Annotated in this window: 51 protein-coding genes (2 of these 51 cut by a window edge); 23 read left to right on the plus strand and 28 right to left on the minus strand. The window is 61.6% G+C overall.

From position 1 onward, the window contains the following. The 4 genes in view from JK208_RS00545 to JK208_RS00560 are tightly spaced (each overlapping or abutting the next) and all read left to right on the plus strand, a layout consistent with a single transcriptional unit that may run on beyond the window. Positions 1–402, plus strand: the 3' portion of a protein-coding gene (locus JK208_RS00545) for a protein-glutamate O-methyltransferase CheR (RefSeq protein ID WP_211573956.1). It extends 456 nt beyond the left edge of the window; the window shows 402 of its 858 coding nt (coding positions 457–858); its start codon lies off the left edge, out of view; the stop codon is at positions 400–402. Further along, positions 399–1460: a chemotaxis response regulator protein-glutamate methylesterase gene (locus JK208_RS00550; RefSeq protein WP_211573957.1), complete on the plus strand. Its 1062-nt coding sequence runs from the start codon at positions 399–401 to the stop codon at positions 1458–1460. The genes JK208_RS00545 and JK208_RS00550 overlap by 4 nt, the downstream gene beginning before the upstream one ends. Then, positions 1457–1852: a response regulator gene (locus JK208_RS00555; protein WP_194261816.1), complete on the plus strand. Its 396-nt coding sequence runs from the start codon at positions 1457–1459 to the stop codon at positions 1850–1852. Before JK208_RS00550 ends, JK208_RS00555 begins: the two co-directional genes overlap by 4 nt. Further along, positions 1845–2183, plus strand: a complete 339-nt coding sequence (locus JK208_RS00560; RefSeq protein WP_211573958.1) for a hypothetical protein — start codon at positions 1845–1847, stop codon at positions 2181–2183. The genes JK208_RS00555 and JK208_RS00560 overlap by 8 nt, the downstream gene beginning before the upstream one ends. Before the next feature lie 4 nt (positions 2184–2187). Here JK208_RS00560 and JK208_RS00565 read toward each other — a convergent pair whose 3' ends face one another. Genes JK208_RS00565 through JK208_RS00575 form a run of 3 tightly spaced genes read right to left on the minus strand, consistent with a single transcriptional unit; the run spans position 2188 to position 5302 of the window. After that, on the minus strand, positions 2188–2568 hold the full coding sequence (locus JK208_RS00565) for a hypothetical protein (RefSeq protein WP_194261949.1): 381 nt from the start codon (positions 2566–2568) through the stop codon (positions 2188–2190). 47 nt (positions 2569–2615) lie between these two features. Beyond that, positions 2616–3530: a 4-(cytidine 5'-diphospho)-2-C-methyl-D-erythritol kinase gene (locus tag JK208_RS00570; protein WP_211573959.1), complete on the minus strand. Its 915-nt coding sequence runs from the start codon at positions 3528–3530 to the stop codon at positions 2616–2618. Continuing rightward, positions 3527–5302, minus strand: coding sequence for a tetratricopeptide repeat protein (locus tag JK208_RS00575; RefSeq protein WP_211573960.1), 1776 nt, complete (start codon positions 5300–5302; stop codon positions 3527–3529). The genes JK208_RS00570 and JK208_RS00575 overlap by 4 nt, the downstream gene beginning before the upstream one ends. A gap of 99 nt (positions 5303–5401) precedes the next feature. Between JK208_RS00575 and JK208_RS00580 the strand changes: the two genes are divergently transcribed. After that, positions 5402–6262, plus strand: a complete 861-nt coding sequence (locus tag JK208_RS00580) for a uracil-DNA glycosylase (protein ID WP_211573961.1) — start codon at positions 5402–5404, stop codon at positions 6260–6262. A gap of 182 nt (positions 6263–6444) precedes the next feature. Next, a complete protein-coding gene (locus JK208_RS00585) occupies positions 6445–8409 on the plus strand; it encodes a transglycosylase SLT domain-containing protein (protein ID WP_211573962.1) in 1965 nt (654 codons plus the stop codon). A 5-nt stretch (positions 8410–8414) separates the two neighbouring features. Here JK208_RS00585 and JK208_RS00590 read toward each other — a convergent pair whose 3' ends face one another. After that, the gene (locus JK208_RS00590; protein ID WP_211573963.1) at positions 8415–8993 is read right to left on the minus strand and encodes a YqaA family protein; all 579 of its coding nucleotides are present in this window, start codon (positions 8991–8993) and stop codon (positions 8415–8417) included. Positions 8994–9137: 144 nt separating this feature from the next. Between JK208_RS00590 and JK208_RS00595 the strand changes: the two genes are divergently transcribed. Then, on the plus strand, positions 9138–9686 hold the full coding sequence (locus JK208_RS00595; protein WP_211573964.1) for a cytochrome b: 549 nt from the start codon (positions 9138–9140) through the stop codon (positions 9684–9686). Between the two features lie 74 nt (positions 9687–9760). On the opposite strand, the gene JK208_RS00600 is transcribed toward JK208_RS00595, so the two are convergent. From JK208_RS00600 to ccmA, 3 genes are all read right to left on the minus strand, one after another. Continuing rightward, positions 9761–13081: a S41 family peptidase gene (locus JK208_RS00600; protein ID WP_249201857.1), complete on the minus strand. Its 3321-nt coding sequence runs from the start codon at positions 13079–13081 to the stop codon at positions 9761–9763. A gap of 103 nt (positions 13082–13184) precedes the next feature. Beyond that, positions 13185–13850 carry a heme exporter protein CcmB gene (gene ccmB, locus JK208_RS00605; protein WP_062030368.1) on the minus strand — a complete coding sequence of 222 codons (666 nt, stop codon included), beginning with the start codon at positions 13848–13850 and terminating at the stop codon, positions 13185–13187. Then, complete coding sequence (ccmA, locus tag JK208_RS00610) at positions 13847–14482, minus strand: heme ABC exporter ATP-binding protein CcmA (RefSeq protein ID WP_211573965.1); 636 nt, start codon at positions 14480–14482, stop codon at positions 13847–13849. Before ccmA ends, ccmB begins: the two co-directional genes overlap by 4 nt. 248 nt (positions 14483–14730) lie before the next feature. Here ccmA and JK208_RS00615 point away from each other — a divergent pair, with 248 nt between their 5' ends. Next, positions 14731–15477 (plus strand): amino acid ABC transporter ATP-binding protein, encoded by a 747-nt coding sequence (locus tag JK208_RS00615; protein ID WP_211573966.1) that lies wholly within the window; start codon positions 14731–14733, stop codon positions 15475–15477. Then, positions 15477–17006 carry an ABC transporter substrate-binding protein/permease gene (locus JK208_RS00620; RefSeq protein WP_211573967.1) on the plus strand — a complete coding sequence of 510 codons (1530 nt, stop codon included), beginning with the start codon at positions 15477–15479 and terminating at the stop codon, positions 17004–17006. The genes JK208_RS00615 and JK208_RS00620 overlap by 1 nt, the downstream gene beginning before the upstream one ends. Positions 17007–17027: 21 nt before the next feature. Here JK208_RS00620 and JK208_RS00625 read toward each other — a convergent pair whose 3' ends face one another. The 3 genes from JK208_RS00625 to JK208_RS00635 are packed head-to-tail and all read right to left on the minus strand — an operon-like array spanning position 17028 to position 19870. Then, positions 17028–17969: a hypothetical protein gene (locus JK208_RS00625; RefSeq protein WP_211573968.1), complete on the minus strand. Its 942-nt coding sequence runs from the start codon at positions 17967–17969 to the stop codon at positions 17028–17030. 3 nt (positions 17970–17972) lie between these two features. Further along, a complete protein-coding gene (locus JK208_RS00630) occupies positions 17973–19226 on the minus strand; it encodes an AAA family ATPase (RefSeq protein WP_194266812.1) in 1254 nt (417 codons plus the stop codon). A gap of 32 nt (positions 19227–19258) precedes the next feature. Continuing rightward, positions 19259–19870: a hypothetical protein gene (locus tag JK208_RS00635; protein WP_211573969.1), complete on the minus strand. Its 612-nt coding sequence runs from the start codon at positions 19868–19870 to the stop codon at positions 19259–19261. A gap of 216 nt (positions 19871–20086) precedes the next feature. Between JK208_RS00635 and rimP the strand changes: the two genes are divergently transcribed. The 10 genes from rimP to JK208_RS00685 all read left to right on the plus strand — a co-directional run bounded on the left by rimP (position 20087) and on the right by JK208_RS00685 (position 33267). Next, positions 20087–20698: a ribosome maturation factor RimP gene (gene rimP, locus JK208_RS00640; protein ID WP_099286150.1), complete on the plus strand. Its 612-nt coding sequence runs from the start codon at positions 20087–20089 to the stop codon at positions 20696–20698. Between the two features lie 34 nt (positions 20699–20732). Continuing rightward, on the plus strand, positions 20733–22286 hold the full coding sequence (nusA, locus tag JK208_RS00645; RefSeq protein ID WP_211573970.1) for a transcription termination factor NusA: 1554 nt from the start codon (positions 20733–20735) through the stop codon (positions 22284–22286). After that, positions 22261–22938, plus strand: coding sequence for an RNA-binding protein (locus tag JK208_RS00650; RefSeq protein WP_194261828.1), 678 nt, complete (start codon positions 22261–22263; stop codon positions 22936–22938). Before nusA ends, JK208_RS00650 begins: the two co-directional genes overlap by 26 nt. Next, positions 22935–25697 carry a translation initiation factor IF-2 gene (infB, locus tag JK208_RS00655; protein ID WP_211573971.1) on the plus strand — a complete coding sequence of 921 codons (2763 nt, stop codon included), beginning with the start codon at positions 22935–22937 and terminating at the stop codon, positions 25695–25697. The genes JK208_RS00650 and infB overlap by 4 nt, the downstream gene beginning before the upstream one ends. Next, positions 25694–26122, plus strand: a complete 429-nt coding sequence (rbfA, locus tag JK208_RS00660) for a 30S ribosome-binding factor RbfA (RefSeq protein ID WP_194266728.1) — start codon at positions 25694–25696, stop codon at positions 26120–26122. The genes infB and rbfA overlap by 4 nt, the downstream gene beginning before the upstream one ends. A gap of 96 nt (positions 26123–26218) precedes the next feature. Continuing rightward, positions 26219–27220, plus strand: a complete 1002-nt coding sequence (gene truB, locus JK208_RS00665) for a tRNA pseudouridine(55) synthase TruB (RefSeq protein WP_211573972.1) — start codon at positions 26219–26221, stop codon at positions 27218–27220. Beyond that, positions 27180–27449, plus strand: coding sequence for a 30S ribosomal protein S15 (gene rpsO, locus JK208_RS00670; protein ID WP_011253110.1), 270 nt, complete (start codon positions 27180–27182; stop codon positions 27447–27449). Before truB ends, rpsO begins: the two co-directional genes overlap by 41 nt. Positions 27450–27645: 196 nt before the next feature. After that, positions 27646–29796 carry a polyribonucleotide nucleotidyltransferase gene (pnp, locus tag JK208_RS00675; protein WP_211573973.1) on the plus strand — a complete coding sequence of 717 codons (2151 nt, stop codon included), beginning with the start codon at positions 27646–27648 and terminating at the stop codon, positions 29794–29796. 64 nt (positions 29797–29860) lie between these two features. Then, the gene (locus tag JK208_RS00680; RefSeq protein ID WP_194261833.1) at positions 29861–31279 is read left to right on the plus strand and encodes a nitronate monooxygenase family protein; all 1419 of its coding nucleotides are present in this window, start codon (positions 29861–29863) and stop codon (positions 31277–31279) included. After that, positions 31279–33267 (plus strand): FUSC family protein, encoded by a 1989-nt coding sequence (locus JK208_RS00685; RefSeq protein ID WP_211573974.1) that lies wholly within the window; start codon positions 31279–31281, stop codon positions 33265–33267. The genes JK208_RS00680 and JK208_RS00685 overlap by 1 nt, the downstream gene beginning before the upstream one ends. Positions 33268–33318: 51 nt before the next feature. Here JK208_RS00685 and JK208_RS00690 read toward each other — a convergent pair whose 3' ends face one another. From JK208_RS00690 to JK208_RS00720, 7 genes are all read right to left on the minus strand, one after another. Beyond that, positions 33319–33777 carry a hypothetical protein gene (locus tag JK208_RS00690; RefSeq protein ID WP_211573975.1) on the minus strand — a complete coding sequence of 153 codons (459 nt, stop codon included), beginning with the start codon at positions 33775–33777 and terminating at the stop codon, positions 33319–33321. After that, complete coding sequence (locus JK208_RS00695; protein ID WP_349291948.1) at positions 33774–34748, minus strand: VOC family protein; 975 nt, start codon at positions 34746–34748, stop codon at positions 33774–33776. Before JK208_RS00695 ends, JK208_RS00690 begins: the two co-directional genes overlap by 4 nt. 142 nt (positions 34749–34890) lie before the next feature. Then, entirely contained in the window at positions 34891–35310 is a 420-nt protein-coding gene (locus JK208_RS00700) for a DUF1489 family protein (RefSeq protein ID WP_211573977.1), read from the minus strand. Positions 35311–35337: 27 nt separating this feature from the next. Next, positions 35338–36426, minus strand: coding sequence for a nucleoside hydrolase (locus JK208_RS00705; RefSeq protein WP_211573978.1), 1089 nt, complete (start codon positions 36424–36426; stop codon positions 35338–35340). A gap of 36 nt (positions 36427–36462) precedes the next feature. Continuing rightward, positions 36463–37626 (minus strand): radical SAM family heme chaperone HemW, encoded by a 1164-nt coding sequence (hemW, locus tag JK208_RS00710; protein ID WP_211574308.1) that lies wholly within the window; start codon positions 37624–37626, stop codon positions 36463–36465. 11 nt (positions 37627–37637) lie between these two features. Then, positions 37638–39665 (minus strand): potassium transporter Kup, encoded by a 2028-nt coding sequence (locus tag JK208_RS00715; protein ID WP_206032963.1) that lies wholly within the window; start codon positions 39663–39665, stop codon positions 37638–37640. A 114-nt stretch (positions 39666–39779) separates the two neighbouring features. Beyond that, complete coding sequence (locus JK208_RS00720) at positions 39780–40478, minus strand: YggS family pyridoxal phosphate-dependent enzyme (protein WP_249201858.1); 699 nt, start codon at positions 40476–40478, stop codon at positions 39780–39782. A 57-nt stretch (positions 40479–40535) separates the two neighbouring features. On the opposite strand from JK208_RS00720, the gene JK208_RS00725 reads away from it, so the two are divergent. Beyond that, positions 40536–41882, plus strand: a complete 1347-nt coding sequence (locus JK208_RS00725; RefSeq protein ID WP_211573979.1) for an RsmB/NOP family class I SAM-dependent RNA methyltransferase — start codon at positions 40536–40538, stop codon at positions 41880–41882. Between the two features lie 45 nt (positions 41883–41927). Here JK208_RS00725 and JK208_RS00730 read toward each other — a convergent pair whose 3' ends face one another. The 4 genes from JK208_RS00730 to JK208_RS00745 all read right to left on the minus strand — a co-directional run bounded on the left by JK208_RS00730 (position 41928) and on the right by JK208_RS00745 (position 46544). Continuing rightward, positions 41928–42974, minus strand: coding sequence for an aldo/keto reductase (locus JK208_RS00730; protein ID WP_211573980.1), 1047 nt, complete (start codon positions 42972–42974; stop codon positions 41928–41930). A gap of 88 nt (positions 42975–43062) precedes the next feature. Then, the gene (locus JK208_RS00735; RefSeq protein ID WP_211573981.1) at positions 43063–44688 is read right to left on the minus strand and encodes an ATP-binding protein; all 1626 of its coding nucleotides are present in this window, start codon (positions 44686–44688) and stop codon (positions 43063–43065) included. Positions 44689–44693: 5 nt separating this feature from the next. Next, positions 44694–45419 (minus strand): response regulator, encoded by a 726-nt coding sequence (locus tag JK208_RS00740; RefSeq protein WP_194254179.1) that lies wholly within the window; start codon positions 45417–45419, stop codon positions 44694–44696. An 81-nt stretch (positions 45420–45500) separates the two neighbouring features. Beyond that, positions 45501–46544: a cysteine synthase A gene (locus tag JK208_RS00745; RefSeq protein ID WP_211573982.1), complete on the minus strand. Its 1044-nt coding sequence runs from the start codon at positions 46542–46544 to the stop codon at positions 45501–45503. 68 nt (positions 46545–46612) lie between these two features. On the opposite strand from JK208_RS00745, the gene JK208_RS00750 reads away from it, so the two are divergent. Next, entirely contained in the window at positions 46613–47029 is a 417-nt protein-coding gene (locus tag JK208_RS00750; RefSeq protein ID WP_194266718.1) for a rhodanese-like domain-containing protein, read from the plus strand. Here the strand turns inward: JK208_RS00750 and JK208_RS00755 are convergent. The 5 genes from JK208_RS00755 to JK208_RS00775 form a co-directional block, all read right to left on the minus strand. Further along, a complete protein-coding gene (locus JK208_RS00755) occupies positions 47005–47931 on the minus strand; it encodes a DUF2272 domain-containing protein (protein WP_249201859.1) in 927 nt (308 codons plus the stop codon). The genes JK208_RS00750 and JK208_RS00755 overlap by 25 nt on opposite strands. A 44-nt stretch (positions 47932–47975) precedes the next feature. Beyond that, entirely contained in the window at positions 47976–48380 is a 405-nt protein-coding gene (locus JK208_RS00760; protein WP_211573983.1) for a hypothetical protein, read from the minus strand. After that, positions 48377–49474, minus strand: a complete 1098-nt coding sequence (gene mtnA, locus JK208_RS00765) for an S-methyl-5-thioribose-1-phosphate isomerase (RefSeq protein WP_211573984.1) — start codon at positions 49472–49474, stop codon at positions 48377–48379. The genes JK208_RS00760 and mtnA overlap by 4 nt, the downstream gene beginning before the upstream one ends. 170 nt (positions 49475–49644) lie before the next feature. Next, a complete protein-coding gene (locus JK208_RS00770; protein WP_211573985.1) occupies positions 49645–51024 on the minus strand; it encodes a glycosyltransferase family 1 protein in 1380 nt (459 codons plus the stop codon). Then, complete coding sequence (locus JK208_RS00775; protein ID WP_211573986.1) at positions 51021–52472, minus strand: glycosyltransferase family 1 protein; 1452 nt, start codon at positions 52470–52472, stop codon at positions 51021–51023. Before JK208_RS00775 ends, JK208_RS00770 begins: the two co-directional genes overlap by 4 nt. Before the next feature lie 831 nt (positions 52473–53303). Here JK208_RS00775 and JK208_RS00780 point away from each other — a divergent pair. Next, complete coding sequence (locus tag JK208_RS00780) at positions 53304–53864, plus strand: HAD-IIIA family hydrolase (protein WP_249201860.1); 561 nt, start codon at positions 53304–53306, stop codon at positions 53862–53864. A gap of 224 nt (positions 53865–54088) precedes the next feature. Here JK208_RS00780 and JK208_RS00785 read toward each other — a convergent pair whose 3' ends face one another. After that, entirely contained in the window at positions 54089–55825 is a 1737-nt protein-coding gene (locus JK208_RS00785) for a bifunctional diguanylate cyclase/phosphodiesterase (RefSeq protein ID WP_211573988.1), read from the minus strand. Positions 55826–55885: 60 nt separating this feature from the next. On the opposite strand from JK208_RS00785, the gene JK208_RS00790 reads away from it, so the two are divergent. Further along, positions 55886–57031 carry a glycosyltransferase family 4 protein gene (locus tag JK208_RS00790; protein WP_211573989.1) on the plus strand — a complete coding sequence of 382 codons (1146 nt, stop codon included), beginning with the start codon at positions 55886–55888 and terminating at the stop codon, positions 57029–57031. A gap of 5 nt (positions 57032–57036) precedes the next feature. Here the strand turns inward: JK208_RS00790 and JK208_RS00795 are convergent, their stop codons facing one another. Further along, a protein-coding gene (locus JK208_RS00795; protein WP_211573990.1) for an aldo/keto reductase crosses the window boundary here: on the minus strand, positions 57037–57671 show its 3' portion. The gene runs 364 nt beyond the window's last position; only the last 635 of its 999 coding nucleotides appear in the window; the start codon falls outside the window, past its right edge; it ends in the stop codon at positions 57037–57039.

The following is a 57671-nucleotide window of genomic DNA, read 5'->3' on the forward strand; positions in this document are numbered from 1 at the left end:
ATTGATGCCGACATCCTCAGTCAGGCCAAGCTGGGCAGTTATAATTCTGTGGAAGCGGAAGCCTTGTTTGAGGCCGGCGTGCTGTCGTTCTGTCGGCTCGAAAGCAATCGGGTCGTCATGTCTGAAAGAATTCGGGACATGATTCGGTTTCGCCGCCTCAATCTGGTGGAGCCATGGCCGTTTTCATCTCGGTTTCACGCCATTTTCTGCAGGAATGTCGCGATTTATTTCGAGCGGGAAACTCAGGACAGGCTCTGGGGCAATCTCTCGGCGCGCATTTTTCCAGGTGGTGAGCTTTATCTGGGACATTCGGAACGTATTGCTCATCCCGAACGCTTTGGAATGGAAAGCATTGGGTATAATGCCTATCGCAAGGTTTCGACCGGAGAGATGTCTCCATGAGCGGTTCAAAGCCTTTGACAGTCGTTGTCGTCGACGACTCTCTGACAACGCGGGCGCTGATCGCGGCGGCTCTCAAACGTGATCCCCGCGTCAAGGTTGTTGGGACGGCTGGAACGCCTTTTGAGGCACGCGATCTGATCGTGCGGCTGAATCCTGATGTGCTGACGCTTGATTACGAAATGCCGTCCATGAATGGATTGCAGTTTCTCGAAAAGATCATGCGGTTGCGCCCGATGCCTGTGGTGATGGTGTCGGGTCGTCTCTCCAGTCATCAAGGGCTGGTGGAGCAGGCGCTCCGGATGGGGGCTGCCGAGTGGTATTCGAAAATGGCGCTCGGGAGCGGAGAGGAGCCCTTTGCCGGGTTGGGAGACGCGATTGTTCGAGCAGGCGCCACAAAAGGGCAACCTGCCGTATCGGTAGGTGGGAGTTTGGGAGCCAGAGTGATGGCTGCCACGAAAACCGGAACTGTCGTTGGCATCGGTGCCTCGACCGGTGGCGTGGAAGCTCTAACGGATGTGCTCGAGCATTTTCCGAAGGATTGCCCCGCGACAGTCATCGTGCAGCATATGCCAAAGCAGTTTTCCGAGAGCTTTGCGCGCCGTTTGGACAGGGTTGTGAAACCTGACGTCAGGCTGGCGGAAGAGGGCGATGTGCTGAAGCCGGGTGTTGTGTATGTCGCGCCCGGTGGGGGGCGTCATCTGCGTATCAGGGGTGGGGCGCGCCCCGGTGAGTATGTCTGCCAACTGGTAACGGCGCCTCCCGTTAACGGGCATCGGCCATCAGTGGACGAACTGTTTTATTCTCTTGCCGCCACAGTGGGGAAAAATGCTGTGGGCGTCATCCTGACCGGGATGGAGTGCGATGGCGCGCAGGGTCTGCTGGCCATGCGTCATGCCGGTGCCTGTACGATCGGTCAGGACCGGGCAAGTTCTGTCATCTATGGCATGCCACGCGCTGCTTTTGAACTGGGTGCGGTGGACACGCAGCTTCCGCTATCCGCCATTGGCCCCGCTATTCTCAATCTTTGTGAACGCCGTTCTCTGGAGACGTATCCATGATTTCCGCATCTTCCATGTCCGTGCTCCTTGTGGACGACCAGACCTCTATCCGTTCGATCCTGCGCAATACGCTTGCCCAGATCGGTTTTGTGCAGATTGCCGGTGTCCGCAACGGGGTGGAAGCTCTGGAGCATCTGAAGAGCAATTCGGTTCATCTTATCATTTCGGACTTCAACATGCCGGACATGGACGGGCTTGAGCTTTTGAAGGCTGTCAGGAGCAATGCGCGAACTGCGAAAACAGGTTTCATCATGTTGACCGGGCAAGCGAGCAAGGAACTGGTGCAGCAGGCGATCGCGGAGGGCGTGAATAATTTCCTTGCCAAGCCTTTTACGGCCAGCTCGCTTAAATCCCGCATCGAAGCTGTTTTCGGACCGATCTGCGGTGCTTGAGGCTTCGAAGGGACTTCCGTTGCCTCAGGTCCTTGAAGGGCTTGGGGTACAGCTCGCCATCAGTCTTCAGGAACTGCGCAGACTGGAGACCGTCTGTCTGAAGGCGCTTCTGGGAGAAAATCCTCTGGAGTTGCAGGATTTCGACAGGATCGCCCAGGTTCTGGATCAGGTGGCGAGCTGCTGTGAAGGGCTGAGCCGTGAGCCTGAGGTAGAGACTGTGCAGGTTCAGCGGTCAGTTGTGGACAGTTTGACGATGGGAGAGATCCGTCAGCGTCTGCTGGCGGAAGCCCCCCAACCGGCAGTAAGTTCCGGAGAGGTTGAACTCTTCTGAGGGATCAGCTTGGTGTGCTGGCATCCTGCGGGTTGGAGCGGATCATGGTGCGCTGTTTCTGCAGGCCGTGAATAATCTGTTCGACGTCCTGAGGGCCGAAGACAACGCCAACCGGTCCATAGGCCGGATGCTGGAACGCCAGCATTGATCCTTCGGTCAGGGCGTCGATCTGAAGAGCCCAGTTTGTGGTGTAGACCGGCGTGAAGCGCGCGCCTGCAATGGGGGCTGGCGGGCGTTTTTCGATCAGGGCGGCATGAGCCAGACCCAGGCTTGTGATCAATTGGGACAACTGGGTCTCGTCCAGAGACAGGCTGCCTGAAACGCCGCTGCCTTCAAGAAAGGACAGGATGGCTGTCTTGCCATCTTCTGAACGTGTGACCTGCATGCGTGGGGCTGTCATGATGTTCGACTCCCTGCTCGGTTGTGATGTGATCAGGTTGAAGACCCAGTGTGATGGAAGCCTCCGGCCCATGTCCACCAATTCAGACGCGCGCTCTGTTCGTTCAGGATCCGTGCGGCATCCTTAGCGCTGTCGGGATTTGGGAAAATCCCGAAGCAGGTGGCGCCTGAACCGCTCATACGCGCGAGAAGACACTCGGGAAGGCTGCCGATGGACGCCAGAACAGTGCCGATCACCGGGCATTGTGAAAGGGCCGGAGCCTGAAGGTCGTTGGTTGTGGCGTTCAGGTCAGCGACCATGGCTTCTGCGCTGTCCCAGCGGGTGGGCAGGAAGGCTTGAGGCCGCTCCGTAATGCCGCCGCCCGCGGCGAAGGCCCGGAAGACCTCGGGTGTCGAAACGCCGACGCCGGGATTGACGAGCAGGAGGCCCGCATCAGGCAGAACCGGGGCCGGTGCGAGGATTTCTCCAATCCCCTGCATCCGAGCCGGACGCTGCGCGATACAGACGGGAACGTCTGCGCCCAGTTTTTCGGCGATCGGAAAGAGTGTGGCCTGATCCGCGTTCCATTCGCGGGCCAGCAGGCGCAGCGTTGCTGCGGCGTCCGCAGAACCGCCGCCGATACCGGAAGAGACGGGCAGATTCTTTTCCAGCTTCAGACGAAAGGATTCGGTCAGGCCATTAAATGCTGTGCCGGCCTTGGCCTGAAGGGCGCGGGCGGCGCGTAGCACGAGGTTCTGATCGTCCGCTTCCAGCCCTTGGCCGAAGGGGCCGTCGATCGTCAGCGACATCATATCGGCGGGGCCTTCAAGCGTGATGCGGTCTGCGGCGCCTGCGAAAACCGCGAGGCTGTCGAGCAGGTGGTATCCGTCGTCGCGTCGGCCGGTGATGTGCAGGAACAGGTTGATTTTGGCGTGTGCTGTGGCTTGGGGGGCGTCTGGGAAGGTCATGGTTTCTGTTCGAAAGCTGCGAGATGGGGGCCGCCGTTCTGGAGCGCCTGCATCAGAAGGGCGCGGTCCTGCGGCTGGGGGTTGTCGTCGAGGGACTGGTTCCACTGGTCCTGTGCCTCGGTGTGCCGTCCGAGATACCAGTAGGCGACGCCGAGATGGTAGCCGATTTCGGCATCGCCGGGCGCGTGTTCGGCAGCTTGTACAAGCATGGGGAGCGCGGTTTTGAGGTCTGCGCGGTATTTGAGAAGCGCCCAGGCGTAGCTGTCCTGAATGGACGCATCCGCGGGTTGAAGATCAACGGCTTTTTTTAGCATGGCGAGAGACTGCGCCTGATTGGCGTTATGCTCGATATTGGCATAGCCGACGAAGTTCAGGACTTCAGGCTGGTCTGGGGCGAGTTCCAGCGCATGTTTCATGTCGTCCTGCACCATCGGCCAGTTGCCGCTTTCCTGAGCGGCCATCGCGCGGCCCAGCAGGATGGGCCAGAGGATTTCTTTGCGGGGTGGGGAGGCCTTGAGCGCGCGGGTATAAAGGGCGATGGCGTCTGTATGATGGCCGCGCTGGTCTTCGACTTCGGCAAGCTGGATCAGGAATTCCGGATTCTCGGGACGTAGGACGAGAGCGCGGTGCAGGGCATCGGCTTCCTGTGCGAGGTCTCCTGAGCGCAGGGCAAGGTTGATCCGTTCCTGTGCGGCCAGGGCGGCAAGGGGATCGGACGGGGAAATGCTGTTTAGTTCGGCGAGGCCGCTGGTGATCTGGTTGGCTTCGCGGAAAGTATCAGCCAGAAAGATGCGTGCGAGTGTCAGGCCGGGATCGAGGAAAATGGCCTGTTGCAGGGCGATGATGGCTGGATCGCGTGGAATGCCGTCCTGCTGGATGGCGTCCGTAATCATGAGGGCCATCTGAAGATTGAGAACGGCCCCGCCGAGTGCCGGCGTTGGTTTTTTAAGGTTTTGAAGATCCTGCTGAATCGGGTCGATGACGAGGGCGGCCAGCGGAGAGGTCACGCCCAGAGCGGCGACGGCGTCGCTGGCCTCCTTGTGGTGGCCGTGCCGTTCGAGCCAGCCGCCATAGAGCTGCGCGTAGAGGATCTGGAGCGTCAGTGGATCTCCGGACGCGTTTCCTGTGCGGTGATAGAGCTGTCCGGCGAGTAGGGGAGTGGGCAGGTGTTCCGCGACCATGGCTGCGTGCAGAAGATAGAGCCTGCGGGTCGCCGGTTGACCTGCGGCTTCTGCCAGCAAGTTCAGGGCCTTGTCGGGGTGGCCCTCGGCGGCGAGGCTCCAGCCCATAAGGACAGGTGCTGCAATTGTGACAAGCGGACCGTGATGGGGACTTCGGGTGAGGATGCGGCGCATCGCGGCCCAGTCCTGCCGGGCGAAGGCGTCCTGCGCGAGAATGAGGGTGCCGATATCGCTGCCGGCGCCCTGATCGGGCAGGGCGGTGGCGAGTTTGACGGCTTCGGTCTGATGACCGGCCATGGCGGCATAACGCAGGGCGTCGTGTTGTAGCTGAAGGTTATGCGGTGCGAGCGGCAGGGCATGGGAGAGGGCCAGATTGGCGGCGGGAACGTCTCCGCGTTCCATCATGACCGTTGCCGCCAGCATCCAGCCGGTCAGGGAATTTTCCGGATTGACGGTGGGCTTTATGGTGGGAGGCAGGGCGGCCAGCGCGCTCCCTGTCAGGCCGCTGCCCAGCGCGAGAGCGGGAAGCACCAGACGGAGCGGGCGGGAAAATTCCTCGAATGATCTGGGCCAGCCGCGTGTGATCTGCATAATGGAAGAAACTCTAGCCCTCTTGAGGCTCCACGCCAACCGGCATCCCTTTGGGGTCTGTGTGGCGACGGAGTGAGAGGCCATCAGGACGGATCAACCATGACGCCCCCAGTCAGTGATGTGTCGGTAGTTTTGAGCCGGGCCGATCTGCTGGCCGCGCTTCAGCTCCAGTATGACTGGGGTGTGGACGAGGCCCTGTGTGAAATGCCGGTGGACCGTCTGGCCGAGGCGACGCCGCAACTGCCGCCGCGTGTCGGGACGGAGCGGCAGGATTTTGCGCAACATTTGCCTGAGGCTCTTTCGGGGGGCGACGGAGCGCGCCGGATGCCTGCTGCGAAGGCGGGTAGTGCGTCGGCGAGCGGGCTGTCCGCGCGGGCGGTGGAAGAAGCGCCGGATCTGCCGACACTGATGCGCCTGACCGAAGCGCCAGGCGATCTGTTTCTGGCCCGAACCGCCACGCATCGGTTGGAGCCGGTTTTCGTCGAAGGCGCGCCATTCATGCTGATCGGCGAGGCGCCCGATGCGGATGAGGACCGTTCTGGCACGTTGTTTGCAGGCGAGGGCGGGGCATTGCTGGAGAAAATGCTGCGGTCTGCGGGACTGGAGCGCGGGGGGATTTCGATGGCGCCCGCCTTGCCATGGCGTCCGCCCGGCGGGCGAACACCGAGTGATGCGGAGATGCAGGCCTGTCTTCCGCTCTTGTTGCGGACTATTGCCCTGTGTCGGCCGGGGTTTCTGGTGACGATGGGGGTGACGCCGCTCAAGATGCTGGTAGGTCCGGATGCTGCTGTCGGGCGAATGCGGGGGCGGTGGACGGACGTATCGGTTCCGGGGCTTGCGACTCCGGTGCCACTTCTGCCGATGCGGCACCCTCTGCAACTGCGGGCAAGCGCGGCTGCGCGGCGGAATGCCTGGCAGGATCTGCTGATTCTGATGGAGAAACTCTCTCCAGAAGAATGAGGACTAATTGGGTACAACTACTACCGTTAAAAAACTTCGGAAAAACGTAAAAAAACGCGCGATGACAGGTGTTTGCCACTGGATTGTTTTGGGGTTGGGTTATATCATTGCCCAGTCCAAGGATGTGTAGAACTTAACAAGTTCTTGCCAAGGCCCTGCAAAGCGGGTAGCAACCCGCTGCTATGCGAAGGACACCCCCTTTCATTTCAGGCAGTAGCGCTCGAGCTTTGCTCGTCAGCGTACTGATTCTGGCCGGTGGCTCACTGTCTCCGGCGCGTGCGGACAGCACACGCAACCTCAGCCCCCAGCCGGAACCGGCCGGGGATGAGACTGCGTTTGCCGAAGCCCGGCCGTCTCTGGGCGGGGATGGCGTTGTCTCGCTGCCCCATCCGCTGACGGCGGCCATGGCCAACCGCTATCGGCTGATCTTTCAAGCCCAGCGCGAAGGCAATTCCCGGATTGTTCAGGAACAGATGCGTCTGCTGACGGATCATATCCTGCTGCCGGATGTGCTGGCTGAGCGTTATCTTGCGCCGGGTGCGCATCCTGCGGCCGAACAGCTTCGGGAATGGCTGCATGACTATGCGTCCCAGCCCGATGCATCGAACATTCAGGCTCTTCTTTTGAAAATCGCGCTGCCGGGAACGGTGCAGATGCAGTCTTTCGTTCGTCCGCTTGCCGCTGATGCGCGGGCTGACGATATGAAGGGCGCGGTCGCTCCTGTTGATCCGCTGATGCATGCATTTGCTCGTAATTCGCTGCTGGACCGGACGGTTCAGGAACGGGTCCTGACGGGCGTGCGGGGGGCGGAAAGTGCGTTGCATCTCGTGGACATCACGCCGGGGATGAGCGCCCCTTACGCGGCGCAGCTTTACGGTGAGATTGCACTTGGTCTGCTGTCGCAGGGGGAAACCCTTGCGGCGTTGCGGAATGCAAGTGCTGGATTTGGTCGTGGGGACCATCAGGTTGGGCTGCCCGCCTATGTTGCCGGGCTTGCTGCCTGGCGCGAGGGGCATGTCGAGGCGGCCTATGACCTGTTCCAGTCTGCGGCCAATGCGCCTGTGACGGCGCTGGAAATCCGTGCGGCTGCCGCGTTCTGGGCAGCACGGGCTGAGGGACGGCGTCATGACATGGCGGGTTATGTGAAGTGGCTGCATCGCGCTGCCACGCATCACGAAACCTTCTATGGCATGCTGGCGTCCCAGACGCTGGAACTTGGGCGTCATGGCCATGCGCGTCTGCCCGGTGGGCGGATTGAGGTCACGCTGCATGATCCGGTGCCTGTACTTGCGGAAATTGATGTCGAGGCTGTGGGCGCCCTGCCGCAGGGGCGTCAGCTTTTTGCACTGCTCCAGATCGGCGAACGGATGCGGGCCGAAAACCTGATCCGACGTATGTGGGTGGATGTCGCCTCCGACAGCGCGCGGTCGCGGTCGCTTCAGCTGGTTGCTCAGGCGGCGGGTTATGAGGATCTGTCCGAGCAGCTTGCCTCTCTGGTCATGCATCGGGAATCTGAGGTGACGCCGCCAACACCGCTCCCTCTGCCCGCCCTGAAACCCAGTCATGGTTTTCGGATGAACCCCGCGCTGGTCTACGCGCTGACGCGGGTGGAATCCAATTTCGATCCGTCGGCGACGTCAGGGGCCGGGGCGCATGGTCTGATGCAGATCCGCCCGGTGACGGCGAGTTTCGTCACCACGTCGCACATGACGTATGACTCGCATGGGGTGGCGGTGATTCCGGTGGCGCCTGATATGGTCAGCCGTCTGCACAATCCGTCTTCCAATCTGGAGATCGGGCAGCTTTATGTGCTGTATCTGGCGAACCAGTCGAGCCGTGTTGCGACGGTAACACCTCCCGAAGGTGGCGATCTGGTTCGGGTTCTGGCGTCCTATAACGCCGGGCCGGGGGCGATTGCGCGCTGGGAAGGCGCGCAGAAGGCGGACATGCATGATCCGCTGTTCTTCATGGAAACGCTGCCGAATAACGAGACGCGCGATTATGTCCATCGCGCCCTGACCTATACGTGGCTGTATGCGCACCGTATGGGGCTGCCGTCTCCGTCCCTGAAGGCACTGACGCGTTCGGAATGGCCGTCTTTTGGGGAAGAACAGGCCATGGCGCATGAGCGCATGGCCCTGAACTAAGGTCCTTAAAGAAATTCGATCAGGGCGATGCCGCCTGCGATCAGGATCAGAGCGCCGAACAGAACGAGCGCCAGACGTTTTTCAATGAAATCGCGGATGGGTTCTCCGAACATCCGGAGCAGGGCGGCTTCGAGAAAGAAGCGTGCGCCCCGCGTGACGATGCTCGCGGCGATGAATGGCAGCAGTGGGAAATGCGCCGCTCCTGCCGCCAGCGTGACGAATTTGTAAGGAAGCGGGGTCAGGCCCTTGGCGAGGATGATCCAGACGCCATAGCGGCGGAACATCGCTTCCAGATTCAGGATGCGCTGGTCGGCATGATAGAAATGCGCGATCGGCATCCCGATATGTTTCATCAGGAACGCACCCAGCAGCCAGCCGATCAGTCCACCCACGATGCTGGCGGTCGTGCAGACAAATGCCAGAAACCATGCCCGTTCACGGTTGGCGAGCAGCATGGGGACGAGCATCAGGTCCACGGGCAATGGAAATACGGAAGATTCCGCCACGGCGACAACAATCAGCCACCAGACGGCACGCGGCGAGGCGGCCAGTTCGGTGATGCGGGTGTAGAGCAGTGTCAGCATGGTGGTCTGATCTTCCTGTAAAAACGTGCGTACTGTCCTACCCGGCCTGCGGGAGCTTGCAAATCCGTAACTCTGTGCAACATGTGTTTCGGTAAACGAACGGCTATAGGACGTGGAACCGTTCTTCCGGAGTATTGCCGTTTCATGGACAACACCCCTGCGCCGTTTCAGCGTTATTCCCTTGTGGCCAGACTGTTTCACTGGAGCATGGCGGCCATCATCATTCCGCTGTGGCTGCTGGGGTTTTATGTGGGGCGGATCATGCCGCATGCGGCAACGCCCCAGAAGGCATTCTTGCTGTTGATCCATAAGGAAATCGGGCCGTTCATCATCATCCTGACGGTTTTGCGGCTTGTCTGGCGGGCAACACACCGGCCGCCCACGATGTCATCGGATATTCCGGAAGAGGAGCGTCTGGCGGTGCAGGTCGGGCATTTTGCGCTTTACGCGATGATGCTGGTGGTGCCGCTGACGGGATGGGTCCGGAGTTCGGTGCACGGGTTGCCGATCCCTATGATGTGGGTCGTCGATCTGCCGCCATTGGCCCACAAGGCGCCCGTGTTCGTGCCGCTGGTGAATGTGTTGCACCAGTTCTCGTCATGGATTCTGGGGGTGTTGATTGCCGGGCATGGCATTGCGGCTCTGCTGCATCGTTATGGTCGCAGGGATACGGTTATGAACCGGATGCTCTGAGAACCGGCATGTCATGAAAAAGCCTCTGTCCGAGTGCTCGGACAGGGGCTTTTTTTGTGGGGAGACGCTCCGGTTTATTTCGGGGCAGCGGGCTGCTGGGCCGGGAAGGGGGTGGGTTTCAGCACCGGGCGCGGGTGGTCAGCCATATCCTTGCGCAGCCATGTGAGGGCGGCGTCGAGCTGCTGGTCCTGTCCGTTGAAGGTGGCAACCGGCATGTTCTCGACTTCAATGTCCGGAGAGACGCCCTTGTTCTCGACCAGCCATTGTCCGTTCAGGTCGAAATAAGGATTTTCGGCTGTGCGGGCATTGCCGTTGTCGATCAGGCGGTCTCCGTCCGAGAGCCATACGCCCGCGCCTGCGGTTCGCTCGCCCAGCAGCGGGGCGATATGCAGGGACTTGATGCCCTGCGAGAAGGTCTCGCCGTCCGAATAGGTCATTTCATCGGACAGGACGATCAGACGCCCCTGAAAAGACTGCTGCATATCCACCGACGGTGCATTGCCGTAGCGGCCCCAGAACATCCACGGGCGACGCATGAGCTGGGTGAGAACCCAGCTGTCGATATTGCCGCCCGTGTTGCCACGGACGTCCACAATCAGGCCGTCCTTGTCGATATTGGCATAGAACTCGCGGGCAAACGCTTCCATGTCGTCGCCGACCATGGATTGCAGATGCAGATAACCGACGCGGCCGTGGCTGGCGCGATCGACGATATCCGCGCGGCTGACCTCCCAGTCGCGCGCGCGCAGGTCACGCTCCTTCATATAAGAGACGGGCGTCACAATGATCTTGTGGTCTTTCCCGCCGCGCGAGAGCGTCAGGAGAACCTGCTTTCCGGCCTGATCGGCAAGAAGGGAGCCGAGGTCGGGCTGGCCTGCGGTTGGCTGGCCGTTGATTGCGATGATGAGATCGCCGTTCCGGGCGTCCACGCCGGGGGCGGCCAGCGGGGACTGCTGATCGGGGAGGTCGCGGTCGCCCTGATAGATGTGGTCGATCCGGAAGCCCTTGTCCTCATGGGTCAGATGCGCGCCGAGACCGGCAATGAGACTGGACGCGGGCTGGTCGAAGGTCGTGGGCGCGTGGAGTTGCGAGTGCATGGCGCCGATTTCCGCAACCATCTGGCCGAGCAGATCATCGAGATCCGCACGGTCTCCGAGACGGTCCACGAGCGGGGCGAAATGGGCACGCACAGCTTTCCAATCCACGCCGTGCAGGTCACGGTCATAGTAGTGGTCGCGGTGCAGGCGCCAAGCATCCACGAATTCGTCCGACCATTCCTGTCCGGGGTCGATCCGCAGGCGCAGATGGTCGAGGTCGATCTTCTTGCCGTCCAGTTCCTTGGGCTGCTTCTCGCCCGTGGGCGTCAGGAGCAGTTCCGGCGCGTTTTTGCCGCGACGGCTGAGGGTCAGGAGTGTTTTGCCGTCAGGCGTGATGTCGAAGCCCGAGATTTTGGCCGCGTAGATTTCGATCTTGTGGTCGGTATTATCGATATGGATCGACTTCAGATCGCCCGGACCATCGCCTGAGCCGGAATTGTCGATCGTGAACAGATAGTCGTCCGAAACGCCGAGGCCTTCATAGTCTCCGGCCGGAACCGGAGCCTGATAGAGACGTGTGGCGATCCCGGCCCATTCGATGGCGGGAAGGGATTTTTTCTTGTCGCCGTCTTTCTTCTTGTCGTCCTTTTTATCGGTGTCGGGCTTCTTGTCCGTCGGGTCCAGCTCGGTTGCGGGCTGGAACGGGAAACGTTCGCCGGACTGGAGGGCGAGGGCGTAGAGTCCTGTGCGTTTCGGGAAGGCCGGTCCGATATTGCGGTCTCCCCAAGGTGAGCCGTTGGCGAGCGAGAACGTGCGGTCGGACAGGAACCACAGCCATTTGCCATCCGGGGAGAAGCTGGGCGTATAGGATTCGTAGCGCCCGTCCGTCACCCAGTTCGACTGGCCGGTGGCGGGGACGTAAAGGGCGATCTGCCGACGCAGGTTCGTGCCGCGTGTGCGGACATAGGCCAGAACATGTCCATCCGGGGACCACGAGACGGAATCAAAGACGTTGGTGCCGTCCAGCGTGGCGTTATCGACCAGCTTGTCGGCCTTGGTGGACAGGTCCGTCAGCCAGAGGCGGCCCAGAAGGTCGGTATGGGCGGCGTATTTGCCATCCGGGGAAAGAGATAGTGCGACGGGTTCGGTGGAGGACGGCTGGGTGATGGCCTCGCCCTTGCCGCTGCCATCGGCTGCAAAGCGCCACAGGGCGGAATCGCCGCCCGCATCGCTGAAGGCAATGACGGATTTGCCGTCTGGCGTGATCTGCGCGAGACGCAGGCGGACGTTATCGGGGGTGGCGAGAACGACGACGCGGCGGGGCGAGGCCCCGGCGACCACGACATGACCGCGCATGGTGAAGGCGGCGGCATCGCCCTTGGGGGAAATGGTCGAGGACGTCAGGAAGCGCGTCGGCTTTTCCAGCCAGTACGGGCTGCGGGGCAGGTTGTCGGAGGTCAGATCGACTTTGACGGGAGTGGTCTCACCGCTGGCCAGATTGAAATCGAACAGGTCCGCGCCTTTGCGCAGGACGATGTGATCGCCGGAAATGGCGGCTTCGAGAACGCTGTAATCCGTGAAATGGGTGAGCTGTTTCGCGTCCGAACCGTCGGTGGCGAGGCTCCACAGATTGTAGCGGCCGTTCTCGTCGGAAATGACGATCAGGCGGTCGCGCCAGGGCATCGGGCGGATCAGGTTAGCGTCACGCGTGCCGATGCGCTCGGCTTCCTTGCCGTTCTGAAGATCGAAGCGCCAGAGCTGGGACAGGGCGCCGCCGCGATAGGCGCGCATGTGATCGCCGGTCGTGGCGAGGCCGAAGCGGACAGCATAAAGCCAGCGTCCGTCCGGGCTGAGCGCGGCATCATTCGCGCCGGAAAGCGGGAAGACGCGCGTTGCACCGGTTTTCGGATCAATGGCGGAGACGGTCTGGCTGTAATAGGGGCCGGTTGCGGCGGGGCTGGCATAAAGCACCCCGGCATGCGCGTCCCAGCCGATGATTTTCAGACGCGCAACGTTCTCGAATGTCAGACGGCGCGGCGTGCCGCCGTTGCGGGGCATGACATAGATTTCGGTCGGGCCGTCGAAATTGGCGGCGAAGGCGATCTGGGTGCCGTCGGGAGAAATGACGGGATGCGGGTCGATGGCATTCGCACCCTGCGGCACGGTCGTCAGGCGCTGGGCCTGCCCGCCCGCGAGGGGAACGCTCCAGACAGACTGTTCGGCGTTGAACAGGATGGTCTGGCCGGAAATCGAGGGCTCACGCAGATAGCCCGGCTCGGCCTGAGCAACGCCGAGCCCCAGCCCCATCAGGGCGGCGCAGGACAGGAGGGAATGTCTGAGCGAGGGACGTTGGGGCATGGCGATGATCTCGATATGAAACGAATATGATCAAGTCGTTTCATAAAGGTGTCATCGCGTCAAAGGCCCCCGGATGACATCCTGTTAAGATATAACATTTCTCTTAACCTACGGCGGCCTTGAGGCCCTGCCCGGCTGCGAGGGGGCACAGCGGCAGGCAGGCGAAAAGGCATGCTCCCAGCAGATCGAGGCTGGCGGCGGGGGAGGTGGCGAGTTGTCCGGCATAGGACGAGGCCGCGCCAAAAATCAGAACGGGTGTTGCCAGTGGCAGAACGAGCAGCGGGAGCAGAACGCCGCCACGCCGAGCGCCAAGCACGATCGAGGCTGCCATGCCGCCCAGAAGTGAGAGAGACATCGTACCCATCGCGAGACCGGCCAGCAGAAGCGGTAGTTCGGAACCTTTGACGCCGAGCATGATGCCGAGCGGGATGCTTGCAATCAGCAAAGGTAGGCCCGTCGTCAGCCAGTGCGCGGCCATTTTGGCGAAGGCCACGGCGGCGGGAGCCGGACCGGTCAGCATCAGCAGATCGAGAGAGCCGTCTTCGAGTTCGGCTCCGAACAGGCGGTCCAGCGGCAGGAGACAGGCCAGAAGCGCGCAGACCCAGATGATACCCGGCCCCATATGTCGCAGAAGGTCGGGCGAGGGGCCGAGGGCGAGCGGGAACAGGCTGCCACATAATATAAAGAAGAGCAGCGAGGCCAGCGTGTCGGCGCCGAAGCGGAACGCCAGACGGAGGTCACGGTCGATCAGGGCGAGAAAAGCGGTCATGACAGCCAGAAGGAGTCCACATGCGCGAGCGAGGGCAGTTCGTGCGAGCGGGTGTTGTCGAGGGGAAGGGGCACATGCGTCGTGACGATCATCGCACCGCCTCTGGCGCGATGGGCGGCCATGACGGCGCCGAGGCGTTCAATGCTGGCGACATCCAGCCCGACCGTTGGCTCATCGAGCAGCCAGAGCGGGGCGCCGGACAGCATGACGCGGGCGAAAGCAGCGCGGCGCTTCTGCCCGGAGGACAGCAGGCGCGCGGGAAGATCGGTCAGATGGGTAAGATCAAGGGCGTCAAGCGCGTCGGGCAGGCTGGTTGTCCCGAGTTTTTCGGCCAGAGCAAGGTTCTGCGCTAGCGTCAGGCCCGGCTTGAGGGCATCCTGATGGCCAAGCCACGCGAGGGCGCCATAACGCACGACGTCGCCTGAATCGGGACGGCGCAGGCCGGAGATCGTACGCAGAAGAGTGGATTTTCCGGCCCCGTTCGGCCCCGTAAGGATCATGGCGTCCCCGGCGTCCAGCGTCAGGGAGACGCCGTCTAGCACCAGCCGGTCCCCACGGAATACCGTGACGTCCTCGACATCGAGTAGGCGTCCGGGCGTAGGAGGTGGCGGAAAATCAGACGGGGTGGTCATTGAAAGGTCTCATGCGCGGGGTTCGGTTTTGTCCCGGTGTGTGTCTTTCTGTTTTAGAGACCCTGTGGGCGTCCTTCGCAAGGGCTGGCGTGGTGTCAGTGCGTGGGGAGGGCGGAATGTGATGATCGTATGAATTGTGCCGCGCGCTGCATTAAGGTCTCGATACCCGTGCTCAGGTCCGTTATGAGGGCTGCACGGTCGTGTGATCGTGCGTCTTTTTTCAAGGGTTTCCGGAACTGGCTGATCTGGTGCTGCAGGCGAGTGGTATCGCCAAATCTTTTGGTGGGAACGAGGTTCTGAAGGGCCTGTCGCTCGATGTGGAGCGCGGCGAACTGATCTCGATGATCGGGCCTTCGGGATGTGGCAAGTCCACGTTCCTGCGCTGCCTCAACTTTCTGGAGCATCCGGATGCAGGCTCTGTCCGCATCGAGGATGTGACGGTTGCATGCACGGGCAGGCACTGGAGCCGCGTCAACGAGGCCGAGGCCCATAAGCTGCGCGCGCATGTCGGCATGGTGTTTCAGGCCTTCAACCTGTTTCCCCATCGCACGGTGCTCGACAACGTCATGATGGCGCCGATCCAGGTCAAGAAGATGTCCCGGGATGAGGCGCAGTCCATTGCCTGCGAACTGCTGGAAAAGGTCGGCCTTGCCGCGACCAAGGACCGCTATCCGGACAGTCTTTCGGGCGGGCAGAAACAGCGCGCGGCCATTGCGCGCGCGCTCGCGATGAAGCCCTCCGTGATGCTGTATGACGAGCCGACTTCCGCGCTCGACCCCGAACTTTCAGAGGAAGTCCTGTCCGTGATGCGGGCGCTGGATGATGATGGCATGACGCAGCTTGTGGTGACGCATGACATGCGTTTTGCGCGTGCGGCTTCGGATCGTGTTCTGTTTGTCGAAGGCGGGGAAATCGTTGAGAGCGGTGATCCGGATCTGATGTTTGCCAACCCCAGAGAGGGACGCACACGCCAGTTCCTGCGGACGCTGCTGTGATGAAGAAAATTCTTGCGCTTGTGCTGGCTCTTGCGGTCAGCCCCGTTTCTGTCGCGCTGGCCGACGCGCCTGCTGCCGCGTCGCAGGATCTGCTCTGGGCGTCGGACGGTGAGGCGAATGTGCCTTACGTTTTCCACGATCCGGCCCATGAACCCCGAATGACCGGCTTTGAATATGAACTGGCCGATGCGATTGCCGAGCGTCTGCACCGCAAGGCGAAGTTTGTTCAGAACGACTGGGACGGTCTGATCCCCGGTCTGTCTCGCGGGTTGTACGGCATGGTGCTGGACGGCATCGAAATGACGCCCGAGCACAAGGCGGCCGTTCTGTTTTCGCGTCCGTATTATGTGACGAGCGAACGGATTATCGTTCGGCATGACCAGACCGGGCTGGACACGATGGAGGCCCTCAAGGGCCATACGGTCGGGACGATCAAGGACACGACGGCAGAGCGGATGTTGCGCCGGCAGGGTGGCTCAAACGTCCGGTCCTATGAAGAAGAGACGAATGCGTTCTCGGATCTGCGGAACGGGCGCCTGGATGCGATCCTGCTCGATGCGCCGATCGCGCTTTATTACGGCAGCATCTCGCCGGACATGAAGCTGGTGGGCGAGCCGATCGGCAGCATGGAATACGGGATTGCGTTCTCGCCCGAAAACCGGGAGTTGCGCGACCAGGTGGATGCGGCGCTGGGCGAGATCATCAAAGACGGGACGCTGCATCGCATTCTGGCGCGCTGGAACCTGTGGACGCCGCTGATGGCGAACTACACGGGCGACAACAGCCAGCCTGATATCGCACCGACGGAGTGGAACCGTTATCAGGAAGCCATGGCGAACACGACCGGCAGTGGTTGGCGCGTTCTGATGCGGCGTTATATCAGTTTCCTGCCGCTGATTGGGCAGGCGGCGCTGATGACGCTCGCGGTTTCGGCGCTGGCCATGGTTCTGGCCGTGGCACTTGGCCTTCTGCTCGCGCTGGCGCGGCATTATGGCGCGGCTCCGCTGCGGTTTGTTGCGGGCATTTATGTCGAGGTCGTGCGCGGGACGCCGCTTCTGATTCAGGTGCTGTTCATTTTCTATGGGTTGCCTGCCTTCGGGATCCGGCTGTCGCCTTTCGTGGCCGGTGTGATTTCGCTGGGTCTGAACTATGCGGCCTACGAAGCGGAAAACTATCGCGCCGGGCTTCTGTCCGTCCCGCGCGGGCAGATGGAAGCGGCGATTGCGCTGAACATGACGCACTGGCAGGCGTTGCGGCTCGTGATCGTGCCACAGGCGTTCCGGACGGTTGTGCCGGTCATGACCAATGACTTCATTTCGCTGCTCAAGGACAGTTCACTTGTCTCCGTCATTACGTTGACGGAGCTGAGCCAAACTTATGTCCGGCTGTCCTCGACCTATTACGATTATTTCGGAACGGGGATCATGGTCGGCATGGCGTATCTGCTGCTCGGACTGCCGTTCGTGCGGCTGGCGCGCATGGCGGAGCGGCGGCTGGGACGTGGGTTTTCGGGAGCCGGGCACCACTAAAATTGGATGCCCGAACTCTGTTCAGGACGGCTGGGGCGCGGATGGATCGTTGATGAGGGGCGGCACAAGCGTTGCCGTATTCAGTGTTCCGTCAAAGCCCTGACGCAGAACCCGTGACCAGCCGATCATCCACCGGTCCAGCGCGTCAATGAACTGGGAAGCCTCCGGGTTTTTGTGAACTGAGGCTTTGTTCCAGTATTGCGGCGGTGCCAGAAGCTGGCGCGATCCGCGTTCAATGGGCGCAACGAGTGTTTCGACCGTTTCGATGTGAGCGGTGCCTTTGCCTGCCGCTGCGGCATAATACCAGCCGACATTGATCATCAGACTCGGAACCGGAAAGCCGAGTGTGTGCATTCGGTTAAACGCGGCTGTGATGAATGGGTCACTGCTGACGCTCTGGTTTTCGAGGACGGCGTTGCTGGTGTAGCTGCATTCCTGTGAGACGCCGGGTTTGTCTGAAATATGCGCGGCGTAGTCACGGTCGTCATGGCAGGGGGTTTCGAGCTGTTCGGCCAGATCGGCCGGGACGGGCTGCTGTGTGGCGCGCACGACGATGACGCCCGAGACGACACCGCGATCGGTCCGGGCCAGAACCTGCTGGGAGAGTTCGCCATGTGCGCCGCTTCGGGCGGTCAGGATCGGATGCCAGTCTCCGGCCGGAAGCGGGAGGATGCGTCCGGCGATGGTGATGCTGCCGTGTTCGGTGATGCCCGGATCGGGAACGCCGATCTGGTCACCAAGGCCGGGCGCACCATTGGACTGTGCCCCCTGCGCGTCCGGCTGTGATGCGCCGGAAGCGGCGTTATCGGGTGCCGCGCCCGGCAGATGTCCCGGAAGCCACGGCATGGCCTTCTTGATCGCCGGGGTAGGGTAAAAGGCCGCCATGCCAAGCGCGCCGACCGTTACGATCACGCTGGTGCGCCACAGCGGCGCACGCCGCCAGAGCCGTCCGAATGCCGTCATGGATCAGTGACTCACCCGACCAAGCTGGACTTCGGTATCACTGGCGATTTCCGTAATGACGGTGCCGTCGTCCTGCGTGACGAGGCGGACACGCTTGGCGCCCTGCTGACGCGCGACGATCAGGCTTTCACTGACCATGTCCTCGATAGAGCGGACAAGATCGCGTGCGCTGGCACCGGTGCCGAGGTTCTTCTGTTTCATCATGACCTGAAACAGGACGCCCGCGTCGATCCCGCCGGTTTCCACATGCAGACCGTAGCCTTCGATCATGGCTTCGATTTCCAGTGCTGCGACGCGGGCGAGATCCAGACCACGCAGGGCACGGAAAATGAAAATCCGGTCCAGACGGTTGAGAACTTCGGGGGCGAAGCCGGATTTGCGCAGGGCCTCGACCGATTCGGCACGCATCTTCTCCGGCTCGTTGGCGAGGCGATCAGAGATTTCCGTCAGGGCTTCGGTGGCGATGTTGGACGTCAGCATGAAGATCGCGCGCGTGGTCGAGACCTGCTCGCCGGTGGAGGCCTCCGTGACGTGGCCATCATTCCATGCGGTCAGGAACTTCTTGAAGACGTCCGGATGGGCCTTCTCGATTTCGTCGAGCAGGACCACGGCGTCCGGATGGTCCTTGAGGCCGCCTGTGAGTTTGCCGAACGTGTCGGAGCCGACATAGCCCTTGGGCGAGCCGAAAAGCTGCGTTGCGGCATGGGCGCTGGACATCTGCGTCATGTCGAAATGCAGCAGGGGGCGTTCCATTTGCTTGGCCATCTGCTTGGCGAGATAGGTTTTGCCGGTACCAGGAGGGCCTGCGAGCAGGAAAATCCCCACGGGCTTGCCACGGACCTGAAGGGCCAGACGGCGCCGCATCTGCTGGGCGATATCTTCGCAGACCTGATCTTGTCCGATGACGCGGGCGCGAAGGGATGCGGCCAGTTCGTCGGCGTCGAGAACGGTTTCGCGCTGTTCGCGGGCCATGAGTTCTTCAAGGGCTCCGCGGTTCGTCAGACGGCTGAGAACATCCATGATGAGACCTTTCCTGCGGCGCAGTCCGCGACGCGCCAGTTTTTCGGCTGATGTTTCATACGCCAGCCCCGTGACTGCCAGAAGGGCGCTGATGCCTGCCAGCGGAAGATAGAAACGCCGCCCCCATTCGATGGCGGCCCACAGTCCGTTCAGCGACAGGTGTAGCATGACCGCGACCTGAATCACCGCCAGAATAAGGAAGGCGGCCATCATCAGCGGCATGGCCCGGTTGAGCATGGGCACGAGAGACTTGAACACCGGGCAGTTCCTTACTGGACGATCACATTGAGCAGGACGCGCTGGTCCAGCGTCGTCAGGGCAGGCAGGGCTTCGGGGCCAAGGGCTGTAAGGGCACCAACGATCAGGGCAGGCGCATGCGGGATACTGACCGGGGCGATGAGGATCTGTCCGGCTTCGACAATGGGGATGATGAGATGCTGGAACCTGCCGTTCAGGATCACGCGCTGTGTCAGGCCTGAGACCGTGACGTCAATGGTCTGACCGACGGCACCTGAAGCATCCAGAACCGGCATTTCCACGAGACGCATCTTGCCATCTTTTACGGCTGCCAGGATGCGGGCGCGGTCGGCCGGACTGAATCCACTCTTGGCAAGGGCGGCAGGGGCCTTTGCGGGAGGCAGCATTGAGAGCTGAACTGCGGCGGTCTGGGCGGTGGGGACGGCCGGGACGTTCTGGGACGGTGGGGCCACGGCGGCAGCAATGGGTGTGGCCGTATTATGCGTGTAGAAAAAAGCGCCGGCTCCGACTGTCAGGGCCGCGATCAGGCCACCTCCGCCCCACAGAGCCCGGCTCCGGGAAGCGGGATCGGCGGGCAGAGGCTGCGGGCGCGGTTCTGGACGGGGATCGGGCTGCACGGTCATTTCGAAACTATCTCACTCCTGACAGCGTCCGAAGACAAGGGCTTTCGAGGCATCGGAATGTAAACAAATCTTTCGACTCGCCGAATGGACAAGCTGTTCAGGAATAAAGGGATTTGCGTTCCTCTTGCGTCTTGAGGGGAGGTGACTTACATAAGGCACATTCCATTCATCTTCCGCTCATTTGGGGGGTGGCCCTGACGGGCCGCCTTTTTTGTCTTGTCTCAGCAGCACGCCTCTTCCGACATCGAACTGCCTCACCTTACGGGGCTGGAAGCCCGTATCGCGGAACGGATCGCGCCGACGCTGGCCGATCTGGGCTACGAACTCGTGCGTCTTTCGGTGCTGGGGCGTGATACTCCGACGATCCAGATCATGGCGGACCGTGCGAACGGCTCCCTGATTTCGGTGGAAGACTGTGAGCAGATCAGTCACGCCGTCGGCGCCATTCTGGACGTTGATGATCCGATCCCCGGCGCATGGATGCTGGAAGTGTCGTCCTCCGGGATCGACCGTCCGCTGACGCGCGCCAAGGACTGGGAACGATTCGCAGGGCATCTGGCGAAGGCGGAACTGGACGTGCCGCTCAATGGCCGTCGCCGGTTCTCGGGGACTGTTATGGGTGCCCGGGACGGTAACGCCCTCATCCGTCTGGATGACGGAACCGAGGCGGTTCTGCCGCTGACGGATATCCGCAAGGCCCGTCTGGTCCTGACCGATGCGCTGATCGAGGCGAGCGCTGCTCTTGCAGGGCTCAATCCTGAAGGGGAAGATGGCGGCGAAGCGCGCCAGGCGCCCAAACTGAATCCGAAAAAGCCGGGAAAGAAGTGATGACCCGTCTCATGCTGGCTGGAGGTCCGATCTGATGGACACGTCTGTTACACGTCCCGAACTGCTGCTGGTTGCTGATGCAGTTTCCCGCGAGAAGAATATCGACCGCGAGGAAGTGCTCGAAGCGATGGAGCAGGCCATCCAGAAGGCTGGCCGTGCAAAGTACGGGCATGAAAAGGACATCCGCGCGACGATTGATCGCAAGAGCGGTGAGGTCCGTCTGAGCCGTTGGACCGAGGCGGTCGAGCAGGTCGAGAACGAAGACACGCAGATCCCGCTGCATATCGCCCGGAAGTTCCAGCCGGAAATCAAGGCTGGCGAGCATCTGGTCGATCCGCTACCGCCGATCGATTTCGGGCGCATTGCCGCACAGACGGCCAAGCAGGTCATCGTACAGCGCGTGCGCGAATATGAGCGCAAGCGCCAGTATAATGAGTTCAAGGACCGCGTAGGCGAGATCGTCAACGGGACCGTCAAGCGGACCGAGTACGGCAATCTCATGGTGGAAATCGGTCATACCGAAGCCCTGCTTCGTCGTGACGAGTTGATCCCCCGCGAATCTTTCCGCAACTCTGATCGCATCCGCGCCTATATCTATGACGTGCGTGACGAGCCGCGTGGCCCGCAGATTTTCCTGTCCCGTACGCATCCGGCCTTCCTTGCCAAACTGTTTGCGCAGGAAGTTCCGGAAATCTATGACGGGATCATCGAGATCAAGGCCGTGTCCCGTGACCCGGGATCGCGCGCCAAGATGGCCGTGATTTCGCGTGATGCCGCGATTGATCCGGTCGGTGCCTGCGTTGGTATGCGTGGCTCCCGCGTTCAGGCTGTCGTGGCCGAACTGCAGGGCGAAAAGATCGACATCATTCCCTGGAGCCCGCAGGCTGCGACGTTTGTCGTCAATGCGCTGGCGCCTGCTGAAGTCAGCAAGGTGGTGATGGATGAGGAAGCTGGCCGTGTTGAAGTCGTGGTGCCGGATGAGCAGCTTTCGCTGGCCATCGGTCGCCGTGGACAGAACGTGCGTCTGGCCAGCCAGCTGACCCGCTGGGACATCGACATTCTGACGGAGGCCGAGGAATCGGAGCGTCGTCAGGAAGAGTTCCGCAAGCGCTCCTCGCAGTTCGTCGAGGCGCTGGACGTCGACGACGTGATTGCAGGTCTGCTGGTGACGGAAGGCTTCCACTCCATCGAGGAACTGGCCTACACGGATCCGGGTGAGCTGAACGATATCGAAGGCTTTGACGAGAGCGTGGCTGAAGAGCTCATGCATCGCGCCAATGATTATCTGGCCAGCAAGGAGCAGGCTCTGGACGATCAGCGCAAGGCGCTGGGCGTTACGGATGACGTGGCCGAACTGGGCACCTTTACGAACCAGATGCTGGTGACGCTGGGTGAGAAGGGCGTGAAGACGCTCGACGATCTGGCGGATCTCGCAGGTGACGAACTGGTGGAGATCCTCGGTGACGAGGCTATCGACGAGGATGCCGCCAATGAGATCATCATGGCAGCCCGTGCACACTGGTTCGATGGCGAAGAAGCCGAATCGGTAAAAACGGAAAACGATGACGGGGAGTCGACCGACGTCTGATCTTTCTGATACTGATAATGGTCCCGTTCGTGGTGCTTTAGGGCGTCGCGGCTCGGAGCGGCGATGCCTCGTAACGCGAGAGCAGAAGCCGCCCGAAAGCATGATCCGCTTCGTGGTCAGCCCCGATAACCGGGTTGTCCCTGACCTCGCCGGAAAACTTCCGGGCCGGGGAATGTGGTTGAGTGCCAGCCGGGATGTGTTAGATAGCGCCCGAACACGACAGGCTTTCGCCAGAGCGGCAAAGGCTCAGGTGTCCGTACCGGAAAACCTTGCCGATCTTGTTGGCGGGGCTCTGGTACAGCGGATGCTGGATGCAGTCAGTCTGGCCCGGAGAGCCGGTCAGACGGTCTGCGGGTTTCAGAAATGCCGGGAGTGGCTTACTTCCGGCAGGGTAGGGGTGGTGATCCGTTCGGAAAGTGCAAGTCCGGACGAATTTTCCAGACTGGTGTCGGGCCGGCGTTCTCTGCCGGTTGTGACAGTTCCCGATCGGGTCCTGGAATCGGCGTTCAGCCGGGACCGGGCGGTCTATGCGGTGATGGCGCCCGGTGCGCTGGCACAGCGCCTGATCGCCGAACATGAGAGATTTTCGGGAGTGGCAGGACGTCCGCTCCCAGACCCTGAAGGGGTCAGTAAGGAACAGGCGGAACTATGAGCGACGGCAACGAGCGCAACCAGGACGGAAACAACACCCCATCACAGGGCGGCGAACAGACCAGAAGCAGCCGCCTGTCGCTTCGCCCCGCTGGACGGCCGGAGGTCGGGCGTACTGTGGATGCTGGCTCCGTGCGTCAGAGCTTCAGTCATGGCCGCTCCAAGGTCGTGCAGGTTGAAGTGCGTAAACCCAAGCGCAATGCTACTGGTCCAGGTGCCGGTGCAGCGGCCCGTGGTGGTCGGCCGGGTGGTCGTGCCCTGACGGCAGCCGAACTGGCCGCCCGCCAGCGTGCTCTGGAAGGGCAGCGTCAGGCTGCGGCTGAAGAAGCGGCACGGCGTGAAGAAGAAAAGATCCAGATCATGTCTGCCGCCGAGGCTGCGCGTCGCGCCGCTGAGGAAGAGCGTCTGATCGCCGAGCAGAAAGCGGCGGAAATCGCTGCTCTGAAGGAAAGCGAACAGCAGGCCGCACGGGAACAGGCTGCTGCCGAAGCTGCTGCACGTGCAGCGGAACAGGCTGCTGCTGAAGCTGCCGCCCGTGAAGCCGAGGAAGCCGAGCGTTCGGCTCCGCTGGACCCTCGTACGCATTCGACCGGCGGTGTGCAGCTTGCTGCCCCGGTTCAGCGTCTGCGTCCTCTGGCCGAACGGGCCATCATGCCGCCGCGTCCGGTTCAGCCGTCGCGTCCTGCACCCTCTGCTGCGCCTGCCGCGCGCAATAACGAAACACTTCATCTGCGTTCCGGCGCAGCCGCTGCTGGTGGTGACGACGAGCGTCGTCCTGCACCCCGTCGTACGGGTCCGGGGGCGCCTGCTGCACCGGCACGTCGTCCGTCGGCACCGTCCCGCAAGGCTGGTGGTAGCGACCGTCGCTCCGGGCGTATCGACGTTCGTGCTGCGATCGAAGGTGATGACGACAAGACGCGTTCGCTGGCTTCGGTCCGCCGTCAGCGCGATCGCGAGCGTCGTCAGGCCGAACTGGAGCGTCTGCGTTCCGATCAGGTCCGCGTCGTGCGTGATGTCATCGTGCCGGAAACCATCACGGTGGCCGAACTGGCCAACCGTATGGCGTCCCGTCAGGGTGAAGTCATCAAGGCACTCATGAAAATGGGCGTCATGGCGACAGCTGCGCAGAGCATCGACGGCGACACGGCCGAGCTGGTGGTCGAGGAATTCGGCCATCGCATCAAGCGTGTCTCCGAGAGCGACGTCGAAATCGGCATCGAAGGCGTGGAAGACAGCGCCGACGAGCTGCTGCCGCGCGCTCCGGTCGTGACGGTCATGGGTCATGTCGATCACGGCAAGACCTCCCTGCTCGACGCGCTGCGCACCACGGATGTGGCGGCGAGCGAGGCCGGTGGCATCACGCAGCATATCGGCGCGTATCAGATCACGGCTCCGTCGGGGAAGAAAATCACCTTCATCGACACGCCGGGTCATGAGGCCTTCACCTCCATGCGTGCCCGTGGCGCGTCCGTCACCGATATCGTGGTGCTGGTCGTGGCAGCCGATGACGGTGTGATGCCGCAGACGATCGAAGCCATCAAGCATGCCAAGGCGGCTAATGCTCCGATCATCGTGGCGATCAACAAGATCGACAAGCCGGGTGCCAATCCGAACCGCGTCCGTCAGGAACTGCTGAGTCACGAGATCGTGGTCGAGGAAATGGGCGGCGACACCCAGGACGTCGAGGTTTCGGCCCTCAAGCGGACCGGATTGGACAAGCTGGAAGAGTGCATTCTGCTTCAGTCCGAGATGCTGGATCTGCGCGCCAATCCGGACCGCGTTGCCGAAGGTGTGGTGATCGAAAGCCGTCTGGATCGTGGACGTGGCCCTGTGGCTTCCGTTCTCGTCCAGAAGGGCACGCTGCGTCGGGGCGACATTCTGGTGGCTGGCTCTGAATGGGGTCGTGTCCGTGCGGTGCTTGATGACCGTGGTCGTCAGCTCAAGGATGCTGGTCCGTCCATGCCGGTCGAGGTTCTTGGCTTGACGGGTGTGCCAGGTGCGGGTGAGCCGTTCGTTGTTGTCGAAAACGATGCCCGGGCCCGTGAGATCAGCGAGTTCCGTCAGCGGAAAATCAAGGACAAGGAAGCAGCTTCGCAGGTTGCAGCCCGCGGTACCCTTGATCAGATGCTGGCTCGGATTCAGGCGGGTGTGCAGAAGGAGGTTGCTCTCCTCGTCAAGGCAGACGTTCAGGGTTCTGCGGAAGCGATTTCCGCGACGGTGCAGAAGCTGGCCCATGAGGAAGTTGCAGTTCGCGTTCTGAACGCCAGTGTCGGTCAGATCACGGAAAGCGACATCCAGCTTGCCAAGGCTTCGGACGCCATCATCGTGGCGTTCAATGTCCGTGCCACTACGCAGGCCCGTGAACTGGCCCAGCGTGAAGGTGTGGATATCCGTTACTACTCGATCATCTATCAGGTGGCGGACGATGTGGAGCAGCTGGTCAAGGGCAAGGTTGCACCCAAGCATCGCGAGAAGTTCCTGGGCTACGCCGAGATCCGTCAGGTCTTCAACATCACCAAGACCGGCAAGGTCGCGGGTTGCTACGTCACGGAAGGCCTCGTCAAGCGCGGCTGTGGCGTGCGTCTGCTGCGTGACAATGTGGTCATTCATGAAGGCGAGCTGAGCCAGCTCAAGCGCTTCAAGGATGATGTTAAGGAAGTGGCGCGCGGTTACGAGTGTGGTCTGTCGTTTGCGGGCTACAATGACCTGCGCGAAGGCGACGTCGTCGAGTGCTACGAAATGGAAGTGATCCCGGCTTGAGTTCGCGTTCGAAACATGACCTGAAGGGCCCGGCAGGTGTTGTTGCCCAAGGGCCCAGCACCCGGCAGCTCCGGGTGGCCGAAGAGGTCCGCCGTGTTCTGGCGGAGCTGTTCGCCCGGACGGAGTTCCGCGATCCGGAACTTCTGGATGTGCGCATCACGGTCACGGAAGTCCGCATCTCCCCGGATTTCAGACACGCCACGGCTTTCGTGACGCGTCTGGGGCGGAGCGATGTGGAGGTTCTGCTGCCTGCCCTGAAGCGGGTGGCACCGTTCCTGAGAACGGGGCTGTCCAAGGCCCTCAATCTCCGGACGGTTCCGGAAATCCACTTCCAGCCTGACACGGCGCTGGATAACGCCATGGAACTCGACGAGATCATGCGATCTCCGGAAGTCCGGCGGGATCTGGAAAAAGATCCGGAATAATTTTTAAAAACGCTCCTCCCGTCCGGTGAGGGGCGTTTTTTGCATTCTGCCCCCTTGCTGGTTTATCAGCGGCCTTCACAAGCAAGGACGGGATGTATGGGCAGGAAACGTGGACGCGATATCGACGGGTGGCTGATTCTCGACAAGCCGCTGGGTCCGACCTCCACGGATATGGTCAACAAACTCCGTTGGGCGTTTGATGCGAAAAAAGCGGGGCATGGCGGGACGCTCGATCCGCTGGCGTCCGGTGTGCTGCCGATTGCGTTCGGTAAGGCGACACGGACCATTCCCTACATCATGGATGCGACAAAACGTTATCGTTTCACGCTGACTTTTGGGGAAAGCCGCACGACGGACGATCTTGAGGGCGAGGTTCTGGCGACGTCGCCGAACCGTCCGACCGATGAGCAGATTCTTGCTGTTCTGCCCGCGCTGACAGGTAATGTCATGCAGGTGCCTCCCGTGTTTTCGGCACTTCGGGTCGGGGGAGAGCGGGCCTATGACATGGCGCGCGCAGGTCGTCCGCCCGAGCTTCCACCCCGTCCGGCGCGGATCGATTCGATAACGCTGGTGGAACGTCCGGATGCGGATACGGCCGTTTTTGACGTGCAGTCGGGCAAGGGCGTCTATATGCGCTCGCTGGCGCGGGACATTGCGCTGGCCTGTGGAGCGGTCGGGCATATTTCGGTGCTGCGGCGGACGAAGTGCGGACCGTTCGATCTGAGCCACGCCCTGACGGTCGATCAGATATCACTGGACAAATCGACTCAAACTGTGGACAACGCCGATGCTCTTCCGGCTCCTCTGCTGGATGCGGCGACCGCGCTGGTCGACATCCCGGCGCTGGCCGTCACCGATGCGGAGGGAAGGGTGCTTGTCTGGGGGCAGTCGATAGACCCTTCGGACCTCGTGCATCCTCTGCCGGCATCGTCACAGGGGAAAGACCATCTGTGGCGCGCGATGATCGGAGAGCACGTGCTGGGTCTGTGTCATGTCCGTCATGGGCGGCTCAGGGCAGCGCGGATGCTGGAAAACCACGAGTTTTTTGGAGAACACGATGTCGATTACCGCAGAACGCCGCACGGCACTGATTTCTGAGTACAAGCAGAGCGAGACGGATACGGGTTCGCCGGAAGTACAGGTTGCCATCCTGTCCGAGCGTATCGTCAACCTGACCGAGCACCTCAAGACCCACAAGAAGGACTTCCACTCCCGTCGTGGTCTTCTGATGATGGTCGGCCAGCGTCGTAGCCTGCTGGACTATCTGAAGCGCAAGGACCAGGCCCGTTACCAGAGCCTGATCGAGCGTCTCGGCCTGCGTCGCTGAGCTGATCTGTCCGGGAGCATGCTCCCGGACACCCTCGCCATCGCCTGTCCGGCGGTGCGGGTGCGCGACCGGCGTTTCAGGCCACATGGTGTCGTGCCGGGGACTTCCCGCCATCACCGCCATGCCGTCCGAAACGCTGCTCCGCCACCTGCCGGACGCCCGGAGATGGTTTCACCCTTAATTTGGGAAAACATGCATGTTTGATTATTTCCGTAAGGAAATTGAATGGGCCGGACGCCCCCTGATCCTGGAGACCGGCAAGGTCGCTCGCCAGGCAGACGGCGCCGTCATGATCACTTATGGCGATACGGTTGTGCTCTGCACCGCCGTTGGCGCCAAGAGCGTCAAGCCGGGACAGGACTTCTTCCCGCTGACGGTCAACTATCAGGAAAAGGCTTACGCCGCCGGCAAGATCCCGGGTGGGTTCTTCAAGCGTGAAGGCCGTCCGTCCGAAGCCGAAGTCCTGAACGCCCGTCTGATCGATCGTCCGATCCGTCCGCTGTTCCCGGAAAACTTCCGCAACGAAGTCCAGATCACCGCAACGGTTCTGAGCTACGACAACGAGAACGATCCGGCTCTCGTGTCGCTGATTGGCTGCTCGGCTGCGCTGACGCTTTCCGGTATTCCGTTCTTTGGTCCGGTTGCCTGCGCCCGTATCGGCCGCATTGATGGCAAGCTGGTCGTGAACCCGGTTCATGACGAACTCAAGGACAGCACGCTCGACCTGATGGTCGCCGGTACGGCCGAAGGCGTGCTGATGGTCGAATCCGAAGCCAGCGAGCTTTCGGAAGAGACGATGCTTGAAGCCGTCACGCTGGGACACACGTCCTTCCAGCCGGTTATCGATGCCATCATCGCGCTGGCAGAGCACGCTGCGAAAGCTCCGTGGGATCTGCCGTCGCTGACGAAGGAAGAAATCGCCCTTCGCAAGCGCGTCGAGAAGGTCGGCAACAAGCTGATGGCGGAAGCTTACAAGGAGCGTCAGAAGCAGGCCCGTTACAAAAAGGTTGCCGAAGCCAAGGACCGGATCAACGAGATTCTGGCCGAGGAAGGTCTGGACCTCGAACTCGCCAAGCCGATGCTCAAGGAGCTTGAGGCGCAGGTCGTTCGCGGGTCCATCCTCAAGACCGGCATCCGCATTGATGGCCGTGACCTGAAGACGGTCCGCCCGATCCTCGCCGAAGTCGGCATCCTGCCGCGCGCTCATGGGTCGTCCCTGTTCACGCGTGGCGAGACGCAGGCCCTTGTGGTCGCGACGCTTGGCACGGGTCAGGACGAGCAGATCATCGACGCGCTGGAAGGGGAATACCGTTCCAACTTCCTGCTGCACTACAACTTCCCGCCGTATTCGGTCGGCGAGTGTGGTCGCATGGGTTCCCCCGGCCGTCGTGAGATCGGACATGGCAAGCTGGCATGGCGCGCGATCCATCCGCTGCTGCCGACCAAGGAAGTCTTCCCGTACACGATGCGTGTGGTTTCCGAGATCACGGAAAGCAACGGCTCGTCCTCCATGGCGACGGTCTGTGGCTCTTCGCTTGCGCTGATGGATGCGGGCGTTCCGCTGCCGCGTCCGGTGGCTGGCATTGCCATGGGCCTGATCAAGGAAGACCGCGGCTACGCCGTTCTGTCCGATATCCTTGGTGACGAAGATCACCTCGGCGACATGGACTTCAAGGTGGCCGGTACGGCTGACGGCGTGACCGCGCTGCAGATGGACATCAAGATTACGTCCATCACGCCGGAAATCATGAAGATCGCGCTGGAGCAGGCTCGTGAAGGCCGGCTTCACATCCTTGGCGAAATGTCCAAGGCGCTGACGGAAGGCCGTTCTGACGTTTCGGGCAATGCTCCGAAGATCACGACGATTTCCGTGCCGAAGGAAAAGATCCGCGACGTGATCGGTTCTGGTGGCAAGGTGATCCGCGAGATCGTCGAATATTCGGGTGCGAAGGTGGATATCGGTGAAGATGGCACCGTGACGATTGCTGCTGCGAACGACGAGCAGGCCCAGAAGGCCATCTCCCGGATCGAAGGCATTGTTGCTGAGCCGGAAATCGGCCGTATCTATGACGGCAAAGTCGTCAAGGCTGCTGATTTCGGCGCGTTCGTGAACTTCCTTGGCCCGCGTGACGGTCTGGTTCACATTTCCGAACTGGCTGAAGGCCGCGTTGCGAAGACGTCCGATGTCGTCAAGCAGGGCGATGCCGTGAAGGTCAAGGTCATCGGGTTCGATGATCGCGGCAAGGTCAAGCTCTCCATGAGGGTTGTCGATCAGGCCACGGGTGCCGATATTACGGAGAGCGTGGGGGCCCGACCGGCCCGTCCGCCCCGTCGCGACGCCGAGTGAGTGTTGGGGCGGGGCTCACAAGGCCCCGCCTTTTTTTTCTGAGTTTCGGAGACAGCCAGTCCCCATGAAATCTATTGATACCCTCCGTTTTGGTGGTCAGGACGTGCTGCCTCTGATCGAAGGGGGCAAAGGTGTCTCCGTCTCTACGGGCGTCTCGGCCGGACACTGGGCCGCTGCGGGCGGGATTGGGACCATTTCGGCTGTCAATGCGGACAGCTACGATCAGGACGGTCATCCGGTTCCGCAGGTCTATCATGGTCGCACGCGCCGCGAGCGCCAGCAGGAACTGATCCGCTACGCGATTGATGGCGGTATCGCGCAGGCGAAGATCGCCCACGAGATTTCGGGCGGCAGAGGCCGAATCAACGTCAATATCCTTTGGGAAATGGGTGGGGCCGAAGAGGTCATCATCGGGATCCTTGAAGGCGCTCCGGGGCTGGTGCATGGTGTGACCTGTGGCGCGGGCATGCCGTACCGCCTGTCTGACATCGCGGTCCGTTTCGGCATTCCCTATTATCCGATCGTCTCTTCGGGACGGGCGTTCAACGCTCTGTGGCGGCGTGCGTACAGCAAGGCGCCGGAACTGCTGGGCGGCGTGGTTTACGAAGATCCGTGGCGTGCGGGTGGCCATAACGGTCTGTCCAACACGGAAAATCCCTTTTCGCCAGAAGATCCGTATCCGCGCGTTCTCGAACTGCGCCGTGTCATGCGGAATTATGGTCTGGGCGAGACGCCAATCATCATGGCCGGTGGTGTCTGGCATCTTGAGGACTGGCAGGACTGGATCGGCAATCCGGAGCTGGGGCCGATCGTGTTCCAGTTCGGAACCCGCCCGCTTCTGACGCAGGAAAGCCCGATCCCCGATGCCTGGAAGCGCCGTCTGCTGACGCTGAAGGAGGGGGATGTATATCTCAACCGCTTCTCCCCGACCGGTTTCTATTCCTCGGCCGTCCGCAACAGCTTCCTGCAGGATCTGTGTGAGCGCTCCGAGCGTCAGGTGCCGTACAGTCAGGAAGCTGGCGACGGCTACGAGGCGTCCTATGGCGTTGGTGCCCGCAAGCGCGAGGTTTTCGTTCCCGCCGCCGACCGTCCGCGGATTGCGGACTGGGAAGCCGCGGGCTTTACCGAGGCTCTGCGGACGCCGGACGATACGCTGGTCTTCGTGACGCCCGAAAGCGCGCGCGAAATTCTTGCCGACCAGACGGCCTGCATGGGATGTCTTTCGCAGTGCCGGTTCTCTAACTGGATGCAACGCGAGCCGTATACCAACGGCCAGAAGGCGGATCCGCGCTCTTTCTGCATTCAGAAGACGCTCCAGACCATTTCCCATATTCCGCCCGGTGCGGATGAGGATAATGTGGTCGACCATAACCTTATGTTCGGCGGCACGAATGCATGGCGTTTCGGAACTGACCCGTTCTACGCGAACGGCTTTGTCCCGACGGTCAGCCAGCTCGTGGAGCGTATTCTGACCGGTCGCTGATGGCCTCTGACCCGCCGCTTTCCCGCCAGACGCCTCCCTCCCGCGCCTCACAGGGGCGGGAGAGACCGCTTGATTTTCTGAAGCAGTTTCTGGCGCGTCATTCGGTTCCCGTCAGCCCGGAGCAGATTGCTCCGGCAGAAGGAACCCGGGCGGCGGTGGCGACGGTCGTAGCGCTGCTTCCCGCGATTTATGAACATCAGGCCGTTCTGGCCTGGGCTGGCTTTGCCGCCTTCTGGAGCTGCCTGATCGAGCCGGGCGGGACGGCGCGTGAGCAGTTTCGTATTCTTGGACTTTTTACGGCGTGCGGCACGATCCTTGGAGGCGTGACGTCGCTGATTGCGGTGTACCCACTTTGGGGTGTGCTGCCCTGGCTTGCGCTGACGGGGCTGATGGCGGGTCTGGCTAGGGCGCTGTCGCCGTCCATCGCGCTGCTTTGTGCGCTGCTGGGCTGTGTCATGCTGGCGGGCACCGGGTTTCCGGCGCATAGATTTCAGGACGCTCTCGTCGTTGCTCTTGCGTTTGGTGGCGGGGGACTCTGGGCGGCATTTCTGTGCCTTGTGGTCTGGCCGCAGCATCCTTACGCCCCTGCGCGACGGGCTGTTGGAGCCTGTTACCGGCTGCTGTCGGTCATGGCGGGCGAGATCGCAGCGGGGCGACTTCAGGAAACCGTACACCGGCAGAATGTGCGTACGGCCATCGAGCGGGCCCGGGGGCTGGCGCTTCAGATCGATGCCGGACATGCGAGTTACGGTATGCGCGGGAGGCTGATTGCCTCGCTGGCCGGGGCAGAACGTCTGTTTACCGCCATGTTGGCCGTGGAACATCTTGTCGAAACCCGTGGGCTGGATTTTGAGGCGCGGGGCACGCTGGCGGCTTTTTCAGCCCTGTGTCAGCACGCGAGCGACGCGGCGCTCGAACCTGCGCCTGATCTTGAACATCTGGCCGCTGAAGGGCTGGCGCTGGCGGCGAGTATTCCTGCCACGGCGGGGCCGGTTGGTGAACTTGTGGCGACCAGTGCGCGGACGCTGGGAACACTGGCCGAGGGGTTGGCGCAAAAGGCGCGGCTCCCGTTCGATGCTGAACTGCCACGTCATGCGGCGCGTCTGACGCCGACGATCTGGCAACATGCGCTGCGTCTCGTGGTGGGTCTGCTGGCGACCTATCTGACAAGTTGGTGGCTGGATCTGGATTATGGTTTCTGGGCGCTGGTCGCGGTGCTTCTGGTGATCCAGCCCTCCGGTCAGACAACGCTGGTGCGCGCGTTAGAACGTGTGTTGGGAACGCTGGGTGGTGGTGTGCTCGCGCTCTTGCTCACGCCGTTCCTGCCGGGTTCTGCGCAGATGCTGGCGGCGGTGGCGCTCTTTGTGATCGGGGCGATCGCGATGCGCGCTGTCAATTATACCATGCTGGTTGTGTTCATCAGCGCGCAGTTCATTGTCGTGACGGAAATGCTCATGCCATCGCAAGGCATTGCGTGGATGCGGGTTCTGGATAACACGCTCGGCAGTGTCATCGGACTGTTGTGTGCGTTCATGGTCTGCCCGCAGCGCCGAGGACAGGACATGGATGGCCTGTTGCAGGCGGCAGTGATCGGCAATCTGCGGTACGTCTCGGCTGTGTTGAAGCGGGAAGATCCCGTGATGACAGATCGTGTCCAGCGTCAGGCTGGGATCGATACCACACGGGCCGAGTTTGCTCGTGGCTCGCTTCCCGTTCTGGGCGGGGTTTCGGCAGTGGGAGAGCGCGCGACACAGGCTCATGCCCTGTTGCGGGCGCTGCGTCGTCTGAGCGGGGAGGCGACGTTGCTGCGGTTCGATATTTCGGCTGGGTTATGTGAAGGTGATGCTCAGGCCGGGGAGCGCTGGAGCGCTACGGCTGCGGCTCTTGAGGCGGGCGCACCCTTCGCAGACATTGCCCGGAAGATCGAAAATGGAGACGTCATGGCCGAGATCGCCGCCCTGGAGCGTGCGGGACGCAAGACTGTCTGATCCCGGAGGCGGAGAACCGCCTCCGGTTTTCATGAGCAGATATGATGGGGTTCAGCGGCGCCCACCGGGGCCATGACCGCCCGGGCCGCCGCCATGATTGCCGCCGCCCATTCCTCCGCCGCCCGGCCTTCCCGGTCCCTGACCGCCTCCGGGTCTTCCGCCACCAGGTCCATGGCCAAACCCACCTCCCGGTCTGCCATCGGGCCTCCCCTGTCCACCGGGACCATGGCCGGGTCCTCCAGGCCGGGGGCCGGGACGTACGCCGGGAGGCCGCCCCGGGCCGCGTCCGGGATAGGGGCCGACGTAATAACCCGGTCCCCAGCCCCAGCCTGGGCCCCATGTGCTGCCCCAGCCGCGATTATAGGTGCTGCTGTAATAGCCCCCGCCGCCATAATAGGTGCCGTATTGGCCGGGGCCGCCATATTCATAGTCACCGCAGCCCGACAGCATTCCCAGAAGGCAGAGCGTACCGCCAAGGCGCAGGAAGGATTTTGTTGTCCAACGGGTCATTTCGCATCTCCTGCCGCGCTGGGATCATGCCATTCCATGACGCCGAAGGCGGCGCCGCTCGGGTCGGCGAGGACGGCGATCATGCTGTTCTGATGATCGGGGTGGGGCTGTACCAGAACGCGTCCTCCCAGCTGCACGGCTTTTTCGGCGGCACTCCCGACGCTGTCCACCTGTATGAAGCCGATCCAGCGCGCGCTCGCATCTGGGGGCAGGCGCGCCGGCAGGGGATTGACGGTCGCACGGGCGATGGACTGTGAGTCCAGAATATAGTGCTGGTGCGTGTCGGGCGGAGGCGCGTCTTCAACCTGATAGCCGAAGAGTTTCTGGTAGAATCCCGCGCTGGCTGCGGGAGCCGGGGTCAGGATTGTATGCCAGATCCAGTCGCCCTGAGCCGTGTCGTCCGTATCGTCACGGTCGCCGTGAGAGGTGTGCAGAGCGGCGAAAAGCGCGCCCTGCGGGTCGGCGATAATGGCCTGTTCGCCACGGCCCGGAACAACGGTCGGACGGTACAGAATTTTTCCGCCCCACTGGAGCGATTCCTTGGCCACTGTCGGGACGTCGAGTGCCGAAATGAACGGAAGCCAGAGCGGCTGGGGCGGATTATCCGTATCGGGGAGAGGACGTTCGACCAGCCCGGCTACGACATGGCCGTTGACCAGCGCCTCGGCATAATGGCCGCGCGAGACGGGGCGGTCCTGAAAATTCCAACCCAGAAGCGCACCATAAAAGGCCTTGGCTTTGGGCAGATCGGGCGTTGTGAGCTGCGTGTAGACGATCTTGCCGGGCAGGGTTTTTGAGAGCGCGGCTGGCGTCTCAGCGGTGTTGGCTGTCTGTGCAAGCGCATCGGAAGCGAAGGCTGTTAGGCCGAAACTGAGAGTGAGGGCGGCTGACAGCGTGACGGCGACCGTACCTGTTCGGGAGAGGCGGGAAAAGGGCGGCAAAGGCGGCACTCCTTCTGTTCTGATCTGCACGGTGCACCTTCGGGACGATCGGCAGGCCGGAGGGGAGCATCCTGTGGCTCCCCGCAATAAAGGCATGACGTTTCACGTCCCATTCCGTTCCCGGAATGCAGCAAAAATGTGGCGCGGCCCTGAGGGGGCAGATCTTGGGGGATCAGATCAGGGCGAGTTCGGCCAGCTCCTTCCGAAGCTGTGGCGGGAGATCGGCAATGCCGTCATGACCAAGGCTGCTGTCCAGATCGGGGGGCGCGTCCTTGGGTTCCAGATAGCGCCAGCCCTGAAAGGGCCGCATCGGGCGTGGCTGGACCGGGATGATTTCATCGGACACGACGATCAGCGTGCCTGTGCTGCCATCCGGACGCTGGGCGCTTTCCAGACCAATGATGGGCTGGCGGCACAGGACCATGCCGTCCATCACACGATACAGGGAGCCACCGTCCAGAACCTCCTCGGCCCGTTTGGGCATGGTGCGGGTCTGGACGGTGGCGTGGCCGTTGATGCGGTAATGGTTCAGCCGTTCGCGCAGGACTTCGATGCTCGGGCAGCCGACGGCCAGTTTGATGATGTTCAGCATAGATGTCGGGTGCCCTCTTTCAAACTCTCAGTGCGTGCCCATGGCGTTCTGGGACTGCGAGACGAAATCGTTGATGAAGCGCGTCTTGTCGATGGACTGCACGATCTTCACCTTCCGCAGACCCATGCCCTTCGGAGCGGTTGAATCCGGCCAGATATGGGCGTGACCGTAATCCATCCCGTGGTCGATATTGACGTTCATGATGGCCGTGACGGATTTCGTGATCAGTGTCGGATCAACGGCGATGGCGGAGGTCAGTTCATCCCAGAGCGGTAGCGGCGCCTGATACTTTTGCAGATAATCCGTGACGGCGTTGTGCTTTGCATTGATGCGGTTTGCGAGTTCAGGCGTCATCATGATGTCGTTCGAGACGTTGCCGACGCAGGTGATGGCGGGCCATGGCGCTGTCAGGGCGATCTGGGCGGCTTCGGGGTCCATGATCAGGTTGAAGTCGGATGCGAAATCGGCGTTGCCGGTGACGGACATCATGCTGGCATCGAGCAGGCCGCCCATGAAGACGAGCTGTTTGGCGGTTTCGGCGAAAGTCGGGTCGATCCGAATGGCGAGGGCGAGGTTTGTCAGCGGACCTGCGGCGATGATCGTGACCTGATGCGGATGGGCGTGGACCTCACGGATCAGGAACATGGCGGCTGGAAGCGCGTCGGCGGTGGTATGGGGGGCGCCTTCAGTCAGCTTACGGACGGGCGGCTGTGTGGCCGGGACGTGTTCGATGGAGCCAAGGCCACCCCATGCGCCCTTCCACGGAATGATGCCGAACTGCTGTTCGCGCAGTTTCGTCTCCGCGACGGTGTTGACCAGCGGCGTGGTGGCGCCATCGGCGACGGGGATCTGTGTCTGGTGGGCAATTTCCAGAAAGCGCAGGGCATGTGCCGTGCCCGCGTTTTCCCAGTCATCGCCGACGACGGAGGTCAGGCCGAGCAGCGTCACGCCGGGGCGGTTGAGCAGGGGAATGATGGACTGGATGTTGGAACCACCCGGACCGAGGAAGTCGTTGTCGAGCACGACGTAATTCGGAGCGGGAGCCGCGTTCGCTGCGGCAAGCGGGGCGAGTACGGTGCAGGCAGCCAGAAGGGCAGAGAGAATGGATTGGCGCATGGTCTCTTCCAGATGGATTAAGACCGGATCATGCCCTCAAGTGACGAGGCGCGCCAGTATCGCTTCAAGACGAAGCCGTCCTTCGCCGGTCGCGCGCAGGATGCCGTTGCCCCGTTCGAGATAGTTTTCCTCGATGCAGGCGTCGAGCAGGTGCGGGTCCACACAGTCCAGAAGCGCGCGACCCGTGCGAGCGGCGAACTGGGCTTCGTTGATGCCTTCAGACAGGCGCAGGCCCATCAGCAGGGCTTCGCGGCCTTTTTCTTCCGGCGTGAGAAGGGTTTCTTCGGTACTTCCGGAGCCGGTTTTTTCAACCCGTTCGGCCCAGGGTTCGGGCGCACGGTGACGGCGGATGGCGTAAAGTTCGCCTTCCAGCGTCAGGCGGCCATGAGCGCCGGGGCCGATGCCGATATAATCCGCATAGCGCCAGTAGGTCAGGTTATGGCGGCTCTCGGCGCCGGGACGGGCGTAGTTCGAGACTTCATAAGGCAGGAGGCCGTGACGGGCGGCGATGTCGCCGGTCAGGTCATAGAGGCGTGCGGCGGTGTCTTCGTCGGGCAAGGTAAGTTCGCCGCGTCGGTGCATGGCTTCGAACTTTGTGCCGGGTTCGATGGTGAGCTGATACAGTGACAGGTGATCGGCCACGAGATCGAGCGCTGTGGTGAGTTCGTCCGTCCAGTCGGCGTCGCTCTGGCCGGGGCGGGTGTAGATCAGGTCGAAGGAGATACGCGGGAACAGGGTTCGGGCGGTTTCGAGGGCGCGGATGGCCTGCGTGGCGGAGTGTTCGCGGCCGAGCTTGTGCAGCGCATCGTCTCGCAGGCTTTGGACGCCGAGCGAGACGCGGTTGACCCCGGCCTGACGGAACGCCGCGAATTTTCCGGCTTCGACGCTGGTCGGGTTGGCTTCGAGCGTGATTTCCAGATCGTTTTCGGCGTCGAACAGGCGGTGTGCGTCTTCGATCAGGGCTGCAACGGTTTCGGGTTCCATGAGCGACGGTGTGCCTCCGCCGAAAAAGATCGAACGGAGGGGGCGTTTGACGCCATCGCGCGTCAGACGGGCGGCATCATGGGCCAGTTCACGGCGCAGGGCTGCGGCGAAGCGCTGCTGCGGGATCACGTCCCGAACATGGGAGTTGAAATCGCAGTAGGGGCACTTCGCCAGACAGAACGGCCAGTGGATGTAGAGGGAAAGCGGCTCGGCCAAAGGACGGGACCTCAAATGGCGATCCGGACGCCGAATTCCACCACGCGATCGGGCGGAATGCGCAGGAACTCGGTCGTGGAGGCCGCATTGCGCTGGAGCAGGAGGAAGATCCACATGCGCCAGAGTTGCATCTTCGGCACGCGGGAGCGAACGACGAGTTCATGCGATGTGAAATAGGAGGCCTGAATGGCGTCGAACGCCACGCCGAGCGCGTTCAGTTCCAGCAGGGCGCGGGGCAGGTTGGGCATCTCCATGAAGCCGTAGCGGACGATGACGCGGTGAATGTTGGGCGCCAGTTCCTGAACGATGGCGCGGTGGCCGCGCTCGGCTTCCGGTTGGTCGAGGTTCTGGACCGTCACGAAGAGGATGTGATCGTGCAGGACCTTGTTGTGCTTGAGATTATGCAACAGTGAGTTCGGCACGATATCGGGGTTGGCGGTCAGGAAGACGGCCAGACCGGGAACACGGATCGTGCGGGACTGCGGCAGGCGCGCGAGGAAGGAGCCCATCGGCATGGAATCCGCCTGCTGGCGGGCGGCGATGAGGCTGCGGCCGCGCTTCCAGGTGGTCATGATGATGGTGCTGATGATGCCGATCGCGAGTGGGACCCAGCCGCCATCGGGGATCTTGAGCACGTTTGCAGAGAAGAAAATGCTGTCCACGATGAAGAAGAAGCCGAAGACGATCGCGACCGTGGCGGTCTTCCATTTGAAGACGCGGCGGAACACCACCATTGCCAGCACGCAGGTGCACAGGAATGTTCCCGTGACAGCGATGCCGTAAGCGGCGGCGAGGGCCGAGGACGTGCGGAACGACAGCACCAGAACCAGTGCGCCAAAGGCCAGAATCCAGTTCAGCGACGGCAGATAGATCTGCGCTTCTTCCGACGCGTTGGTGTGCATGATGCGGGTGCGGGGCAGGTAGCCGAGCTGGATGAGCTGACGGCACAGCGAGAAGCTGCCCGAGATCCCAGCCTGCGAGGCGATCACGGTTGCGAAGGTCGCAAGGATCAGCATCGGGATCTGCGCCCAGTGCGGCACCAGAAGATAGAACGGGTTGGACAGGGCATGCGGATTATGGATCAGCAGGGCGGCCTGTCCGAAATAGTTCAGCGTCAGGGATGGCAGGACGAAGAACAGCCAGGCCTTGCGGATCGGGGCGCGTCCGAAATGGCCCATATCGGCATAAAGCGCTTCCGCACCCGTCACGGACAGGACGACCGAACCGAGTGCGATGAACGACAGGTAGCCGTGCATGATGATGAATTCGAGCGCGAAAGTCGGCGACAGGGCAAGCAGGATATGGGGGTAGAGCAAGATCCCCTTGACGCCAAGAATGGCGAGAACCGCAAACCAGGCCACCATGATCGGGCCGAACGCCTTGCCGATCTTGCCGGTTCCCAGCACCTGAACCGAGAACAGCCCGACCAGAACGATCATTGCCAGCGGGATGATGATGTGGCTGGCCGACGGCACGGCGGTTTCGATGCCTTCCACGGCTGAAAGGACCGAAATGGCGGGGGTGATAATACTGTCGCCGAAGAACAGGCAGGTGCCAGCAATGCCCACAAGGCCGAACAGCCATCGGAAATGCTGCGACTTGCAGACGCGCTGGGCGAGGGACATGAGGGCGATGATGCCGCCTTCGCCGTCATGGTCGGCCCGCATGATGAGGATGACGTATTTGATGGTGACGATGAGCATCAACGCCCAGAACGTCAGGCTCGCAAGCCCCATGATTTCCCAAGGCTGGGCGGGCATCTTGGGGGAACTGACAATGCTGACGGAGGATTGCAGCGCATAGAGCGGGCTTGTGCCGATATCGCCGTAAACCACGCCCAGAACCGTAAGCAGCGCGCCCATGCCGGCGGGGCGCTTGTGGCTGGAACCGTCATCTTCGCCACCGATCTCGTGGGTATGGCCTTCCGAACGGGCCTGCTCGATCGTCTGGACGACGTCGCCGGAGTCGTTGGGAATCCCTACGCCATGAGGAGAGTTTGAGGCGCGGTCACCGTCATGTTCAGGCATTGCTGGTTCCATTTACGGGCGTCAGTAGAGTGCCGTCATCTCCTGTCGCAGCACTGGTCAAGCGCGCTCCACATCACGGCAACTTCCCCTCATGACAAGATTTCTGCGACGGACGCAAGCCGTGCGTCAGGATTGTGGCACGGGACGGCTTCCGAAAATGGCGGTTCCCACCCGGACGAGCGTTGCGTTTTCGGCAATGGCGGTTTCAAAATCGGCAGACATCCCCATCGAAAGTACCGACAGTCCGTGCCGTTCTGCGGTTCTGCGCAGGAAGTGGAAATGGGGCGCAGGGTCTTTATCCTGGGGGGGGATACACATCAGCCCCCGGATTTTCGAGCCGAACTTTTCGAGGCAGGCTTCGATGAACGCATCGGCTTCGTTGCGCGGAATGCCGGATTTCTGCGGTTCATCGCCTGTATTGACCTGAATGAGAAGGTCGGGAAGGCGCCCGGCTTTCTGCGCGGCTTTCTCGATCGCGTCTGATAGAGACGGGCGGTCAAGGCTCTCGATCACGTCCGCGATCTGGCAGGCTTCGAGGGCCTTGTTGGTCTGAAGGCCGCCGATGATGTGCAAGCGCAGGTCCGGAAAATGGTCGCGAAGCTGCGGAAATTTGGAGGCGGCTTCCTGTACACGGTTTTCGCCAAACAGGCGCTGACCGGCTTTCAGTGCTGCTTCGACGCTCTCGATCGGGTGGAACTTGCTGACGGCCACGAGAGACACGTCCGCCTCTGCGCGCTCGGCTTTTTCGCAGGCTTGAGCGATACGATGACGGATGGCGGCGAGGTTTTGGGCAATAAGATCGGACATGTCGGGAGAAGACGCCATTGCGTCCGTGGCCGCAAGATGCGATTTCGGCAGGATGCGAGAGATCGATAGCCTGTCATGACCCAGCCCCCATCCAACAAGCCTCCCCGCAATCCGGCCTCCGGAACCCGGAATGCTGGACCGCGTCGTCCCCAAAATGGCCGTATGCCGCAGCGTCGCCCTGCGCCGGACCCGACGCGCGACCTTGCCTTCGATATTGTCTGTGGGGTGGTCGAGCATCGGCGGATGCTGGAGACGACGCTGGACCGTGCGGGACAAGGACTGGACCCGCGGGATCGGGCCTCGGCCCATCGTCTGGCGGCGACAACCCTGCGTCATCTCGGCAGCATGACCGAACTGCTTCAGCCGTTATTGCGCCGGGAACCGCCCGAGCCGGTGCGTTGCGCGCTGCTGATGGGCGTGGCGCAGTTGCTGCATCTCGAAACGCCGCCCCATGCCGCGGTCGGGACAATCGTGGATCTGTTGCGCCGTCGCGGTCTGGCCCCATTCGCGGGGCTAGCCAATGCCGTGCTGCGGCGTGTTTCGCGTGAAGGACAGGAGCTTCTGGATGGTCTGGACGTGGACCGGCTGGATGTGCCGCCCTGGTTGTGGAGCGCGTGGGGCAAGCGGGCTCGGGCGATTTCGCGCGGGTTGCATCGTGAGGCGCCGCTGGATCTGACGCTGCGTCCGGGAGCTGTCGCACCGGAGGGTGGGGAGGTGCTGCCGACAGGGTCCGTCCGCTATCCGGCCGGGACGCGCATCACGGCGCTTGAAGGGTTTGAGGACGGCGCGTTCTGGGCGCAGGACGTGGCGGCCACGATGCCCGTGAAGCTGATGGGCGATGTGTCGGGCAAGACCGTCGTGGATCTCTGCGCAGCGCCGGGCGGCAAGACGGCCCAGCTTGCAACGGCGGGCGCGCAGGTTGTGGCGGTCGAGCGTGAGGAATTGCGGGCGCAGCGGCTTGAAGACAATATCGCGCGGCTGAAGCTGTCCGCGAAGACGGTTGTGGCCGATGCCGCAACATGGCGTCCGGACTCTCCGGTGGACATGGTTCTGCTGGATGCGCCGTGTTCCGCGACGGGCACCCTGCGCCGTCATCCAGACGTGTTGTGGATCAAGCGCCCGCGCGACGTGACGGCATTGGCGGAAGGTCAGGATGCGCTGATTGATGCCGCGCATGAAATGCTCAAACCGGGTGGCGTGCTGCTTTATGCAGTCTGCTCGCTTCAGGACGAGGAAGGTCCGGAGCGGATCAAGGCAGCGATTGCGCGCGGTGGATGGAAGTTCGATCCGTTTTCAGAAGCGGAACTGGCCGATATGGCCGTTGCCCGGACATGGGACGGGATGTTCCGCACCCATCCGGGCCTTTGGAGCGAACTTGGCGGCATGGACGGCTTCTTTGCCGCGCGTCTGATCAAGGTCTGAGGCCAGTCGGCATCGGGAGTGTTCCCGATGCCGGATGCGCTGTCTTCAGGGCGCCGGGTTGGAGTGGACCTGATGGATGGCGTTGATCTTCTCTTCCAGCTCTGGCGTGATGACGACATCTGCCGCGCCGAGAATGGTGCGGAGCTGATCGACGCTGGTGGCGCCAATGATGTTGGATGTCACGAACGGGCGTGAGGTGACGAACGCGATCGCGAGTTGGGTAGGGTCGATCCCCTCCTCACGAGCGAGGGCGTGATAGGCCGTGATGGCGTCGTCAACGCCGGGCTTTTCGTAACGCTGGCCACGGTTGAACAGCGTGGTGCGGGCCCCGGCGGGGCGGGCGCCGTTCAGATATTTTCCGGTCAGATAGCCCTGCGCGAGCGGGGAATACGCCAGCAGTCCGACCTTCTCGTGCAGCGCCATTTCGGCAAGACCGATCTCGAAAGTCCGGTTGATCAGGTTATAGGCGTTCTGGATGGAGGCGACGCGCGGCAGGCCCGTGCGGGAGGCTTCCAGAAATTTTGAGACGCCCCACGCGGTCTCGTTGGAGAGGCCGACATGGCGGATCTTGCCTTCGTTCACGAGATCGCCGAGCACGCCGAGCGTGTCTTCGAACGGAACGGCGGAATCCTCCGGCAGGTCGCGGAAGGTCGTGCCACCTTCGCCGAACAGGCCCACTTTCCGGTCGGGCCAGTGGAGCTGATAAAGGTCGATGTAATCGGTGCCGAGGCGGCGCAGGGAGCCTTCGAGCGCGTAGCGGATCTGTCGCGGGGTGAGGCGTGCTTCCTCGCCATCAGGGCGGAACCACGGCATGGCCGTTCGTCCGACGACCTTGCTGGCGATGACGAGACGGTCACGGCCGCCGCGCGCCTTCAGCCAGCTTCCGATGATGGTTTCGGTTGAGCCCTGCGTCTCGGCGCGGGGCGGGATGGAATAGAGTTCGGCGGTGTCGATGAAATTGATGCCGTGGTCCAGCGCCATGTCGAGCTGGGCGTGGCCCTCGGTTTCGGTGTTCTGCTGACCGAAGGTCATGGTGCCGAGGCAGATTTCGCTGACGGCAATGCCGGTGCGGCCAAGTTCACGCTGTTTCATGGAAAAGACCTGATCAGAAAGATGGGGAAGCCTCTAGCATGAACAGAGCCGGGCCATTGATCAAGGCGCGGCTCTGTTCATGCTCTGCTTATGGGGCCAGCGTGACGATGACGCGCAAGCCCCCACCGGTTCGGTTTTCAAGGCGGACATCCCCGCCTTGGCCATGCAGAATGGTACGGGCAATGGCGAGACCAAGGCCGGTTCCACCGGTTTCGCGATTGCGGCTGCTCTCGATGCGGACGAAAGGTTCGAACACGCGGTCCAACTCGTTTTCAGGCAGGCCCGGGCCATTGTCTTCGATCAGAATGCGGACCGCATTGCCTTTTTCGCCGGGGCGGGTGGCTGGAATGAGTGTGACATGGGCGTCCCCGCCATATTTTAGGGCATTAAGGATAAGGTTGTTCAGGGCGCGTTTCAGTGCGACCGAGCGCGCCTTGATGCGGACGGGCACATTGGGCGGTTCGTAAAACAGGTCGTCCGCCTTTTCGGGCAGGCTCTCGGCGGCTTCGTCCATGATGGTCTGGAGCAGAGCGCGCAGGTCCAGCGTGACGATGGGTTCGGCGGAAGCGCTGTCACGTCCGAAGGCCAGCGTGGCGGAGACCATGGCTTCCATCTCGTCCAGATCGGCCAGCACCTTGTTGCGGAGTGCGTCGTCATCGATGAACTCGGCGCGCAGTTTCAGGCGCGTGATGGGCGTGCGCAGATCATGGCCGATGGCGGTCAGCATGAGCGTACGGTCCGTCACGAAACGGCGGATGCGCGTGGCCATCGTATTGAAGGCAATCGCGGCACGTCGGATTTCGGAAGGGCCGTTTTCGGGCAGCGCTGCGGTGTTGACGTCCCGGCCCAGTGCCTCGGCGGCATTGGCAAGCGTCGTGACGGGGGCGATCAGGCGGCGTGTGGCCCAGACGATCATGGCACTGCCGGCAATGGACATGACGAGGAACGCGATCAGAAAGGTCGGCGATCCGAACGGGTTGGGCAGAGGGGTGACGAACCGGACCACGACCCAGCAGTCCCGGTCCGGCAGGAGGATCGAAGTGGAGTGGGTTCGCAGTTTCTGGCCGATCAGGACCTTGCGCGGATAAAGGGACGACGGCAGCAGCGCCCATCGCACGAAGGGCGGCATATCATGCCGGTGCAGGCTTCCCGGGAAGCGGGGGTTTCCTTCCATCGGGGGAGGCATATGGCCGTCCATCGGGTTCCCCATTGGACCCGGCACGGGTCCACCCAAGGGCGTACCGGAAGGGCCGGGGGGCATGTGGAAATCCGGGCCGTTCATGCCGGGTTCGGGAAAACCGGGTGGTCCCATATGCGGGGGCATGTCCGCACCCGGATGTGGGCCGTTTTCGTCCATCATGCCGGGCTGGGGAAAGCCATCGCGCGGATGATGCAGGAAAGGGGCAGACACTCTCGGGGGGAGGGGAATTTCATGTCCCTCGATCAACGGGTCCGGCTCTTTGAGAAGCAGGACCGTGACGTTGGAGGGGACACGCAGGTCTTCGATCGCGTCGCGACGGTCAGCGGGGCTGGCTTCCGCGATCGTGCGGTAGATCGAAAAGACCTGTACCTGCTCTTCATGGACCTGACTGCGTTCTTCCAGATCGAAGCGGTCCAGCGCGTGGATGGCCAGTCCTGCGGCTTCCACGATGGCAAGCCCCACAATCAGCAGGAGGCTGGTGCGGGTGACGAGAGATCGTGGAAGGATATGCATTCCGGTCAGAGACGCTCGACTTCTGCCGCGAGGACATAGCCCCCGCCGCGCACCGTCTTGATGACCTGCGCGTTGCGGCCGTCGTCTTCGAGCTTGCGACGCAGGCGGCTGACCGCGACGTCGATGGCGCGGTCGAACGGTCCGGCCTGACGGCCACGGAGCAGTTCCAGAAGCATGTCGCGCGTCAGCACGCGGTTTGCGCGTTCGAGCAGCGCCATCAGCAGGTCATACTCACCACCGGTGAGGGAGACTTCCGCACCATCCGGGTTCAGCAGGCGACGACGGACGGGATCGAGGCACCAGCCCGCGAAGTGGATCTTGCGGGTATCGGCAACCTGTCGCTTGTCTTCAACGTCGATCGTCCGGCGCAGCACCGCGCGGATGCGGGCGAGCAGTTCGCGAGGGTTGAAAGGCTTGGCGACGTAATCGTCCGCACCGAATTCGAGGCCGATGATCCGGTCGGTTTCATCGCTCATGGCGGTGAGCATGATGATGGGGACGTTGTCCTGCGAGCGCAGCCAGCGCGCGACTTCAAGACCGCTCTCGCCAGGCAGCATCAGATCCAGCACCACGAGCTGGTAATGCCCGTTCGCCCAGGCCTTGCGCGCTTCGCGGGCGTCACGGGCCGCTGTGACGCGGAAATGATTGCGTTCGAGGAACTGACTCAGCAGTTCGCGGATTTCGCGGTCATCATCCACGACCAGAAGATGGGGCAGTGTTTCCGTGCTCATGACCAGAGGCCTTTCAGGAATGCTGTGACCGCGTTCGGACTGCGTGTGCCGCCCCCTATATGGGACGGCACTGCGGCGAGGTCAGGCCAGCCAGGGCGGGACAGGCAGGTTTTTCGCACGCAGGAACTCCGGGTTGAACAGCTTGGACTGATATCGGGCACCACCGTCGCATAGAATTGTAACAATCGTATGTCCGGGTCCAAGGCGGCGTGCGGTGCGGATTGCCGCAGCGACATTGATGCCGGACGAGCCACCGACCGAGAGACCTTCCTTCGAGGTCAGGGAGAAAATCTGCTCCAGCGCCTCGGCATCGGGAATACGTTCGGCGTCATCGGGGGCCGAGCCTTCCAGATTGGCGGTCACGCGGCCCTGACCGATTCCTTCGGTAATCGAACCCCCGGTAATGGTGAGGTCGTTGGACTTCACCCAACCGTAAAGGGCGGAACCTTCCGGATCTGCGAGAACCACGCGCGGTGCGGTCTTTCCGGCTGCTGCGGCCTGATCGCGCAGGCCCAATGCGATTCCGGCCAGCGTTCCGCCGGTGCCGCAGGCGCAGGTGAAGGCGTCGATTTTTCCGTTCGTCTGTTCCCAGATTTCGCGGGCCGTGGTGGCGCGGTGGCCTTCTCGGTTGGCGGTGTTGTCAAACTGGTTGGCCCAGAAGCCGCCGATTTCTTCGGCGAGACGGCGCGAGACATGGACGTAATTGCCCGGATCACGATAGGGCTTGGCGGGGACAAGACGCAGATCCGCGCCGATCATGCGCAGAAAGTCCAGCTTCTCGCGGCTCTGTGTTTCCGGCACGACGATCACGGCCTTGCAGCCTACCGCATGGGCGACCAGCGTCAGGCCGATTCCCGTATTGCCGGCCGTTCCCTCAACGACCGTGCCGCCGGGTTTCAGGGCGCCGCTTTTCAGGGCATCATTGATGATTGCAAGAGCCGCGCGGTCCTTTACGGAGCCTCCGGGGTTCATGAACTCGGCCTTGCCGTAGATATTGCAGCCGGTTTCCTCGGACGCGCGTTCAAGGCGGATCAGGGGCGTGCCCCCGATCGCGGTGGTCATACCCGGGGAGACGGTCTGCCATCCGATCGTGGCAGCCTGGCGGTTCGGAGAGAGGTCGGTCATACGGTAACTCCTGTGCTGGCCTGTGCTGGGTGAATTATAGAACGTGTTTTGGAAGGATGAGAAAGAGCATGAAGGTTCTGACAGCAAGGCAGGCGTGGGACATGCTTGAAAAAAAGCATGGAACGGGCTCTGAGAATGACGCGCAGCCTGTTCTGGTGGATGTGCGCACGCCGCCGGAATGGATGCATGTGGGATTGCCCGACGCGGATGCGATGACCGCGCCGCTTCTGTGTGTGACCTGGCAGCCTGACCTTCAGCGCGAGTTTCTTGAGGCCCTGGTCGAAGCCGTTCCCGACCAGCAGACACCGCTGCTGTTCCTGTGCCGATCGGGTGTGCGGTCACATCATGCCGCACTGCTGGCGGAAAATGCCGGTTATGCGGATGTCAGCAATATCGTGGACGGATTCGAAGACCAGCACGGCCCCGGCAAGGGCTGGCGGTCCAGCGGCCTGCCGTCGGCTTACATGCCGCTGTCGGGTTCCTGATCCGCGTCGTAATGCACTTCCAACACGGCGCACCAGGGATAGCGGCTGTCGTAGCTGTGCCCTGAACTGTCGGCGATCATGCCGTTGGCATCCGTGGGAACATGGGTGAGGGCCACGGCATCATCCACGTTGCCGCCGACAATGCTCAGCTCGTGTCCGAAAGGCTGGGCATTCTGGTTGGTGGCGGAGACAATGCCGCAATGCGCCGGAAAGCCGTAGCTGGTCGGCAGCATGGAGAAAGTGACGGTCTTGCTCTTGCCGCGCCCGACGCAGATCAGATCGCCGAGCTTGGGGGCGTAGGTTCCAGGATCATGGGCTGTGACGCCGCTGGACTGTCCGCTGGCGGCAGCGTTGATATAGGTCGAATGATTGGGGGAATACGGGAAACGCCCGTTGGCGCCCGCGATGCGCATCACATACGAGATGAATGCGGCAGACCAGGCATAATGGCCGTCATGCTCGATCTCGAAGCGGGTGCCCTGGGAATCCGTCTTGCCCGTCCAGCCGACTTCCGTCTCATACGGATCCTGTCCGATCCACCAGTACTCGCCGATCCGCTGCCACAGGCCGGGGAGCCGTTCGGGCTTGAGCGCGGCCTCCGTGGGTTCGGGGCGGTCTTCGGGATTGTCGTCCGAGACGGGGGAGCCGAACATCCGCCATTCGCGCAGGGCGATGGCCGCAACGTCCTGCCGGTTGAACGGCTCGAAGTTGCGGGTGGCGAAGTCCGGAACATGGACGTCGTAACCTACCGGACCAGTGGTTCCGTTCGCATACTGGGCGTTCGGCGTGCGGGCCGGATACGGGCTGACACTCTGCTGGCTGGAACATGCAGCCAGTGCGAGCAGGGCGGCCGTAGCGGCTGCTCGCCTGAAAAGATGCGAATCTGGCACTATTATCCTCATGTACCCGTCATGACCTCAACTTGAACGGCATGTGACACAGAGCGTCAAGGATGGGGGCTGACTGAGGGAGGGGCCACGGCCTGCCATGCCTTTATTTTTATGCAGGTTTTCTGAATGGCAGGCAGTCCTACGGGAGGAAACCAGAAGCCCAGCAGAGCCGTGGATATTCCAACACAGAATATTGTCTGCATCCGTGACATGGGTCTTGTTCTGAACAGGAATGTGAGTGTGACGATACAGACAATCGGCAGGAGGCCGAGATAGATCAACAGACAGCGGGTGAAGAGGGGCTCGCTTGCCGGGTTGTCCATGGCCATACCGAACCCGATGCAGAGTGCGGGGAGAAAGACGCTCGCGGTCAGCCCCAGAACAGCGTTTCCCGCCAGGAACGCCCGAATGATCCGAAACCACAGCGGAGCGTAGCCCTTGCAGGGTGACGCAGACGTCACGGAGTATCGGGAAACAGTGACCGCAGCCCGGCTTCACTGGCGTCGCAACGGCCGCGCTCCGTGATGAGGCCCGTCACGAGGCGGGCTGGCGTGACGTCAAAGGCCGGATTTGCGGCCGGACTGCCGAGAGGCGCGATGCGGACGCGGCTGGCGTCTCCCCGGTTGTCGAGGCCTGTCATGAACAGCACTTCGTCGGCGCTGCGCTCTTCAATCGGGATTTCCTTCACGCCGTCACGCACGCGCCAGTCGATCGTCGAGGATGGCAGCGCCACCCAGAAAGGGACGTTGTTGTCATGCGCGGCAAGGGCTTTGAGATAGGTGCCGATCTTGTTGGCCACGTCGCCCTGCGCGGTCACGCGGTCCGTGCCCACGATGACCATATCCACGCGTCCGGCCTGCATGTAATGGCCGCCGGCGTTGTCTGCGATGACGGTGTGCGGCACGCCGTGGCTGCCGAGTTCCCATGCCGTCAGGAGGCTGCCCTGATTGCGGGGGCGCGTTTCGTCTACCCAGACATGCACGGGGATGCCTTCGTCATGCGCCATGTAGATCGGGGCAAGGGCCGTGCCCCAGTCCACGGTGGCGATCCATCCGGCATTGCAGTGCGTCAGAAGATTGACCTGTCCCTGACGGCCCTTACGCTCCCAGATTTCACGGATCAGCTCAAGCCCGTGACGACCGATGGACTCATTGACCTGAACATCTTCGTCGCAGATGGCATCGGCTTCGGCATAGCCCGCGGTGACACGCTCGGCTTCGGGAATGGCCTTGAGGTGTTTGACCATACGCTCGATGGCCCAGCGCAGGTTGATGGCAGTCGGGCGCGTGGCGACGAGGAAGGCTGCAGCCTTATCCAGAGCATCGTCGGAAGCATCGTCCTGAAGGGCGAACACCAGACCATAGGCGGCGACGGCCCCGATCAGCGGGGCCCCGCGCACCTGCATGGACGTAATGGCCTCGGCCACGCCGCCGACGTCGCGGAGTTCCAGAAGCTCCACAGCCCAGGGGAAGCGGGTCTGGTCGAAAATCCGGATGCTGTTGGCATCGTCGGACGGGCGCCAGAGGCTGCGATAGGAAATGCCGTTGATTTTCAAGGGAACGCTCCTCGGAAGGCCGGAAAGACGGGGCTGCAACGGGAGCGCGAACGACCCCATGCTGACTGAACTGCTGGGTTCTGCATGTGCGTGATCTGCGGGCCTGACTCAAGCCCCTGTGCATGAAACTTTCATGCACAGGGGGCGAGCCGTTTACAAGCGCAGGATTTTCAACGATGGACGGCGTCGAGGATAACCTTTGCGCCTGTGGTCCACGGAACGGGTTTGAACTCGCTCCGCACCTTTTGGGTCCACGCGGCCAGATCTTCTGGATCGTCGATGACCTGACGGATCAGGGCATAGGCTTCACTGAGGTTGCGCGGGTTGAAGTAGCGCCCGAGCGGCCCGCCTGCTTCGGGGATGGAGGTCGTGTTGGAGGCGATACAGGGGCGCCCCATGGCCAGACCTTCCGTCACCGGAAGGCCCCAGCCTTCGAAGAAAGACGGGAAGACCGAGAAGCTGCAATCGGAATAGAGGCGTCGCAGTTCGGCATCGGACGGGTTTTGGATGAAGCGGATTTTGCCATCCAGCCATTTCGTATTCTCAAGCTGCTGCATGAGATCGGAAACGAGCCAGCCCGGACGCCCCGCGAACACCAGTGTCGGAACCTGATCGACCGGCATATCTTCCAGCATCTGCCGCCAGATCCGGAAGAGGAGCATGTGGTTCTTGCGCGCCTCGATCGTGGAGACGAACAGGACGTAGGGCTCGCTCACCAGACGTTCGGTTGGCATGACGGTTTCCGCCAGTCCGAACTCCGTTCCCATCGGAACATGCTGGACCGTAATGCCCGTTCCGATGCCTTCTTCCGCAAGATAGGACTGGACGTCCTGTGCTGTGGCGCGGCTGTTGGCGAAGATGATGTCCGCCAGCGGTAACACGGCATGATGCCAAGCCCGGAACGTCGTAATCACGCCAATATGGCACCATTCGGGGCAGCGGATTGGAGCCAGATCATGCATCAGGAGTCCGAAGGACACCCGCAGTTCATCGCGCAGCCACCGGACTGTCTGGACATAATTCTCGTGATGCCATGGTGAGCCCAGCGTCAGGAAGACGTCCCCAGCCTCGACAGCTTCCGCCAGGGGCGTTCCTTCGGCGTGCTGCGCGGCGTCGGTGCTTGACTGCTGACGTCGGCGGCGCAGAGCCGCCTTGCCTTCGTTGACTGCCAGTCGTCCCAGCCCGGCCCACAGGCTCGCCAGTCCGCCCAGAACTTGTCCTTCCGTTTGCAGGATGCCGGTTAATGCCTGACGGTGTGTTTCGTTCTCGGCGAACTGCATGGCGGAAAACAGTGGAGCCGAGGCTTTTGCGGCTTTGGCGCCACTGTCTTTCATAACTTGCCGCAGCAGCGTGTCGACTACCGACCAGTCGATGGTGCGGAAATCGCGCGGATCGTGTTTGTTCGCTCCGCGGCGTACGAACTGGACGTTGTGGCCGTGTAGGGTCCGCAGGCCCGCGCAGAGCTCGAACACCACACGCTGAATGCCGCTCGGTCGTCCATGATGGACGAGGTGAAACAGCAGGTCGTCGACGTCGATCCAAAGGGTCATGACGCTCTCCCGTCCACATACGCGGCGTGACAGGCGTCCAGAATGGCGTCAGCAGTATGCTCCCACGGGGTGGGTTTAAACTGCGTCCGGACCTGCTCCTGCCATTTCGTCAGGCCTTCGCGGTCTTCGATTGTCTCACGGACGACACGATAGGCGTCGTCGGTATTTTCCGGATCGAAATAGCGCGACAGCGGGCCGCCGGCTTCGGGGACGGAGGTCGCGTTCGAGGCCACGCAGGGACGGCCATGGATCAGGCTTTCCGTCACCGGCAGGCCCCAGCCTTCAAACAGGGATGGGAAAAGCGTGAACATGCAGCCGTCATATAGATGCGCCAGTTCGTCATCCGACGGGTCGCGCAGAAGACGGATCTTGCCACGCAGCCAGTCGGTATTTTCAAGCTGCTGCATGAGGTCGGAGACGAGCCAGCCGACCCGTCCTGCGAAAACAAGCGTCGGCACCTGCTCGGGAGGCAGATCAGCGACCAGACGACGCCAGACGCGGAACGCCAGAATATGGTTCTTGCGCGCTTCGATGGTGGAGACGAACAGGACATAGGTTTCTGGCGCAGGTAGTCCTTTCGGACGTTCGCCTGTCACTTTGCGGGGCGGCCCGAAGCCGCTGCCAATGGGCACGATCTGCACGGGGGCCAGCAGCTTCAGGCGATGCTTGCGGGTGTAGTCATCAATGGTTTTCGCCGTAGCGTGGCTGATGGCCAGAAGGCGTCCGCACTGCGGGAGGGTCGTATCCAGCCAGTGCCGGAAATCTCGGATCAGGGACAGCGCACACCATTCCGGCCGGATGGCGGGGATGAGATCGGACAGTAGCAGGACAGGCTGGATGCCATACGCTTTGCGCATTCTGGCCAAACGGTCACCGAAGCCGGGCTCCGACCATGCTGCACCGAGAATCAGGAAGATATCGCCGGGCTTTGGCTGATTGGCTGTGTCGGCCGTAATTGACGACTGCATCACAGCCGGTGTTCGGGCAGTTTCCGTTTCCGAACGGCGCGTCATCTGTTTTTGCACAAAACGGCGTAAAAGGCGCAGGGCGCGCAACTGGTTCACGGCCATTGTCAGCAGAGGACGTGCCAGTTCCGGCGGCAGGCTCTCGATGCGTCTGATGACGGTGTGGCGCAGATTTCTTACGAAAGCACGGGGCGTTTTGCGCGACTGGGGCGCCGGGCGACTGTCATGTGCGACTTTGTCATCGGCACGCACGACGAAAAGATTTTCCAGATCGTCAAAAGACACCGTGGAAACAAGCTGTGTTTCGTTCTGTCCGCGTCGGATCAGGGCAATATTGCCCATACCGGGTTTGGTTGCGGCCTGTTTGCGGATGACATGCAGGATTTCATAGACAAGTCGCTGAATTCCGCTGGGGCGCGAATTGTTTTCGAAATACTGGAAAATGTCTTCGACGTCGATCCAGATGGTATAATCTGCTTGCATATGTCCGGACTAGCTTTGTGGCGGCCGACAGGGATGCCGGTCTGTCAAACGATATTAGTGTTAAAGTTTAGGTAAGCCCCGCCGGATGGGCAAGGGGAGCGCGGAAAAGGCAGAGCCTTCGCCTCGCAGGATTGATTGGGTCAGGGGAGTTCTGTTGTGAACAGCGTTACGGTTCGTCAATGCGTCATTCTGCTGGAAGATCCTGTATCACACGCCTTGCCTCTGTCGCTTTTGCCCCGTGGAGATAGGCCGTTTCTCGCTTGGCTTATGCGGGAAATGCAGCGTTTTGGTGTCAACGAGTTCATAATTCTGACTGCACAAGGCTCGCAGGACGTTTTGACTGCTATTGAAAGTCTTGGTTCTTTCCTCCCCAGACCCGCCAAAATCGTCATAAGCGTTGCACCGCCCGGGCTGGGGAGCGGGGGGGCACTTCGTCATGCCCGACCGCATCTGCGGGAAAAATTCCTCATATGTCCCGCAAACACATTGTTTTCCTGCAATCTGGCGCGTTTGCTGACACACGCACGGAATGGACACTGGATGCTGTTGCGCCCGGTCACTTTGCCGGAGCAGCAGACAGAAGTCTTTTTGTGTGCAAACGGGCTTGTGTCGTTTCACCAGAACCGTGACGACTTGGAAAAGCCAGTTTTAGTGAGGACCGGCCTCTGTCTTTTTGATGTCTCGATCTGTGAAATGCTGTCGGAGACCTGCTCTTTGGAGCAAGACGTGTTTCCAAAGTTGGCGGAAAATGGAACGCTCCGGGGTCTCTCGCTGACAGGGGATTTTTACGATTGTGCGAATGACAGCAGGTTGGAAAAGACGCTGCAGGAGATGTCGCTGAATTTGCGCCGTCCGGCCGTTTTTCTGGATCGCGACGGCGTCATTAACCGGGACTTTGGATGGGTCGGAACGCGCGAACGGTTCGAATGGGAGCCCGGTGTCCGCGAGGCCATCGCCAGAATGACCGAAAGTGGCCATCACGTTTTTATCGTGACCAACCAGTCCGGGATTGCACGGGGGTTCTATTCCGAAGCCGACCTTATGGCTCTTATGGACTGGGTTATCGACAGCATCCGCGAGCATGGCGGGACTGTGGATGACTGGCGGTACTGCCCCATGCACCCAGAGGCCGAAGTCGAACGTTATCGAGGGCATAGCGTGGACCGCAAACCGGCGCCCGGTATGATCCTTGATCTGTTGCAACGATGGGAACTGGACCCTGCGCGTTGCGTCCTGTTTGGAGACCAGCCGACCGACATGCAGGCTGCATGTGCGGCAGGCCTTCGAGGGGTCATGGTGGGACCTGACAAACTGTCCGATCTGTTTCCAGAAATGGGCCTGTCATTGTGTGAGAATGAGTTTCCGGAAAGTCCTCGACAGTCTGTAAGGTGAAAGTTACAATTCGTATCAAATAGTCTGATTGGAAAGATGATGGCATCTTACAGGAACACGCAGGCCTCCCTGTCTCGTATTTCCTCGAAGGCGCAGCAGTCCGGATGCCGTGACCCTGAGGAGAGGGTTTGCCTGAGCGCGGTGGAAAAATATCGGCTGTTGCGTGAGACCCGTCGTGTTGTCAGGAGAGAGCGTCTGGCTGACGAACGTAAATCCGGAACGTGTCAGGATAGGTGATCTCTTGAGATTCTGGCATTTTTCTGAGGTATGACGGTCGTATCGGTCATCCCCGGACAGGCTGACAGATCTGCGAGAGGAGCAGGTCGGCCCATCAGGAAGCCCTGTGCCGTCGTGCAGGATGTATGACGCAGCATGTCGAGTTGGGCGGCGGTTTCTACACCCTCGGCGATAACTTCCATCGACATGGCATGTCCCAGCGTCATGATGGCGCTGACGATGCTCTGGGCCTGTGGATCGTTCAACATGTCTCGGATGAAGGAACGATCGATCTTGATCCGGTCAAAGGGAAAGCTGCGTAGATAATTGAGACTTGAAAATCCGATACCAAAATCGTCCATGACAATCTTGACGCCCAGAGCGCGGATTTTGCCCATGGTTTCCAGATTGCGCTGTACAGCGTCCAGAAATATGCTTTCCGTCAGTTCGAGTTCGAGCCTTTCGGCAGCCAGTCCCGTCTGAAAAAGCGTCTGGATGACGGCTGCATACATGTCGTCATGTGCGAACTGGACTGCGGAAATATTGACGGCGATCCTGATATGCTCCGGCAGTCTGCTTGCCTGGGCACAGGCTTCGAGCAGTACCCAGCGGCCAATCGGGACAATGAGGTTGCAGTCTTCCGCAACCGGGATGAATTCGTTCGGGGCAATCACACCCCTGACCGGGTGTTGCCAGCGAAGCAGGGCTTCGACGCATTCGACCCTGTTTGTTTTAAGGCAGATCAGAGGCTGGAATTCGAGAAAAAACTCGTTTGATTCGAGAGCCCGTTGCAGGTCATGTTCCATTTCGCAGCGATGCTGGACATCTGCCTGCATGACAGGATTGAAGCTGATCCAGTCTGGCGACTGAAGACGACGGGCTTCGCTCAAGGCAAGTTCAGCATAATGGCAGGCCGTCTCGAAGCGGTATGTATCAAATGGAATCAGGCAGCAGCCGATACTGGCTGTGATGTGGATTCTGTGTCCATCTACGGGCAGCGTGGTGTGAAAGATATCCCGTGTAATCTGTGCCCAGTGTGTGGCCTCAGTGGGCTGTTCGTACGGGAAAGGGCAGAAAATCCCGAACTCGTCGCTGCTGAAGCGTACAACGATGCAGTCATCGCTCAGGAATGTCTGAAGGCGTTGTCCGATTGCTTCGAGAAGGTCGTTGGCGATTCTGGCGCCGTAACGCTCGTTGATGGTGCGGAAACGGTTGATGTTGACGTGCAGGAGAATACCTGCGGCTTGCGGCACTGCATGCTTGAGGAAGAAGTCTTCGAGATGTCTCTCGAACTCTGTCCTGCTGCACAGGCCCGGGGCAGAGTCCGGAGGCAGAATGTCTGTGGCGGGAGAAAGAGACCTGAGGAATGTGACGGCCAGCGCCAGACAGTCTTTGTCGTTTCGGCGAAGGGGAGTCAGTCTGAACTGGACGGGAATAGTTTCTTTCTGCAGCGTCATGAGAAGGCCGGAGTGGTACTGATTGTCCGGCAGGGCTTTTAGAGCGGCGGGAAGGATCTCTTCGAGCGGGGGGAAATTCTGGAGGTCGGTCCCGAGGCAGGAAAGGAGAGATCTGTTGGCCTCAATGATCCGGCCCTGATACAGAATGGCCAATCCCTCGCTGGAGGCGTCGGCGAGATGGTGAATCGGAAAGAGTGTTTTGATATTTTCCCGGGACGCAGTCTTCGGAAGGCGTGTGTCCGCGCAGGGGCGTTCTCCTTCCTGACCTGTTCTCTGGGAAATACGCACAATCATTTCCATCCGTTAATCTCGATGTAAGATGCCTTGGCTTCTGTTAAGAAACTGGAAATGTCGGACAGTCAGGAATCGCTCAAACTGCAACAAAATGTTGCTGAGACCGAATTTGACACGATTCAGGCCCCAGTCCTGACCATTCTTCCACCGCGCGAGCGTTACGAAGCAGGTCATGCGGGGGCGATTTCCCTGCTGGTGAGCCGTCTTGCCGGCGCTGGAGATGTCGTCGCGGGAAGGGGGACGGTGGGCGTGCCTTTACCCGGCGGTCGTTATCAACCGTTAATCGTGCCAAGGGTTCCTCTTTCGCATGGGTGGCGTTTGCGTTTTGCCTGTGTGGCGATGATGCGGTCGTGTCGGCCAGCGCTCACGGAAATTCACAACCGGCCGGATCTGGCCCGGTTTCTGGCGCGGTTTGGGCCGGTGCGTCTGGTTCTGCACAATGATCCCTGCGGGATGAGGGGCGCGCGGTCGGTCCGACAGCGTGAGGATCTGGCGCGACATGTGCTGGTCTGTGGTGTTTCGGACTGGGTCATCCAGCGTTTCCGGGAAGGCTGCGGCCCGATCCGGACTGAAATGCAGCCCAACTGTCTGGATCTGTCCGCACTGCCAGTCTTACACGATAGGCAGAGGACGGTCCTGTTTGCGGGGCGGGTCGTGGCGGACAAGGGTGTGGATGCGTTTGTGCGCGCCTGGGGTCAGATCAGGGCGCGTTATCCGGGGTGGCGGGCTGTTATCATGGGGGCGGATAGGTTTGGACCAGACTCTCCGGAGACGCCTTATTTGAAGCAGCTTCGGCCTCTTGCGGCTGCTGCCGGGATCGTGATGACAGGGTATCGGCCTCATGAGGCGGTTCTAGCCGCGATGGCGGAGGCGGCAATCGTTGTGGTGCCAAGCCGCTGGCAGGAGCCTTTCGGCATGACCGCGCTGGAAGCCATGGGATGTGGAGCGGCGGTTGTGGCGTCTCCTGTGGGCGCGTTGTCGGATCTGGTCGGGGACGCGGCGCTGCTGGCGGCACCGGACGCCCCCGGCGAACTGGAGCAAACCCTGAGCCGTCTGATGGACGATGACGGTCTGAGGGTCAGGCTGGGTGCAAAAGGGCGGGAACGGGCGACCCTGTTCGATGTTGGGGCGGCCCGCAGTCGCGTGGAAGAACTGCGGCATGCGGCGATTGCTTTTGCCCGGCGGAAGCCGCAGTCCTGAGAGAATTAGTCCCGCTGGGGCGGGGCCATGAAGGTCGGGTCGATGGCGTTCGGCACATGGCGCGCCAGAATGTCGTCCACGGCTTTCTTTTCTTCGTCCGTCAGGGTCCAGCCGAAGACGTCCTTCACACCTGAGACCTGTTCAGGCTTGCGGGCACCCCACAGGGCGATGACCGGCCCCTGATCGAGAACCCAGCGGACAGCAAAGGCCATGGTCGATTTGCCGCGCTTTTCGGCAAGTTTTTTGAACTCTTCGACGGCGGCGAGATAGTTCTCGAAGTTCGGCTTCTGAAATTTCGGATCGTTCGAGCGCAGATCGTCCTTGGGGAAGGTCGTGTCGCGGCTCATCTTACCGGTCAGCAGGCCGCGGCACAGGGCGCCGTAAGCCAGAATGACGGCATTGTGCTTTTCGGCATACGGCAGGATGTCCTTTTCGATCGTCCGTTCGAAAAGGTTCAGCGGTGGCTGGATCGTGGCGATCGGGGCGACTTCGCGGAAAATGTCCATCTGTTCGGGCGAGAAATTGCTGACGCCGAGGGCGCGGATCTTGCCTTCCTGATAGAGCTTCTGGAGTTCGCGGGCGCTTTCGTCGATGGGGGTCTTGTCATCGGGCCAGTGGATCTGTTCGAGATCGATCGTCT

It is taken from the genome of Gluconobacter sp. Dm-74, from assembly GCF_018256135.1.
GTDB classification, from domain to species: Bacteria; Pseudomonadota; Alphaproteobacteria; order Acetobacterales; family Acetobacteraceae; genus Gluconobacter; species Gluconobacter cadivus.

Excerpts from the sequence above, each read along its gene's own strand:
- JK208_RS00550 (WP_211573957.1), top strand. The coding sequence starts at position 399 with ATGAGCGGTTCAAAGCCTTTGACAGTCGTTGTCGTCGACGACTCTCTG.
- JK208_RS00555 (WP_194261816.1), top strand. The coding sequence starts at position 1,457 with ATGATTTCCGCATCTTCCATGTCCGTGCTCCTTGTGGACGACCAGACC.
- JK208_RS00565 (WP_194261949.1), bottom strand. The coding sequence starts at position 2,568 with ATGCAGGTCACACGTTCAGAAGATGGCAAGACAGCCATCCTGTCCTTT.
- JK208_RS00570 (WP_211573959.1), bottom strand. The coding sequence starts at position 3,530 with ATGACCTTCCCAGACGCCCCCCAAGCCACAGCACACGCCAAAATCAAC.
- JK208_RS00575 (WP_211573960.1), bottom strand. The coding sequence starts at position 5,302 with ATGCAGATCACACGCGGCTGGCCCAGATCATTCGAGGAATTTTCCCGC.
- JK208_RS00580 (WP_211573961.1), top strand. The coding sequence starts at position 5,402 with ATGACGCCCCCAGTCAGTGATGTGTCGGTAGTTTTGAGCCGGGCCGAT.
- JK208_RS00585 (WP_211573962.1), top strand. The coding sequence starts at position 6,445 with ATGCGAAGGACACCCCCTTTCATTTCAGGCAGTAGCGCTCGAGCTTTG.
- JK208_RS00590 (WP_211573963.1), bottom strand. The coding sequence starts at position 8,993 with ATGCTGACACTGCTCTACACCCGCATCACCGAACTGGCCGCCTCGCCG.
- JK208_RS00595 (WP_211573964.1), top strand. The coding sequence starts at position 9,138 with ATGGACAACACCCCTGCGCCGTTTCAGCGTTATTCCCTTGTGGCCAGA.
- JK208_RS00600 (WP_249201857.1), bottom strand. The coding sequence starts at position 13,081 with ATGCCCCAACGTCCCTCGCTCAGACATTCCCTCCTGTCCTGCGCCGCC.
- ccmB (WP_062030368.1), bottom strand. The coding sequence starts at position 13,850 with ATGACCGCTTTTCTCGCCCTGATCGACCGTGACCTCCGTCTGGCGTTC.
- ccmA (WP_211573965.1), bottom strand. The coding sequence starts at position 14,482 with ATGACCACCCCGTCTGATTTTCCGCCACCTCCTACGCCCGGACGCCTA.
- JK208_RS00620 (WP_211573967.1), top strand. The coding sequence starts at position 15,477 with ATGAAGAAAATTCTTGCGCTTGTGCTGGCTCTTGCGGTCAGCCCCGTT.
- JK208_RS00625 (WP_211573968.1), bottom strand. The coding sequence starts at position 17,969 with ATGACGGCATTCGGACGGCTCTGGCGGCGTGCGCCGCTGTGGCGCACC.
- JK208_RS00630 (WP_194266812.1), bottom strand. The coding sequence starts at position 19,226 with ATGCTCAACCGGGCCATGCCGCTGATGATGGCCGCCTTCCTTATTCTG.
- JK208_RS00635 (WP_211573969.1), bottom strand. The coding sequence starts at position 19,870 with ATGACCGTGCAGCCCGATCCCCGTCCAGAACCGCGCCCGCAGCCTCTG.
- nusA (WP_211573970.1), top strand. The coding sequence starts at position 20,733 with ATGGACACGTCTGTTACACGTCCCGAACTGCTGCTGGTTGCTGATGCA.
- JK208_RS00650 (WP_194261828.1), top strand. The coding sequence starts at position 22,261 with ATGACGGGGAGTCGACCGACGTCTGATCTTTCTGATACTGATAATGGT.
- infB (WP_211573971.1), top strand. The coding sequence starts at position 22,935 with ATGAGCGACGGCAACGAGCGCAACCAGGACGGAAACAACACCCCATCA.
- truB (WP_211573972.1), top strand. The coding sequence starts at position 26,219 with ATGGGCAGGAAACGTGGACGCGATATCGACGGGTGGCTGATTCTCGAC.
- rpsO (WP_011253110.1), top strand. The coding sequence starts at position 27,180 with ATGTCGATTACCGCAGAACGCCGCACGGCACTGATTTCTGAGTACAAG.
- pnp (WP_211573973.1), top strand. The coding sequence starts at position 27,646 with ATGTTTGATTATTTCCGTAAGGAAATTGAATGGGCCGGACGCCCCCTG.
- JK208_RS00680 (WP_194261833.1), top strand. The coding sequence starts at position 29,861 with ATGAAATCTATTGATACCCTCCGTTTTGGTGGTCAGGACGTGCTGCCT.
- JK208_RS00685 (WP_211573974.1), top strand. The coding sequence starts at position 31,279 with ATGGCCTCTGACCCGCCGCTTTCCCGCCAGACGCCTCCCTCCCGCGCC.
- JK208_RS00690 (WP_211573975.1), bottom strand. The coding sequence starts at position 33,777 with ATGACCCGTTGGACAACAAAATCCTTCCTGCGCCTTGGCGGTACGCTC.
- JK208_RS00700 (WP_211573977.1), bottom strand. The coding sequence starts at position 35,310 with ATGCTGAACATCATCAAACTGGCCGTCGGCTGCCCGAGCATCGAAGTC.
- JK208_RS00705 (WP_211573978.1), bottom strand. The coding sequence starts at position 36,426 with ATGCGCCAATCCATTCTCTCTGCCCTTCTGGCTGCCTGCACCGTACTC.
- JK208_RS00715 (WP_206032963.1), bottom strand. The coding sequence starts at position 39,665 with ATGGAACCAGCAATGCCTGAACATGACGGTGACCGCGCCTCAAACTCT.
- JK208_RS00720 (WP_249201858.1), bottom strand. The coding sequence starts at position 40,478 with ATGGCGTCTTCTCCCGACATGTCCGATCTTATTGCCCAAAACCTCGCC.
- JK208_RS00725 (WP_211573979.1), top strand. The coding sequence starts at position 40,536 with ATGACCCAGCCCCCATCCAACAAGCCTCCCCGCAATCCGGCCTCCGGA.
- JK208_RS00730 (WP_211573980.1), bottom strand. The coding sequence starts at position 42,974 with ATGAAACAGCGTGAACTTGGCCGCACCGGCATTGCCGTCAGCGAAATC.
- JK208_RS00735 (WP_211573981.1), bottom strand. The coding sequence starts at position 44,688 with ATGCATATCCTTCCACGATCTCTCGTCACCCGCACCAGCCTCCTGCTG.
- JK208_RS00740 (WP_194254179.1), bottom strand. The coding sequence starts at position 45,419 with ATGAGCACGGAAACACTGCCCCATCTTCTGGTCGTGGATGATGACCGC.
- JK208_RS00745 (WP_211573982.1), bottom strand. The coding sequence starts at position 46,544 with ATGACCGACCTCTCTCCGAACCGCCAGGCTGCCACGATCGGATGGCAG.
- JK208_RS00750 (WP_194266718.1), top strand. The coding sequence starts at position 46,613 with ATGAAGGTTCTGACAGCAAGGCAGGCGTGGGACATGCTTGAAAAAAAG.
- JK208_RS00755 (WP_249201859.1), bottom strand. The coding sequence starts at position 47,931 with ATGAGGATAATAGTGCCAGATTCGCATCTTTTCAGGCGAGCAGCCGCT.
- JK208_RS00770 (WP_211573985.1), bottom strand. The coding sequence starts at position 51,024 with ATGACCCTTTGGATCGACGTCGACGACCTGCTGTTTCACCTCGTCCAT.
- JK208_RS00775 (WP_211573986.1), bottom strand. The coding sequence starts at position 52,472 with ATGCAAGCAGATTATACCATCTGGATCGACGTCGAAGACATTTTCCAG.
- JK208_RS00780 (WP_249201860.1), top strand. The coding sequence starts at position 53,304 with ATGTCGCTGAATTTGCGCCGTCCGGCCGTTTTTCTGGATCGCGACGGC.
- JK208_RS00790 (WP_211573989.1), top strand. The coding sequence starts at position 55,886 with ATGTCGGACAGTCAGGAATCGCTCAAACTGCAACAAAATGTTGCTGAG.